The organism is Marinobacter sp. Hex_13 (assembly GCF_001566815.1).
Taxonomy (GTDB): domain Bacteria; phylum Pseudomonadota; class Gammaproteobacteria; order Pseudomonadales; family Oleiphilaceae; genus Marinobacter; species Marinobacter salarius.
On sequence record NZ_LSMM01000002.1, the window covers coordinates 1 to 53,950 of the forward strand.

Sequence of the window (53,950 nt, forward strand, 5' to 3'; positions counted from 1 at the left end):
AGGAATCTGACGACCCAGACACTCAAAAAGCGGTCACTGAAAACTGATGAAAACCGGACAATCTAAACTGATAAAAAGCGGTCAAAACTCACCGTTGTTGACAAAAGCAAAGAAGCGTATCGCAAAGCAGGTCAAGAAGGGCTTTCATGGCTATCCGTTGGTTTCGCTGGAATACTTTGGTAAAGCGCCGGATTCAGCCACCGAGGTCGTTGTTTCATTTACTGAGGAAGAGGGCGCCGATCCCCAGAAGCAAACGTTTGTAAGCGGCGGTGATGCCCGGGAAGATGAAACAATCCAATCCACCCTCGTGAAAATTATTGAGCGGGCGGATGCCAAGACGGTGACCGAGATCGAGGGCATTTCCACTCTATAATTAAAACAGACGTGTTAGCGCCATGATGACTTGTTCATGCAAGCACAGAGCCCCTCAGAGGTAATCTTGGCGAATAAGCATCTTTTGGAAAGAGTTACTTGGAGTTATCAGCCCATTTCGAAAAATATCTATCAAACAAGAGCTATCAAACAGACATGACGAGAAAGACATTAGGCTTAACCCGGAAACCCATTAAAGACGCCAAACCAGTGGCTGAGGAAGCCGAAGCTAAGGTTGAGGTTGAGGCTGATCCACAAAAACGTTTTTTAAACGGTGTGGCTATCAATCCAACGCCGGGGATTCGTTTGGAGTCAGGTTCAGAAAAACTCACGGTGCGTGCGATGGATTTGATCACGCCGATTGGAATGGGGCAGCGAGGTTTGATAGTTGCACCGCCGGGGTCTGGAAAATCGACGATCTTAAAAGATATTTGCCAGGCGGTGGGGAAGGCGTATCCCGAGATTAAACTTTACGCGTTATTGATCGATGAGCGACCCGAAGAGGTCACTGATTTCAGGCGTAGCGTCCCGGCTGAGGTACACGCTTCTTCTTCGGATGAAAGCTATGCTCATCACGTTCGCGTTGCCGATGAGCTTCTTGATATCGCCCGCCAACAAGCTGGTGAGGGTCACAACGTCATGATTGTGATTGATTCTCTCACGAGGCTTTCGCGTGTGCATAATGCGGAGCGAAAGAGCAGCGGCCGTACCATGTCTGGCGGGGTTGATGCGCGAGCGATGGAGATTCCGCGGAGGTTGTTTGGCGCTGCACGAAACATTGAGAATGGCGGGTCGCTGACCATTTTGGCAACCGTTCTGGTTGATACCGGCAGCCGTATGGACCAGGTTATATTTGAGGAATTTAAGGGCACGGGGAACATGGAGCTGGTTTTATCAAGAGACGTTGCGAATCAGCGAATCTTCCCCGCGCTGGACATTTCGAAAAGCAGTACACGCCGTGAAGAGCTGCTGTTAGATCCGAAATATTTAGACAAAATAAGAGCTTTGCGCCGGGCGCTCAGCGGTCTCAAACCGCTAGAGGGCACAAGAAGGCTGGTTGAGCTGCTTGAGAAGTACCCCACAAATGCTGAGCTTCTGAACAGCATCCCCGGAACGCACACCGATTGAATCTGCGATACGAGGTCAGGCCCGCGAGAAAGTCGCAAAAGTGATCTCGCTGGAATCCTCGCATGTCAGGTTGGCCATGATGGCCTTGCAGCTGGCCAGATCTTTTATTTCGGTTATTTGGGTAACCTGGGCCTCTTTTCTGGAGTCATTGAGGGGTTAGGAGGGCGTAAGCATGCAAATCGGAGTGATCGCAGACACCCACAGCAAGATGCGTCCCGAAGCCCTGGAGGTTTTGGAAGGCTCGGATCTGATTCTTCATCGTTCAACGCGCAATCAGGCTGGTTCGCCAGTTTGAGCAAAACCAGCCAGTCTCCACATAAGGCCATCGAGCGCTAAACGGAACACGAATTAATGGCTAATGGACAGTTTCGGCAGCTTCACGTGGAAGAAGGACTTGATTTTGGCTTTGAGTGACACTGCCATCTGCGCGATATATTCGCTTCGTTCCTGCGATGCAAGCTTTGTGTAGTAATCAATGTCGATAGTGCCCTGTTCGTTCAGTTTCGGAGCCTGATAAGTCATGGTGGTGTGTCCTGGTTCGATAAGTGAGTATCTTCTACAGGACTTATGGTAATGAGTACGAGGCTCTTGAAAAAGCGATCCTTTCTCATCAGACTGATGAATTAATCTCATCAGTCGAGCGAAGTTATGCGCCACCTGCCACCCCTGAATGCGCTTCGGGTATTTGAATCAGCGGCCAGACACCGCAGCTTTGTCGCAGCTGGCAAGGAACTTTTCGTGACGTCATCGGCGGTCAGTCATCAGGTGAAGACACTTGAAGAATATTTAGGGCTTTCACTGTTTGATCGAAGCAGGCGAGCGGTGACGTTAACCCCTGAAGGCGAGCAATATCTCTCATCGGTCAGGCATGCGTTCGATGAGATTGAAATGGCCACCCAACGACTGACCGCGAACCAGGAATCCAACGTGGTCAAGATCAGTGTTGCCCCCAACTTCCTAACCCGCTGGCTGATGCCACGCATGGCTCGATTCCAGGCCCTATACCCGGATATTGAGCTGGAAATTAATGCGTCCATGGGGCTGCTGGATTTCGATCGCACCAGTACCGATATGGCGGTTTATTTCGGGAATGGTGAGTGGGACGATATTGAAGTGCATTTCCTGCGCAAAGTTATGCTGGTTCCGGTGTGTAGCCCGCGGCTACTGGACGGTGAGTTGCCGCTGGAGAAGCCTGAAGACTTGGCAAAACACACTCTGATTTATGTCAGCAAACGGAAGTGGGAGTGGGAGAACTGGCTGGAACAATCAGGCGTGGATTTTATATCCGCCCGGGGCAGCTTACAGATGTCCAGCGGGCAACTTGCCACGGCGGCGGCCCAAGAGGGCCTTGGAGTGGCGCTGGCTGATAGCACCCTGACGTCCCGTGAGATTAAATCGGGGAAGTTGGTGGTGCCTTTCGACATCCAATTGGATACGAATCGGGCCTTCTATCTGGTCTACCGCAAGCAACGTCCGCTGACCATCGGAATGAAAGCCTTCAAGGAGTGGCTGATGAGCGAGATATAGGGAGCTCTCGGGCCTGATTCTGGGAGGAAAACCGGGGCAGAAACGGCTTAAACTCGGGGCGGCTCAGATGAACGTCCAGGCCAAGACCCGCGTAATCTTATTTCCCTGCTTCATCTCAATTTCCCTTATATCGACTGCACCAAGCTTACGAATCAACTTCTTTGCGGGCTTAACATTGTCGGCTTTTGAAACCAGGCTGGTAAACCAGCGACATTGAGTTGAATACGCCTGGCTTTCTCTTATCAGCTTTTTCAGAAACAGCTGCTCACCCCCCTTGCACCAAAGCTCTGCTCCCAGACCGCCAAAATTCAGAGTAGGGGATTCGGATTTTGTTTTTTGTTCACCGCGACTGCGAGCAAGGTTATTGAGTTTTAGCCGGCTACCTTTCATCGCGTCATCGAGAGATGCATGGAAAGGCGGGTTGCATACGCTGACGTCAAAGAACTCACCAGCTTGGATGATCCCTTCGAACATGTGGTTTTTATCGTGCTGGGTGCGGAGCGTGAAGCGACCTTGGAGTGCGGGGTTGTTGGTGATGATTGTGGCTACGTTCGTAAGCGACTCCGTATTGATGTCGCTACCGACACACTGCCAGCCGTAAATTTGGCAGGCCAGTAGCGGGTAGATGCCATTGGCTCCCGTCCCTATATCCAGCAGCTTGATGGTGGGCTGATCAAGCCCGGGCAAGTCAGCGATGTAATGGATATAGTCGGCCCTGCCCGGGATTGGAGGGCAAAGTGCCCCGTCCGGAATGTCCCAAGCGACAATGTTGTAGTATCGGTTTAATAACGCGGCGTTGAGAGTTTTTACGGCCAATGGGTCTGCGAAATCGATGGAAAGGTTGCCATGAGGGTTCGTTTTCACATGGGGGGCTAGTGCCGGGTGGGTTTCTACGAGAGCTGGGAGGTCATAGCCCTGATTGTGCAGATTCCTCGGGTGTAGATCTTTGCGAGCAGGCTTTGTGGAAATCGGAACAGGATAATTTTTTTGGTTCATAAGCAGGGGGAAACTGTGACAGACCTATTTTTCGGGGCTTTCGCGTAGGTTCTCTGTGTAGATGAATCGCGAGCAGGCGTATACGAAAGTCATCGGGTGACAAAGTTGCATGCTATCACTCAAACGGTTGTTACACATTTCTGCCAGTGAAACATGCACTCCATAAGAAGAGGTTACGGCAGTTCTGTACCTTGAAAATAGGTCGGATGAGCCTCTGACCGTCAGCGTTCGGTTAATCGGGTAACCTGGTTCGCTTTCCCGGAGTCATTCCCCGCTCCCACTCAGCTTCGTCTCCTGGCGCCGGAAGAAACCGGCCAAACTCGATCATCTGAGTGGCTGGAATGTCCTGCAGGTAGATCCACACGTCCTCAGCAGTTATGCCCGCAATTCGGGCTATCTCTTCAAGCATCTGGCTCATCAGGGCCTGCTTGACCTCGGTATTGCGGCCCTGCCGGATCAGGCCGTGCACATACACCTGGGGCGCGGTGTTCACGCTGCCACCGACAAAGTGATCGCCCTCATTGGTCGAAAAAAACAAAACCTGGGCAAAGAAACGGGGCGCGCCTGTTTGTGTGCTGTGGGCCGTTGTTATGGCCTCCGCGATCTGTGATTTCTGCTGCTGCGACAGAGAAAGATTCGCGACTGTGACGGTATAAGTGGGCATGGGGGAATCCTACCGGGAGTGACATGTATTTACCTGTTCTGGCCGACATTGAGAATCAGGTGGTCTTGTTTCACTATAGCAATGCTTACCTGCATGGCCATACGCACGGGCCGGGTTGGCGTCATTCGGGAATCTGGAGGGCGTAAGCATGCAAATCGGAGTGATCGCAGACACCCACAGCAAGATGCGTCCCGAAGCCCTGGAGGTTTTGGAAGGCTCAGATCTGATTCTTCATGCCGGTGACGTGGGTCGGGACGAGGTTCTGGAAGCGCTGGAGCAGATCGCCCCTTTGGTTGCGATCCGTGGCAATATCGACAAAGTAGGCCGGGCAGCGACCCTTCCGGATGTTCGGGATCTGGAATTCCTCGGCCACGCTTTTTACATGCTCCACGACGTCAAAACCCTCCAAATCGATCCGCAGGGCCGTTACCGCGTGGTCATCGCTGGGCATTCCCACAAACCCCGTAATGAGTGGATTGGCGATGTGCTTTATTTCAATCCGGGTGGCGCCGGGCCCCGGCGTTTTACTCTGCCGATCACGGTGGGGCGGTTGCAGGTGAGTGAGGGTGGTGTGGTTGGTGAGATTGTTGAACTGCCGGTTTGATGAGTTGGAAGAACCCGGCAGATCTGTTGGATCGCGCGGGTTGATTCCTTCCTGATTATTTTGGAAACTCCGCTAGGTATTGCAGCGGTAGGAGCCAGTGAAGGCGATCCTGCGCGAAGATGGACAAATCTCCCTCAAGGACAGAAGGAGCAAAGGAATGAGCAAGAAAGTTGTTTTATTAGGTGACGTGGGTACTGATCACTCCGGGTTCCCACCAACCCCGGTGATCGCGGGCTCCTCCGATGTGTTGATCAATGGCAAACCTGTTGCCCGCGTTGGTGATCCCCTCGCACCACATTCCAAACCCAAGCATCCACCTCATCCACGAGCTATAGCAGCGCGGTGGCTGGTGGCCAGGTTGTGTATGGTGCATCCAACCCATTCTTCGAAGTAGACCCGCGGACGGTCGGGTCTCGCGCTTCTGCCCTTACTTCGGTCTGATCTTGTTGTTTCCACCCGGTCGGACGGCAGGGGTAAAGGCGGATTCCATTTTAAAGCTGATGGCACCGCCGGCAAATTAAGCCCCAGATCACAATCCCGTCGCTTTGATATTTGGCTCTGAAATCGCCGAAACGCCGATGCGCTCGGCCAGGTAATCGCAAAAGTGTTGGGCGACGTCCTGACCGTCAAGGTCTTCGGCGATGGTGATCTTGTTTTGCTGGTTATCAACCGCAATAAGCTTGAAGTGTTCCACTTTGTCCACGCCCTGGCCCGTGCTACCCGTGCGCTTGATTGCCAAATGCCTAACCTGATTCATGGCCAGCTTGCGGCTGCGTACAGGCAGATAGAGCCAGCTTCTTAACGTACGAATTCTGTGGCGGTCGATACGAACGACCAGGCGGTTGAAGGGCAGGTACAAAGCCGCAGCACTTGCGGCGATGGCCACCAACACAAAGGGGATGGTGAACAGGCCCGCTAGCAAGCCAAAGCCCCCGCCCGAGAAAGCGGACATCAGCATCATTGAGCTGGCAAAACCGAAACCGCCGGCAAAAACCCAGGCGAATAAGGTGAGCACTTTATTGCGGAACATGGGGAAGCGCATTTTTATCTGATGGCCATAATCCTGGTAGTGCATGGCCCGGGAAAGGCCAGGCAGATCCAACCGCCCCGACTGTATGGCTTCTTTAGCGGCCCGTGATTTTTCGTCGCGTAAGGCGCGCACTTGCGCACTGATATCATGCCCTGCACTTTGAGAACGGGCATCGCCTTTGAACGCCGGAATGTCGTACTGGCGCTCCAGATCCACGCCCTCGATATCCGCTTTTACGGACAGGCGCCAGAAATGGTATCTGCTGGAACGTTCAGCATCTGCCTCTGGCAAGTCTTTCGGCAAGTCAAAGCTAAACGCAAGGCGTACACCGGGCCCTGCAGCTTCAACTCGCGGCGTTCCGCGCTCGGCCCAGAGGATTCTCTCTACGCGGGAGCGGTTTTTCCCGGAGCCGGAGACGTAGGTATAAATGCACTCCAGCGTCACGGTGACTTCTGCACCGGGAGTTATCAGGTCCTGGGCCCGAAGCCGGGGCACAAGAATTGTGCCACCCATCTGACCACCAATGGCTGCCGGATAGGGGGTCATGACAAGCTCGACTGTGCCGTAGTGACGATATGCTCGGGTCATGGTTACCGCTTTCCACAATAGCCCGAGGCCCACTGCAGGAAAAAGCAATGCCATTAAAACCGTCCAGAGGCTTTGATCCCAGGCTTTGGGTAGGGTCCACAGTAGCGGCGTGCTTATGGTGTTCCACACAAGGGCTACTACCCATATAAGCAACAGGGTGCGTTTACGATCAGATCGGATGTGGGGGCTTTCCCAACCCTTGCGGCTTTGCCAGTTGGAGTTTGTGGGTGCCATTGGTCCTTCTCGTTGCGGACAGAAAACCGGGACAGGTCATTGAGCTTTTTGGTTAGCCAAATGCACTTTCAGAAGATTACATCCTAAATTGGATCCATGTTCACAGGCACGCGTCAATAACTTTAACCCTTTCTTCAGGTTCTTGGTCACTCCTTGACCGGAGGCATGCATAGTTGCCAAAAAAGAACAGCCAAGCATAGAATTATTTGAGCACGACTTTTGAAAGTATTCTAAGGCTCGTTGGTAATCGATAGGTACGCCTCGGCCATGCAGATAAATTGCACCCAGCGCATCGCAGCCTATAGTCAGGTCCCTGTCACAGGCCATCTTATTGTAGTGAAGCATTTTTTGGATATCACGCTCCACGCCTAAACCTTTGTAGTAAAGACCGCCTAGATTGTTACATCCCCAAACTGCCTCATCGTTGCACGACTTCTCGTAGAGAGATTTTGCTTTTCGAATATCTTTTTCAACACCTTTTCCCTCTTGGTAAAAATAGCCTAAATTATTGCAGCCCTGCAGGGCGCCCCTTTCACAGGCCAAATGATATATATCCCTTGCGGCCGAATAACTCTGATCAACTCCCGCGCCGTTCTCGAACATGAAGCCAATGTTGACGCAGGCTTCAAGATCATCTGCTTTACATGCGACATCATAAAACTTTATTGCTCGCACGTAGTCTGAATCAACACCAAATCCAGTCATATAAAGCCAGCCAGCCCATTTGCATCCATCAGGATGCCCGAACTCGCAGGCTTTCTGGTAGAGGTCAGCTGCTTTCTTTCCATCATCGTCTAGGTAATAGTCGCTTGCTGCGATAATGCAATTTTCTAATCCACCTCCATCACAATTCTTTTCTAAGAAGAAAAGTGTTTGTTTCTCATTCGTGGAGAGCCGAGCCAGGTCATCGCAGGTGGCCTTTGGAAAAGTATCACATAGGTATCTGTCGAATAAGCTTGTGTTCGAGAGTTCTGAATCTTTAAAGAAAGGAAAAAGAATAGCGATGATCAGAAATATTGCAATGCCGCCTATTAGTGCGATTTGATGGCCCGGATTATGCTCGATATCTAAGAGTTCGTTGAGTCGTGTTTTTGAAATTAAACGAACACACCATGATGAAAGGCAGTAAAGCCATGCCCAAATGGATGTTAAAAAGGTGGAGTAGAAGAATATGGAAAATATACTGAAAACCGCCACCAATTCCACAAGCGATGGAGCTGGTTTTCCAAGAACAAAAAGATAGGCCTCAATGGCGAACCAGATAATGCCAGCAGTGATAAGTGCATCGAATGCCAGTAAAGCTAGCTGGTTCCATATGCTTGATATGGAGCTAAATTTATTAAGCAACCAACGCGTTTCAAATAATGATAAGTAATCAGAAATTACATTAAGTATAAGGGAATAAATGATAAGGTCCTTGGTGTCAAGATATACCCCAATTCGGCCTTTCTCTTGGAGGATGTCGCCCAGTAAAAAATACAATATAAATACTGTAATAAAAGATGCAACAGATGACCTTAGGAAACAAGCCCAGCTAAGATGTCTTCGGCCAAAAACAGCGTCGAATAATAGACAGAACTGCCTCAGCCAAGTGGATTCATAGCTTCCCCACAGCCAGAGTGACAAATGTTCCTTACTTTCTTTGGATAAATGTTTAGAACTAAACCAACTCACTGTTCCGTAAAAGCTGACAGCGATGCCCAGGGCGTAGGCCCAATAATTCGATATTTCAGAAAAATTAAATGTACTCAGATCAATGCTCATCGGTCGCGTTTGCCTATCTGGTTACATATGATCGGCCTAAGTGCAAGAAATAGCCGCTTAGAGCTATAGCAACCCTCATACATCCAGCTTGAGGACCGGCCATATTTGGACGAGTCCGCGACCGTAGGATTCAGCTTAATTTACCTTATGGAGCTTTGCATAGAAAAAGCCCCGGCTAAACGGAAAACCGGAACAGGCTCCCCCTGCTGAGACGGATTCCTCATATCCATATACCACTCGCGTATAGCCCATAATTGCACCAAATTTCCTGAGGCCTTGTGGCACAAGGCTTATGGGTACTTAACCCTAGGTTCCTAACAAACTTATCCACAGCTTCTGTGAGTAAAGTACGTGGCAATACCGGTTTACCAACGAGCCGGTACTGACCAGAATCCTCGATCCTTACGTTTTTGAATGCCTGCTCACTAACGGGCCAGGGTATAACGGGAGCCTCCATGAAAGCTGTACTTGATGCTTATCTGAATACTTCGCTGGTTCTGCGCATTGGTATTGCGCTTGCTCTTGGTCTGGTTGTAGGACTGGTGGGCGGACCAGCGGTGGCCGAATGGCTGGACCCTCTGGGAGAACTGCTGCTTCGGTTGCTGAAGTTCCTGGTTGTGCCGATTGTCCTGTTAACACTGATGGTGGGAATCAATCAGGCCAATCTTGGCAGTATGGGGCGTGTGGGCCGGAAAATGCTGGGCTTCTATGTGCTGACTTCGGCGTTGGCGATCACGGTGGGGCTGGGTGTAGCGTCTGCTTTCTCGCCTGGCAGCGGCCTGGAATTGACGTCTTCGGAAAGTGTCGAAGTGCCGGAGAATCCGGGCTTTATCCAGGTACTTCTGAATATTGTTCCCACCAACATGGTTGAGGCATTCGCCGAGCCGAACCTGCTGGGGATTATCTTCACCGCGATTGTGTTTGGCATTGCCCTGTTGAAGCTGCGGGAGTCAAAGGCTCACGGCGAAGTCGCAGAGCGGGTGTATGGCGTGGTTTCTGGCCTGAATGAGGTCACCATGAAGGTGATGGCCGGGGTGCTCCAGTATGTTCCGATAGGTGTGTTTGCGATTGTGGCCAGCACCGCAGGTGAGCAGGGCATGAACACGATACTGGCCCTCGGGGATATGGTCATGGTGTTGTACATCGCCCTGGCGGTACAGCTGGTGGTCTACGGGGTTCTTATGCGTCTAAATGGCGTTAACCTTATGGACTTTGTTCGTGAGGCCCGGGCTCCGGTCGCCACGGCCTTTGCCACCCAGAGCAGCTCCGGAACGCTGCCCCTGACCCTGAACGCGGCTCGGCGTTTGGGTGTTCCTCAGAGTATCTATGGCTTCAGCTTGCCGCTGGGCGCCACCATCAATATGGACGGGGCCGGCATCCGCATTGCCATTTCTGCCGCCTTTGCCGCCAATGTGATAGGGGTGCCCCTGGATTTTGTCACCATGCTGGAAATCGTCCTGATCGGCACCCTGGCCTCCATCGGTACGGCCGGTGTGCCGGGCGCGGGTATCGTGATGATTGCTACGGTGTTTGCCCAGGTGGGCCTGCCCATTGAAACCGTAGCGCTGCTGGTGTCCATCGATGCCCTTGTGGGTATGGGGGCCACGGCGATGAATGTCACCGGGGATCTGGTGTGCACTTCAGTGATTGCCCGTTCCGAGGATAAATATGAGGCGGCAGAGGCAGGCTCAAGCCAGGCGGTGCCGCAGGAACAGCTGTCCTAGGGGCAGCGTGTCAGTGGGAGCCGAGCATCGGCTGACTCACGTTCATGCGGCCCCTTTCATGCTGGTCATCTGAGCGACATAGGCGGTGATAAAGGCTGTTTCCTGAAACACCTTCAACCCCGTATCGGCAAACGCAATCGGCAGCGGGTTGGATGCCAGGGTAGATTTGATCATTGCCGGGGGCAGCAAGGTCACGGTTAACTCAGTATCGGTGATCAGTTGAATGGCCGCTTCCAATTTGAAGCTGATGGCACCGCCGGCAAACTTACCTTTCGGCATCCGCTCCTTGATCGCGACACGGGTGACCCCGTACTCGGCCATTAACTCCGCAAAGGCCGCCTGGAACCGCTTCAGGTCTTCACGGCTATGATTTTTCAGCAGTGACAGTTTGCGCACCTTGCACTCCGGCAGGTTGAACTGCCCTCTGTCCATATTCAGCAAACACACCACCGCATCGCTGCCCGTCAGTTCAACTCCGCATACAATCATAGTCACCGTCCTTTGAAGAATAATTTATCTGGCAGACTGAGAACCTGGCGGGGAGAGTGCCTAGGCTATCGCTGGGAGGAGATTTTTAGCACGCTTGTGGGGGCGGTGATATAGGCAGGTATAATTTTCTGAATCGAGAGAGCCGGGACAGATCTATCTTCGTGGTTTGAAGAATAGGCCTGCCCCGGTTTCGAAAGTGGCTCTTGGCGCCTTACTGAACGTCGTAAACCTCAATGATCGTTTTAGCCAGTTCAAGGTCGTTCTCGTTCGCCAGGGCAAGCTGGTTCAGTGCCCGGACGGTGGTGTCTTTCTGCGCGGCGTCGATGCCCAGCAAGTGCATTGTAGAAGTGCTGAATTCCAGGAAAGTTATTGCGCCAGCGAGATGTTGCCGGGCTGGATTTGCAGTTCAGAGAGTTTCTCAACCAGGCCCTGAATGTTGGCTTTTCCGGATCCCTCGTTGGCCAGCCGCAGGCGCTTGATGGCAGCGAAGGCATCGCCAATGGTGGCGGTGTAGGGGGCAATGATCGTTTCATTCAACACGACTGCGCCGTTGTTTTCACGGTCGGTCAGGATGTACTTCACGTGGGTGGTTACCTCGAAGTCCAGCCCGAAGACGGGTTGGTCAACTTCCAGCAGGAGCGCTTCAAGCTGATAGCGGCCAGAACCGGCTAGCAGTCCTTGTTTCTGCAGGGTTTGCTTCAGAGCACCAGCGAATGCGTCGTTGTCGATCTCGGAGGTCCATGCGGGGTTGGTTTCTTCGCCGCCCGACACGTTGGTGACATCCACATTGTTTTGCAGGGCCGCGTCGTAGGGCTTCACTTGCCCGTCGTACACCATGTTGCCCATTTTGGCGCCGGAGGCGCAGCCGGTGAGGTAGAACAGAGCGGCTAGCACCGCCAGAATCCTTGCGTTTCGCACGGTAGGTTCCTTCTTACTTATTTGATTATTTTGGGGTATTGCCTGCCATTGAGCCTGGGCTCGGAGCAGCGGGCCATGGTAGCTGAGCGTTGGTGGGCTTGCTATGTACCGAAGCGGCAACCGGAGTAAAATTTCATAAAATCTCTTGGGCAGGCTGGGCAGGCTGAGTCATTCCCGCCCCTGGGCAAATAACCTAGTTCAGTCGATAGAATGGACGATTATAATCGAGACTGGTTGGCCGTTGGTCTGGCGAACTGGTTGTGCCTTCTCCTGTGTAGAGAATATTGTTGTTGATGTAAACGACATTGTACTCGTCGATCTCGAAGTCGGCGCCATTGAACTGAGTCACATGCGACGTGAGTTCGGTAGCGGTGAGGCCGGAACTCAGTAAAACGTCTTCACCGAGTGTGAAGTTGCCTGATGAGGTAGGATTTGGAGCTTCCGGTAACGGGGTGGTGCAAGCGCTATCGATGTAGTTCTCGATACTTGTGGCAAATGCGCTGCGGGTGAAAGAGATCGTTACGATATCGTAGTGTGCCTCGCCCTCCACGTGCCCGCATGGTTTCTTCCAGGTGCCCTCGAGTACCGTGACTTGATCGGGTGGCGTCACGGGGTCGCTATCGTCGTTCCCGTCAGACGAACCTGAACCGGGAGTGGTATTTTCGTTGGCTTTTTCCAGGTCGCTCCCACTTCCGCCGCCTCCGCAACCGACCATTAATGCCGAAATAAAGGTGCACGCTAAAATCCTTTTCATCGTTCTGTATCCTTACAATGTTATCTAAATGGAATATTGTTATATCATTATTGCATAAGGTGGGTGGCCGCGATAGACCTGGCTCTCTCTGGAGAGGGCGGCATACTCTCCTGTTCACCAGGTTGAGCCGAGGTGTTCCGATCGCCGGCTTCTGGAGTCAGCGCCGCTGCTGGCTATAATGGCCTACCTCCAACCGTTGCAGAAAACGTTATGCCAATCGAAAAGATTAAGTGGTCAGACGCTGTTGTGAATAAGTTTCAGGTGTTGGTGATTCCATTGCTGTCGTTAATCGCCGGTTGTACCAACATGGCCGGCGATGTCGCTAGAACCATTCATCCGGCGCCGTCGACTGCTCTGGATGAAAACACGCTGTTTTCCGTTGCCAGTGAGTTCTTCATCGGGAAGGACTATGAGTGTGATGCCAGGCATGACCTGAGTACGCTTAGGTGTGCCAAAGAACTTCGTGATCTTTATATTCACCAGACCCAAGCGGTGGTGCAGATTTATCCCGGCGACGATGTGGCGTATCCCCATACTTTGGTGACGTCTCGATGGGATGAAGGGCTGATTCCGGGTGAGTTCATTTCCAGTGAGTTCACGAATCCCGATGTGACGGCGTTTTGTGAGTATCTTCAGGCGCAGGCGGTGGGGAGTTGCCGATTGTTGACCGAACACGGCTCTGCCCGGGGGCCGGAATGATCAAGCCGAGTTGCTACAGCTGTCGGAAAAAATTTGACCCATCCGAACTGAGGCTTTCCTACTCAAAAAACTACTGTGAGGGCTGCGGCGTTGGGCTGTTTGGTGACGACTATTTTCGTTTCGCCAGAAAGCCCGCTCCAACGGCCCGGAAGAACCTGGCTGTTCATGTGGCGGTGCTTCTTTCTGTGGTTGCCGGCTTGTCGTTATGGCTTTTGATGGGTAGGGCGTGACGGCTCCAGCCTATTTGTAGATCTCCCGCAAGGACAGCAAGGTAGAATCCGGAACAACGCCAAGTCTGCGAATCAGATCGATAGTTTCCTTTTTTGAAACTTCGTGGTATGGTTTCAAAAAAGGAAACAAGGAACGTTTGTGCACATTATTTCAAGAAAACCGTTTAACGATGCTGGCAAGCAGTTTCCCAATGATCGGGAGGCTCTGGTGAATACCTACACCACGTTGCGAAATGGACGGTTTGAAACGCCTGAGCAGCTGCGCAAGGTGTTTCCGTCCCTGGACAATTTTAAATACCGGGACAAATGGTGGGTTATCGACATCGGCGGTAACAATCTTCGGCTGATTGCCTTCATTGAATTTCGTGATAATCGCATGTACGTAAAACACATTTGCAGCCACGCCGAATACGACCGGCTTACTGACAAATACCGTCGCAATAAGGAGTGAGGCTTATGTTATCGCCTGCTTTTGTTGAGATCAGAGAAGCGCTATCTCAGGTGCCTTTTGTGGCACACATTGAGACTCAGGACGACTATGAGCGAGCGTTGGAGCTGATGGACCAGTTGGTGGACGACTACGACGCCAACAGGCTTCTCATTGAGGTTCTGTCTGTCAGCATTGAGCGCTGGGAAGACCAGGCTACAGAGTTTTCCGACTTTAATGCCGCTGTTGCTGAAACGGACAGGGGGATTGCGGTGCTGAAAACCCTGATGGCTCAACACGGCCTAGGGGTTGCTGATCTACCGGAGTTGGGTTCAAAAGGCAATGTGAGCAAAATTCTCAATGGCGCTGAAGGAAAGAAGTTGACCCGCAAACACATGGAGGCCTTAGGCAAGCGGTTTGGGGTGTCTCCGGTACTGTTTTTCTAGGATGCCTGCGTATTCAGGAGCCCCTTTCAAACTCCGCCCCTACCAACGGGAAGCCGTCGACGCCACGCTGAATCATTTCCGCAGATCCGATGAGTCTGCCGTCATCGTGCTGCCAACCGGCGCCGGCAAAAGCCTGGTCATTGCCGAGCTGGCCCGTCTAGCCAAGCGTAAAATTCTGGTGCTGACCCACGTCAAAGAACTTGTAGAGCAAAATCACGCCAAATACCAGAGTTATGGGTTGGCCGGCGGCATCTTCTCCGCCGGGCTGAAGCGCAAGGAAAGCCACCATCAGGTGACATTTGCCAGTGTGCAGTCGGTATCGGCGAATCTGGATCAGTTCCGGGATGAATACTCGCTGGTCATCATCGATGAGTGTCATCGGGTCAGCGGCGATGAAACCAGTCAGTATCAACGCATCATTGAGTTGCTACGGCAACAGAATGACGCCCTCAAAGTGCTCGGGCTGACCGCTACGCCCTACCGTCTGGCCATGGGCTGGATCTATCGCTATCACTACCGGGGCTTTGTTCGCGGCTCTGTTGACGAGCAGGACAAGCCCTTTCAGCACTGCATTTACGAACTGCCGTTGAGCTATATGATCAATCGGGGGTATCTCACCCGGCCCGAGTTGGTGAATGCGGCAGTGGCGCAATACGATTTCTCCGCGCTGGCTCGGGACCGCTTTGGCGAGTATGCCGAGAAGGACGTCAACCAGCTGCTGAGCAAACACAAGCGTGTGACCCGCGCGATCATTGAGCAGGTGATGGAACTGGCCGCTGAGCGCCAGGGAGTGATGATCTTTGCGGCCACGGTGGAGCATGCGAGGGAGATCACCGGTTATCTTCCTGAATATGAGACCGCTTTGGTAACTGGCGCGACCGATCAGAAAGATCGGGACATGCTGATTCAACGATTCAAACAGCGGCAGTTGAAGTACTTGGTGAACGTATCCGTGCTCACCACGGGCTTTGATGCGCCCCATGTGGACGTTATTGCCATTCTTCGGCCTACCCAGTCGGTCAGCCTGTATCAGCAGATCGTGGGCCGTGGTCTTCGCCTTGACGAGGGCAAGCAGGATTGCCTGGTGATTGATTACGCGGGCAACCACGTGAATCTGCATCATCCGGAGGTGGGCGAACCGAAACCGAACCCGGACAGTGAGCCGGTGCAGGTATTCTGCCCGGGCTGTGGCTTTGCCAATATCTTCTGGGGCAAAACAGACAGTGAAGGCCGTGTGATCGAGCACTACGGGCGCCGTTGCCAGGGGCTGCTGGAGTCTGTGGAGGGGGATGGACCTGCCGTGCAGAACGGGCGCCCTCAACAGTGCGATTACCGGTTCCGGTTCAAGGAGTGCCCCCACTGCGGTGGCGAGAACGATATTGCCGCCCGCAACTGTCACCGATGCCAGAAAGCCATTATCGACCCGGATGATCAGCTGAGAGATGCGCTGAAGCTCAAGGATGCCATGGTGATCCGTTGCGCTGGAATTGCACTCAGTGTTGATGGAAACAAGCTGAGAGTGACCTATCACGGCGAGGACGGGGAGGAACTCAGGGAGTCGTTTGATTTCAGCAAGCCTGGCCAGCGCACCGTTTTCAACAAGCTGTTCGGGCGGCGTTTCGCGAACGGCCGAGCGCCGAAAACATTCAGCAAGGCGGAGGAAGTACTTGAGAGCCAGGCCTTGTTGCCAGCGCCGGATTTTGTTGTTGCCCGCAAGCAGAAGCATTATTGGCAGGTGCAGGAGCGGATTTTTGATTATCAGGGGAGCTATCGAAAGGCGAATGAGGCTTAAGCCCGCTTTTTCTGCCCCGATTTTCGCTCCTGCAGTCAGCGCCGCCGCCAGCTATAATGGCCTACCATTTATCTTTGTAGAGAACCCTATGCCAATCGAAAAGAATCAGGTGGTCCTGTTTCACTATAGTGTCCGTGATGAACAGGGCAACGAAGTTGAGAATTCCCGTGGTGGCAAGCCGAACGCCTACCTGCATGGCCACGGCGGTGTTATCCAGGGTCTGGAAGAAGCCCTGGAAGGTCGTGAGGCTGGCGATACGTTCAGCGTTACCGTCACTCCTGAAAAAGCCTACGGTCCGCGCAAGGCCGATGCCGTGCAGCGCGTGCCGGTCAAGCATCTGATGGGGGCCAAACGCTGGAAGCGGGGCATGATCGCCCAGGTACAAACCGAACAGGGCCCGCGCCATGTGGTCGTCGCCAAGGTCGGCCTCAAATTTGCCGATGTCGACACCAACCACCCGATGGCCGGTAAAACCCTGACCTTCGATATCGAAGTGATCGAAGTACGTGCCGCCGATGCGGAAGAGATAGCGCACGGCCACGCGCATGGGCCGGGTGGGCATCACTGAAGATAAAAGGGGCGTAGATGCAAATTGGTGTGATCGCAGATACCCACAGTAAAATGCGCCCCGAAGCGTTGGAGATTTTGAAAGGCTCTGACGTGATCCTTCACGACGTCAAAATCCTCGACATCGATCCGCAAGGCCGTTACCGCGTTGTGATTGCCGGCCACTCCCATAAACCCCGCAACAAATTGAGACCCGTGCAACGGTTTACATAGCTATATGATTTAGACTGTCGGTACATTAAGTGGACATGTAGTTACGCTAAGGAGTGGGTGTGGTGTTAGATCGTTCTCGGCTGTTGCGCGGGATCATTACGGTTGGGTTTTTCCTCGCGGTTGTGGGGTGCCGAGCTACCAGTTCCTCGGATGATCCAGTGCAGGAAGCAGGATCTACCGACGATTCCCCAGCACCGGTGCTCGGGACTCTGTCTTTGGACAATGCCGAGGGAATCAGCAGACAGGCAACGGAATCTGCGCTGGGCGCTTTGTCGTTACATCAGTTTGTTCTGGCCTATCAGGGGCTCATGCCCTGGAGTGAGATCCTGCACGTCATTTGCGTGGAGGGCGGAGTTGACCTTGCGTACGATGTTAAGTCGCCGGTCACTGACTCTCAGGGTAATGAATTTTTCGGGTTCAATTACGATTTCAATGGGTGCTTGAAACCAGAAGGGCAGCTTTACCAGGGGAAGCTGGGTGTGTATTGGGACTCCGAATCGACTATCTACGTCGTTGAGATGGAGGACTTTTCAATTTCGGAATCCAGCGCTGAAACGCCACCAACTTCCTCTGGCGTGTTTGTACTCTCAGTCGATGAAGATACAGGCTTCAAAAGCGAGTTCGTAACGTCCGTCCGAGAAGACGGTTCGGATGAACCGGCCTTTGAGGTCGATGCCGCTTTTTCTTATCCAAATGTTGGGCTGGAAAGTCTTCAATGGCAGGGGCTTTTCTCATTGGAGGGGCACGGCAGCTTTGAATTGCTGCAGGAAGATGGGGATTCCCCTCGGAGTATCGTTTCTGACGGAGAGAATCTGCTGTATCTCGATTTTGGCTCTATGGACGGCAACATCCTTGAGGCGTCTATTGACCTGGGAGCTGATGGCGCATTGGATGCCATCTGGCCAATCAATCTGAATGACCCGACATCAGACGGCGCCGGGCTCGTTTTGCTGGATGACTTCTCCAAGTATAGGTAAGGCTCTTCAGCTCTGCGGCAGAAGCCGATAATCTTTCAGAACAACTTCTTTCATTTGCAGCGCATACTGTGTGGCAAATCCCGGATACATCGTCGCGTTAAACCCGTCCTCGGTGAGATACCAGCTTTTGCAGCCGGTGTTCCAGTTGGTTCGTGACAACCGTTTCTGTATCGCACGATTGTGACTTTCCTGTGCGCTCTGGCGCACGTCCAATCCTTTCAGGTCAAGGCTGGTGATGGTGCGCACGGCTTTAACAATATAGTTAATCTGCGACTCCATATACACCAGAGCGGAGTTATGCCCGGGGCCGGAGTTCGGGCCGAATGTCAGGAAAAGGTTGGGGTAGCCGGCAACATTAATGCTTTTATAGGCTGATGCGCCCCTTTTCCACTCGTCGTTCAATTGCCGGCCATCCACACCGGTAATCGGAAACGGTGTGCCGGCATTGCTTACGTTGAAACCGGTGGCAAAAATCAAGCAGTCGAACTGGTGCTCGATGCCCTCAACCGTGCACACTCCGTTTTCATCGATCCGGGCAATGGGCCAGGTGATCAACTTGCAATTGGGTTGCTGTAGGGCCGGGTAATAGTCGCTGGATACCAATACCCGTTTGCAGCCCAGGCGGTAGTTCGGGGTTAGCTGGCGGCGAAGCCAGCGATCCTTCACTTGATTGCGGAGGTGCCACTTGCCCAGCCGCTCTGCCAGGCGAGTGAGGGGTGAGTTCCAGATCACCCCAAGAGCCATGGATTCGTGGGCGAGGTAGAGCGCCTTGCGCAATGCGTTCTGGCTCAGGGGCAGTTTTCGAAACGCCAGCTTCTGCCAGTCTGGTGTCTCGAAGTCGGGCCGTGGCATCACCCAGGGTGGTGTCCGCTGGAACACGGTCAGCTTGTCGACCTTGCCCACGATGCTTGGCACGATCTGGATGGCGCTGGCTCCGGTACCGATTACCCCGACACGCTTGCCTTCCAGGTTGTAGTTGTGGTCCCACTGGGCACTGTGGATTTTTTTGCCCTGAAAGTCTTCGATGCCTGCAATATTCGGAAAGCCCGGGTTCGATAACGGTCCCTGGGCCATCACCACGGTTTTTGCGTAGTAGGTTTCTCCGCCCTCGGTGGTGGCCTCCCATACGCCCCTGTCCTGATCCCAGTTCAGGCCGGTGACGTTGGTGCCAAAGCGAATGTATCGGGCCAGGTCAAACTGGTTCACCAGATGGTGGATGTAGCCCAGGATCTCGCGAGCACCGGAGAAGCTTCGGGACCAATCCGGGTTTGGCGCAAACGAATAGGAATACAGGTTTGAGGGGATGTCGCAGGCGGCACCGGGGTATTGGTTATCCCGCCAGGTTCCGCCTACCTGCTCGTCCCGCTCCAGTATGACCATGTCATCGATGCCTTCCTGCTGCAGGCGGATGGCGGAGCCGAGTCCGGCAAAGCCGGCCCCGATGATCAGGGTGGTAACCACAGGCGTCGTCTGTACGTTAGTCATGGTGTCAGGCCGTCGTCTGGTAGGTGATTTCGCGCACCCAGCTGGGTACAGCGGGGAAGGCGCGCCGGGGGATGGCGTCGGTCACTTTGACCAAGGCGTCGATCGGCTTGTGGTAGAACCGGTTACCCCGATCCACCACGAAACGCCCGTGGTATTTGATGATCTGGAACCAGGGGTTGCGCCGGCCGTCTTCTGAACGGCCACCAATCTTTTCGAATTTCTGCATGGCGGCGTACAGTTTCTCTTCCGGCAGGCCCATTTCGATGATGTTGTCGCGCATCTTGTTCAGCAACGGAAAGTAGGAAGCGATACCGAGGATCAGCCGGGGGTCCATCAACTGGGCCACCATACGCGCCAGTTCCCTGTAGGTTTTTCCATGGCCTTGCATTTCCATCACCGTGAAGCCAACGCCAAGGTGCCGGGACTCGTCGTTGTTGATCAGCTCAAAGGCCTGATGGCAGACGGGGTCGTCCACGGTTTCCAGCAGAAACTTGCAGAGGGCACCATCAAGCGCAATCTCCAGCATGGGGACCACGGTGCCCAGCACGTACACGGGCTGGTCGTCGGCAAAGCGGTCCAGCCACTCGATCACCAGGCGCAGGTTGTTGTTGGGCTCGGGCAGCTCGTTTTCTTCCAGCATGCCCCAGCGCTTCATCAGCGCCATTTCGGCGTTGGCGTGGCGCTGTTCTTCGGCGTGGAAATAGGTGTAGATTTCCCGCAGCGTGTCATCCGGTGCTTTCTTGGCCATGGCTGCGAAAGCGCGGGCACCTACATGTTCGATCCACATCAGGTCGGCCATGAAGGTTTTCAGTTTGGGCCACTGTTCGGCGGTTATCAGCTCGGCTCCCGGTGCGTCCCAATCCACGTCGGACAGTGACCACTGGGAGCTCTTGATCTTCTCCAACATCTTGTCCAGGTCGATTTTAGCCATGGAGTCTACCTCTCGTTGTCTCTTCTTCGGTTACGCTCCCGGTCCTACTGACAAAACGGTTCAGCAAGCCTGTGCCGACGGCGTAGCCGCTTGGCAGCAGTCGTTTCAGGCGCCAGATCAGTTTTGCGTCCAGTTGCGGCATCACATACAGCTGGCCCCGGTCCAGGCCATTGAGGGTGATTCTGGCCACCTGTTCGGCTGACATTCCGAAACGGTCCATCAACCGGTTGAACAGGGCACCGGAATCGCCAGTGATCCGGCCATTGGCGGCAATGTTGGTTTTCACCAGGGTGGGGCAGAGCGCGGTGACCTGAACGTTGGTTTCGGAGAGCTCCGCGGCCAATGTTTCCGAAATCGCCAGGGCGGCCGCTTTGGTGGCGTTATAGGGCCCCATCAACGGTGCCGCGGAGAAGGCCGCAGTGGAGGCAACATTGATAATGCCAGCGGCTGGCTGGCCCTTCAAAAGCGGCGTGAACACGTGGCAGCCGTGGATAACGCCCCACAGGTTGATGTTGATGGTCCAGGTCCAATCCGCGATTGGGACGTCGCCGATCTTCTGGCCGCCGATACCGATGCCGGCGTTGTTGATCACCAGGTTCAGGGGTTGCGGCAGTAGCTCCTGAGCTTGCTGGGCCAGTGCCTCAACCTGCGCCAGATCGCTAACGTCGCAGGCGACAGCCCAGGCCTCGCCGCCTTCTGCCCGAACCTCCCGGGCGGTCTGCTCAGCCGCTTGCAGGCTGATGTCCGAACAGACGATGAGCCCCTTGCGACGGGCCAGCTCCAATGCGAGGGCTTTGCCGATGCCGCTTCCAGAGCCTGTGATGACAGCCCGTGACTGATGGGTGAGTCTTTGCTTTTGAAACATTGCCGATTCCGCTTATCAAGTTTCAAACAGGGTCGCACGAGACGGCCGAGCTTTTCGGGCCGTATGTGATTCGAGAGAGGACGATTTACTTGCGGACTGTTACCAGATTGCGAACCTGGCCGGCGTTGGAGAGCGTGGTCCAGAGCCTTGGGAAAGCGTAGGCTGGCGCCTGATGCGGTTCTTGAAAGGTCAGCACATTGCGTTGTCTACCGCCCCGAAGCCCAACTGCCACGGGCCAGGTCCATGGCCCGGTTGACTTCATCGGCAGGGATGTCGCCCGGCTCGCCTTTTTCTATCGGGTCATAGTGGAACACGTACAGTCGGGAGACGAACTCGGCTACCGGTAAGGAGGCTTCGCCGAAGAGTTCACCGTGGCCATGGGTGGAGGTGATGACGCCCTGGCCCCAGTTCTGGCCGCTGTCGTTGTTGGGGTTGAAAAAGTAGACGCGCATGGTCTTGTCGGGGTCCATGGCGAGCCGTTGGATGGTGATGGCGTGCCAGCCGAGAAAGCGCGTGGCGCTGTCGGTCACCGCGATACCGGCCGGCTGTGGATTGATCACGGGAATGTTGCCGTTATAGAACGGGTGATAGGCGGCGTAGAAATCCCGGACAAACCCTTCGAAGTCCTTCAGGCCGCCGGTGAAAACGTCCACGGCGATGCGAAATCCGTGGCCAACGTGGTCGCCGTGAAACTCGGCGTTGACCCATTTATGGGGATCCTCTCCGCGGCCAATACTGCGCCGCCCCATTTCAAAATAGATGCGGTCCAGATGCGGCACGGTCAGCAGGGATACGGCATCGACATCCACGGGCGGTTCGGTTGCCAGTCCGGCGCCAAGCTCCTTTGAAGAAATGCTGTTGCCTTCGAAGCGCATAACGATCTCATCGTCCCGCGCTGCCCAGGCAAGGATGCGCAGCAGTTCTGCCGGCATGTTGTACGCCCACATGGACAGGGCGCGGGTGGACTGGCAGGTCGGGTAGTTTCCCTGGCCCACGCCCAGTGGCCGCCCCAACACGTTGAGTACGTCAGCAAGCAAAAAACATTCGGGGGAACGGCTGCTGCCGAAGACCGTCGCGATCTTCTCGGCTGCGGCGTCACAAAGCGTCATGCGTATCTGGCGCCACAGGGATGGCGCTACCGGTGGCGAGTAAAGAATGCCCCGCTCCAGCATCATGGCCAGGCCGTAAGTGCATTGACTGGTTTCCGGAAACACGGCGTCGTCGATCAGGCGGTGAATCAGTGCAGGGTAGCAGTGGAATGCATCGGCACCGGTGTAGCTCAACCCGAGGGCTGTGGGGATCAGGGCGTTCCAGCGCCCGCGCAGGTAGCGTATGAACACCGGCATGTAGGCCGACACCAGGCCGGTGTTGTGCATGGCCTGGGCAAAGGCGATGGCTTCCTGCATCAGGGCGGCATCGTCCATGTCCGCCAGTCGTTCGGAATAGACTTCAAAACCGGGGTCTTCACGGCAACCTTCAGTGGGGCTGAATACGGCGTTGATCAGTTGCAGGGCGTCGTCGCCGACTTCTCCGCCCAGGGCATCGGGTTTTTCCAGGCAGACAGCAATCTGGGTCACCATGTGTTTGACGCCCTCAACCTGCACCGGGCGCTGCTCCAGAATCCGCCAGACTTCGGCCACCAGGTGCTCCAGCAGGTTATCGTATCCCAGATGCTGGAGCAGGTAGTGATACAGGTTCTGCACGGCATGGCCGAGCTGATCGGGCCGCAGCCGGTCGCTCTCCTGCAGGTCATCACTGACCACCAGGTCCAGGTTCATCGCCATCACCTGGGCGAGGAAATTATGGGCATGTTCCGCCGAGATAGAAGCGTGGACGTAGTCGCCTTTGGTGACCGCCAACAGGCGAACCTGACTCAGGCATTCGACCAGTGTTGCGGTGGGCTCCCCGTGGCGGACCGTACGCGCAGCCAGGGAAGGCACCAGTGTCTGGGGGTAGTCCCAATCGCTGCCACCAAAGAACCCGGCGGATTCAATGGCCGGAACGCGTTCGTAGATTGCGTCCAGCCCTTCGGGGCTGAGCACCAGGGGCCTTGCCGCATCAATTACTTCGAATACGGGCGAAACGCCCTCGATCGCGTTGATTGCAGCAAGGCGGCTAACGGCATCGTCAAATGCATTTACAAGTTCCGTTGGCGCGCGGCTGTTCTGGTTTTCGGTTTCTTTTTTTTGTCTGGCCATACAACCATCCTTGAGCCAACCTCGGACTGTGTCAACCTGGACTGTCGAAAACATCCGTGCCCACCGGTTGGCTGAAGCCAGGAACCTGTTGGTCCACCATTTCGGATAGGATCAATGGCTGATGATTGGTAAACAGGCTGACGTTAACCTACATATCATTATGAGCAAGAGATCCGATAAAGTGACGCCCACCCCCACAACAAAAGAAGAGCAGACACCTGATGGCTGAATCCTTTGGTACCGAGCTGGTTGAACAGCTCCAGCGAAATATTGGCGATGCCTTCCTGGCCGTGTCAGGTGAGGATTTGGACTGGGGCGCGCTTGTCGTACAGATGCTTGGCCAATTGTTGGTCTCTGTAATCTATCTTGGGGTGTTTTTCGGGTTCTATCTGGTGGTGACAGGTGCTATCCGGCTGGTCTTGGGTAAGCAGCGGGCCAAAACACCTCTGTTCCTCCAGGTGCGAAGCACTCTGCGCTATCTGGCCGGGTTAGGGGCGCTGGTCTTCATTCTTGCACAGTTCGGGACGTCTCCTGAGGTTCTCAAGGCGATGGCGAGGGCGGGCTTTATGGCCCTCGGTTTCTATGTGGCCTGGCTGGTTCTGGCACGCCTGATCAAGGACAGCATGGTGCGCTACAAAATGGATCCTTCGATCCGTCAGCTGGTCGAGAACCTGTTTTCGGTGGTCGTCTCAGCGCTGGCTGTGGTGACGGTGCTCGCCCAGTTCGGTTTCGATGTGGTTTCGATTGTGGCGGGGTTGGGGATCGTCGGTATCGCCGTTGGCTTTGCGGCGCAATCAACCCTCTCCAATTTCATTGCCGGTATCACCCTGCTGATTGAGAGGCCGTTCCGCATTGGTGATTGGGTGACCATCAACGGGCAAGACGGCAAAGTGGTCAAGATTGCCTTGCGCACCACCTGGCTGCGCACCCGGGATAATATCTTCGCGATGATTCCAAACGACAGTGTGGCGTCATCCGACATCATCAATTACAGCGCAGAAGGGGTTACCCGCCTGAATATCCCGGTGGGCATTGCTTACAAAGAATCCGCGAAGGCCGCCAGGGATGTGCTGATGCCGGTTCTGCTGACGCACCCTGAAGTTTTACAGGGTGCTGGTATGGAGCCCCGTGTTCTGCTTAAAAGCCTGGGCGATTCTTCAGTGAACCTTGAAGCCAAGGTGTGGATTACTCCCGATAATCTGGATGTGCAGCCCAGAATCATGGCTGATGTTCTGGAACAGATGAAAGAGGCGCTGGATGCCGCCGGCATTGAGATTCCTTTCCCTCATTTGCAACTGTTTATAGATGATGCAAAAGGGCTCAAGCCGGTTCTGGAGCCCTTCTACAGCAAGCGTGGGGCTAACGGATAACCCTTATCCGAAAACCGGGCGAGGCGCCCGTTGGGCGTCTCGCCGGCAGATGATTGTTATATGGTTTTCGAACGGGGGGGATCATTCAAACTGGTTGGCCCGGATATTGTCTCGCGTGCCATCGCTTTCAGCCCATACCGCGATAGCGTTGCTGGCCCCATCAAATGCAATCTGCGGTTCGACTGCAATCCCCGCATTGTCGTTTTCTATCAGGGTCGCCGCGTCCCAGCCGCTGATGGGCGACCAGGTGTTCGCCCAGATGTTGGAGTTCCTCCACACTGCGATGGCGTTGCCCTCGTTATCGAATGCGATCTGCTGATTGCCGGCACTTCCGTTGCTGGGGTCCTCGATGAGCGCCGCCGAACTCCAGCCATCGTTTGGCGAGTAGGTATTGGCCACGGTACTGTACCCTGTGCCAACACTGAGGCGCTGGCGCCATACGGCAATCACATTGCCCATGCTGTCGACCGCAATTTGCGGATCGAACGCGTCTCCTGCGTTGTCGGTTTCGATGAGTTCTTCCGAGCCCCAGCCGGCGGCCTGCGACCAGTTATTGGCCCATATATTGAACCTGGTGCCATCACTGCTGGTCCATACGACGGTCGCGTTGTTGTCGCCGTCAATAACGATCTGCGGGTCAAATGAGTTTCCGTCATCGATGGTTTCAATGTCTTCCGGCATGGCCCAGCCGCTGCCCGGCGCCCAGACGCTTGCCCGGATGTCATACCACGTACTGCCGTTGTACTGCTCCCAGACAGCGATGGCGTTGCCAGCGCTGTCAAAGGCGACTTGTGGATCCTGTGCAGACCCTGCATCGGCTTCGACCAGCTCCGCCGTTCCCGAGCCAACCCCTGGCGTATAGGTGTTGGCCCAGAGGTTGAGTGGATTGGGTGAGGTGGGTGGAGCCTCGTTCTGTACCCACACGATGATGGCGTTACCGGCATTGTTCATGGCGATTTGCGGATCGGATGCGTCTCCGCCATTGAATTCGATCAGACCCTCCGAGCTCCAGCCACTGTCTGGGGAATAACGTCTGATCCAGGCATTGTAGTACGTACTTTGCTGGGTCCAGACGACAATGGCATTGCCGTCGTCGTCAATGGCAATCTGCGGAGCCCGGGCATCTCCGTTCTCGTCTCCGATCACCACAGCAGCGCTCCAGCCGCCACCTGGCGAATAGATGCTCGCCCAGATGTTGTCCTGCGTACCGTCGAATTGAACCCATACGGCGATGGCATTGCCGTCATTGTTGAAGGCGATCTGAGGTGAGGCTGCCTCTCCGGTGCCGGTTTCGATCAACGCTGCTGAGCGCCAGGAACGACACAGCACACTGACGTCATTCACATCGGCACCGACAACCGTGCCGCTCGCATTTTCCATTGAGCAGAGCTGGTGTTCGGGTAGCGTCGCCAGGGTCACGTCATAACTGCTGCCATCGGCCAGTTTCGTGGCAAATTCAAAGTCGACTCCTCCAACCTCCAGGGTGTCACCCCCGTTGTTTTCCAACGCCAGTCCGGAGTTGACAGCCCCGGTTACGGTACCGCCGATGGTGTACGAAGCGCTTCCGTCACTACCACCTCCGCCGCCTCCTCCACCACAGGCAGAGATCGATAAGAGAAATGACAGAACGATGAGCAGTGAGGCAGGGCGTGAATGGCACATTTGGAAATCCTTTTTCCTGGTTGGAGTTCAACTTTGGAAGACCGGAGTAGGGCGGAGCTTGAGGGTATTAAGGATTGATACCCCTGACATCTTTCAAACTAATACAAGATCCCAATTGTTGCCAGTCGAGGCCCTGATCGGCCTGATCCTCGTGATTTCGCTTACCTGAGACCATGTTATGACAATGGTGACACTCTCGTGACCATTCCGTGATGATCTGGTCGGCCCATGCAGCGCACTATTTATTCAGGCGGGAAACACATGCTGAATGGTTACCTGCCGCTCCGAACTCATAGATGAAAAGGAAACAGATATGAACACGATGCTAAACGGTGCCCGCATTGCAGCTCTCGCCGCCGCCTTCGCGACTTCAGGATTGGCCTATGCCGCTGAACCACCTGCCGGCTCCAGCGGTGCGGCGGTCTCCGGCAGCGATAAAGTGCATTGCTACGGGGTGAACTCCTGTAAGGGAACGGCCGACTGCAAAACCACCGAAAATGCCTGTAAAGGACAGAACGCGTGCAAGGCCCAAGGCTTCAAGGGGATGTCAGCAAGCGAATGCCTGTCGGAAGGTGGTGTGATTGGCGATCTGGGCTGAGTAGGCCAGATCAAATGTGTTTGTCCGGAGGCGCGTTCCGGCGCGCCCCGGGTTTTCAACGGGAGATTTAACGGATGATGAATCACTCTGCCAAAGCCAAACCGAATGGGCTGGAGAACAGTCTCCGTGAGCCGTTCCAGGGTTTTGGGCTGGGTTTGCGCCCGCGTCATTACAACAGCTTTCTTGCCCAGCCGCAGGCGGTGGATTGGCTCGAGGTCATCTCCGAAAATTACATGGTCCAGGGCGGAAAGCCGCTTGCGATGCTCGACAGGATTCGCGCCGACTACCCAATCGCGATGCATGGTGTGTCGATGTCAATTGGTTCTGTATCTCCCTTAGACCATGGCTATCTGCAGCGCCTGAAAGCGCTTGCGGACCGTATCCAACCGATGTGGGTTTCTGATCACTTATGTTGGACCGGTGTGCACGGCACGAACCTGCACGATCTTTTTCCCTTACCTTATACCGAAGAAGCCTTGCGACACGTTGCCGCGCGCGTTCGCGAGGTGCAGGAAACGCTTGGGCGCCGTCTGGTGCTGGAAAACGTTTCAAGCTATATCGATTACGCCAGTTCAGAGATGAGCGAATGGGCGTTTCTGACCGCCCTTGCGGAGGAAGCCGACTGCTTGCTGCTACTTGATGTAAACAACATCTACGTAAGCGGTATGAACCACGGCTTCGACCCGCGTGACTTCATCGACGGCGTGCCAGCGCACCGCATCCAGCAGATTCATGTGGCCGGGCACTCAAACCTGGGTGACGTCATCATCGATACCCACGATGCGCCGGTACCCGACGAAGTGTTTGATCTCTACGCCTATGCATGCCGTCGCTTCGGGCCGGTCAGCACGATGATCGAGCGCGACGATTCAATTCCGCCGCTGGAGGACCTGATCGTGGAACTCGACCGGGTGAGGGCCGTGGCAGCTCGTCACACCCCTGTGTGGGATCGAGAGGAGGCATACGCATGACTGATTACGCCCCTCGTTCGTTAGCCGATCTGCAAGCGGGACTGCAAAACTATGTTTTGGGCGATGGTGTTTCGGACGACATTCTTTCCGAGCTGACGGGCGGTGCTTCTGACCAGAGTAAGCGGCGCCTGCATATCTACCATTCTGGCTATCGCTCGCGGATGAACGAGGCGCTCCAGTCTGCTTTTGAGCAGACCTGGGCCTATCTCGGTGACGACGCATTCGACGCAATTTGCACTCGCTACACCGAGACGAATCCATCGCACTCGCCGAATCTGGGCGACCATGGCCGCAACTTCCCACGCTTTTTGCAGCAAGCTTTGTCTTCCGATCCGGAAATCGCCGAGCTGGCAACCATGGACTGGAGGCTCCACAGCGCCTTCGATGCACCGAATGCCGCCATTCTCACCGGTGAGCAATTGGCAAATGTCGGCGAGGCGCAGTGGGCATCGCTGGGATTCGTCTTCCACCCGTCCGTTTCGCTCGCTCAGTTCGAGTGGAACGCACTGGAAATCTGGCATGCGCTGGATCAGAAACAGACGCCGCCCGTCGCCGAAAAGCTGAACGAGCCGGTAGGGCACCTGTTCTGGCGCAGCGACCAGCGAAGCTACTTTCGCACACTTGAGTCGGATGAGTATGCCGCACTTAAGGGCCTGCTTGAGGGGCTTGGTTTTGCACAAGTGTGTGAGCAACTCGCAGAAGGCTATCCGAATACCAGTATTGACGCGTCGATTGGCACCTGGCTGGCGCGTTGGCTGGCGGATGGGCTGTTGTCGGAGGTCAAGCCGGGGCCTGTTTGAGTGACACCGAAACCCTTATCGGCGTGCTTTGGCCGACCGTAAAATTCAGGAGTCTGACATGTCCAAATCCAAAATCTCACAGTCCGAGATCACCGAAACCAACACCACCCGCACCATGACCGCTGCTGCCATGGCACTCGCCCTGGGTTCTGCGATCTCCATCGCTGCCGTTCCGGACGTTGCCCACGCGGAGGGCATGGAAAAGTGCTATGGAGTTTCGCTCGCCGGTAAGAACGACTGCGCCGCCGGGCCGGGCACTACCTGTGCGGGCACGTCCACTATCGATTATCAAGGGAATGCCTGGACGCTGGTTCCGAAAGGCACTTGCGAGGAGACCGCATCCCCGACTTCACCCACAGGCTTCGGACAACTCGAAGCCTTCGAGGAGAAGTAGCAATGCTGCCCTCACGGGCAGGCTTGGGCCTGAAACCAGAGCACTTTCGGAACATTCTGGAATCGGGCCCAGACATTGGTTTCTTTGAGGTTCATGCCGAGAACTACATGGTTCCGGGTGGCCCTATGCACCATTATCTGGGGAAAATTCGTGAGCACTACCCGTTGTCATTGCATGGGGTAGGGCTCTCGATCGGAGCCGACGCTCCCCTGGACAAAACACATCTTGATGCGCTGGCGGTGCTGATTGACCGTTATGCGCCGCAGGTTTTTTCTGAGCACCTGGCCTGGTCGAGTCATGGTGACTTCTTTCTCAATGATCTGTTGCCGCTGCCATACACGGCCACCACCCTGAACCGTGTGTGTGACCACATCGATCAGGTGCAGACGCATCTGGGTTGCCGCATGTTGCTGGAGAACCCGGCGACCTATCTGGAGTTCTCGACCTCGACCCTGTCGGAGACCGACTTCATCAGCGAAGTAATACGTCGCACGGGCTGTGGCCTACTGCTCGACGTCAACAACGCTTATGTTTCGTGCATCAACCATCACCGCGAGCCCGGGGCTTATATCCGTGCATTACCGCTTGACCGGGCGGAGCAGATTCACCTTGGTGGTTTTGCCTCCCAGGCCGATGCCAACGGCGACCCGCTGCTTATAGACAGCCATAGCGCACCCGTTGCGCAAGACGTGTGGGCACTCTATACCGAAGTACTTGAGCAAATGGGGCCGACTGCCACGCTGATCGAACGCGATAACGACATTCCACCATTTGACGTTTTGCTGGCCGAGGTCAATCTCGCCGACTCGTACCTTGTTGAAGCAGGAGGCCAACGTGAGTGAGCAGACAGTATTCGCCAGCGCATTGCTTGATCCGGCGCAACCCTGCCCGGACGGGTTACGGGCGTGGAACGGTTCCGATCCGAACCAGCGCTTTGCGGTGTATCGCAACAACATCGTGGTATCACTGATTGATGCACTCGCTGCCACGTTTCCTGTTTGCCAACAACTGGTTGGCGAAGCCTTCTTCCGCGCCATGGCCAGGGTGTTTGTGGTGGCGCAACCACCGCGTTCGCAAATCCTGACCTTCTACGGGCGCGAATTTCCGGCCTTTATCGACACCTTTAGCCCGGCATCATCAGTACCCTATCTGGCCGACGTGGCCCGGCTCGAAAGACTACGACTCGACGCATTCCATTCTGCCGATGTTGAGTCGCTTGGCACGGAGGACATAACCGGAGTGCTGTCTGCTCCCCATCGGCTACCCGGGCTTCGCATGGATATCCATCCCTCGGTGGCGGTGCTGCAATCACGGTTCGCCGTGCTTTCGCTATGGGCCGCGCACCAGCAGGCAACCCCTGAACTGGCCCGTGTCGAGCCCCTGCAACCAGAATCCGTATTGGTGCTGCGTTCCGGGCTGGAAGTCCAGTGCATCGATATCGCAGAGGCCACCGGCGTTTTTATGGATCGACTGATACAGAAGGAAACGTTGTCGCAGGCTGAACAGGACGCCAAGGCATGCGAGCCCGGTTTTGATCTTGTTGCAGCACTGACCCTTATGCTGCGCTGGCAGATCATTACCACCCTTTACCCCGGAGATGATCATGGAAAACTCGACTGAAACCTCAGCTGGCAAGGGTGTCCTGCCAGGCTTGATCAATCAGGCAACCGCCCTTTTCGGACGCATTCCGGACACGCTGATCGCAATGATCGCCCGCTTTTCGATTGCCGGCGTGTTCTGGAAGTCAGGCCAGACCAAAATTGAAGGGCTGGCCATCGACGTTGTCTCCGGTGAGTTCAGCCTGGGGGTACCACGGTTGTCGGACAGCGCGCTCTTTCTGTTCAAGGAGGAGTACAGTCTGCCGTTGATCGCCCCCGAGCTGGCGGCCTTGATGGCGGCGTTCGCCGAGCATCTGTTTCCGATTCTGCTCTTGTTGGGACTGGCTACGCGTTTCTCGGCGCTGGCTCTGCTGGTGATGACACTGACCATCCAGATATTCGTCTATCCCGGTGCCTGGCCAACGCACGGGGTATGGGCGGCGGTGCTGCTTTATCTGATGGCTTACGGGCCGGGTTGGTGTTCAATGGACCACTTCATCGCGGCACGTTACCGGCGCTGAAGTGCATCCAAACACTTTTTTCCTATTTCATATATCATGGGTGTTTAGTTGTTGGATAAGCCAACAGTTAACGTGGAGAACACCATGAGCAAGAAGCCCGAGAAAGTGACATTAACCTCTGCCACCATTGAAGAGCAGACGGCAGCTTTTTTAAAGGCTGGTGGGGCCGTTGAGTACGTAGGTAAGGGTAAGAGTGGCCAAGAAACCTCAGCGGGCCCGAAGCAGATTAGCGTGAAATAGTCACCGGGGCAGATCTGGTTCTGAAGCGCAGGGATTAAAGCGTTAATGAAAGTCGTAAACCCAGTCCTTGTTTTTCTACTCTCTATGATCTTTGCAGTCTCTGGTCATGCAAAGATTTATAAATGGGTGGATGAAGACGGGAAGATTCATTTCAGCGATCGGGAAGATCATCGCGTTGAGCAGGAAGTTGTCAGCGTGAAGCCTGGCGCGTCGAAGTGGTCGCGTTTTGATATCAAGATTAAAGCCGTCGATGTAGAGCTGAGTGAAGAGGAAAATCAGCAGATTGTTGATGGCGTGAACAACGTCTACGAGTTCTTTGATCGCGTGATGTCCTTTGATATGTACAGGACGGTTCCGGTCAATATATTGATGTTCAAGGACAAGGCTGAATACCGAAACTACCTTGTTCGCCGGAACAGAGGTCTGGCGGTTGCTTCATACGGCCTGTATATACCTTCCGAACACCAGATAGTCGTCTATGTGCAGGAAAACCGAAGCCGCACCTTTGAAACGATCAAGCATGAGGTGAGCCACGCGGTTGTCGATACCATAGTTCCTTATGCGCCGCTCTGGTTGAATGAGGGGCTTGCCGAGCAGATGGAAATGCTGGAACGTGATGAATCGGGCCTGTACTTTGAACGTCATCAGGAAAACAGTTGGGTGGTTGCCCAGGCCCGTGAACAGGGCCGTTTAACGGGCATTTCACAGTTTCTGAAATTATCCAGTTATAAGTGGCGCCATTCAGAGCTGTCGGGGCATGGGAGTTTGAGGGCTCAGTCCGGTCAATTCCTGAGTTTCCTGCTCTCCAAACCGACCCGCCGCAACTTCGTGGTGCGGCTGATGCACAACTTCAACCGGGGTGACCGCACTCTCGCATACTACCTGGTGGATGATAATTACATCGGCGGAGTCAGTATGTTGGATTTGGACTGGCGGCGTTGGCTGCACGAACAGGGTAACGACATCATCCGGTTTTAACCGTCGGTCGTTGCTCTTCATCTTTGAAAACCCGCAATGAGAGGACTCACTATGCCTCACGTTCGTTTTACCCACCTGCTCGGTTTTGCGTTTCTTGTTGCTGTTCTCGCTGCCTCTGCCGCTCATGCTCATCACGGTTGGGCCTGGGCCACGGACGAGGAATTTGAAATCACCGGTACTATCCAGTCGATGCGCCTTGGTAATCCCCATGGCGAGGTCACGATAGACGTTGATGGCGAGGCGTGGGTTGTGGAAGTCGGTCAACCCTGGCGGAACGACCGTGTCGGGCTCAGTAAAGAGATTTTGAGCGTCGGCCGGGAAATGACCGTGCACGGTCACCGTTCCGCCAAAGAGGGCGAACGGTTGGTCAAGGCCGAGCGGATTGTCATCGATGGGACGAACTACGACTTGTATCCCGGTCGTGATTCCTGAGCCTGGGAATGATTGAGCCGGCGCTGGTCTTTGTTGAAAACCTGGCCTTTGTATCGGCGCTGCGCAATTCCACCCTCGCATACCCGCTGATCAACGCCGGGCATATTCTTGGTGTTGCCCTGCTGATTGGTGGAATTGTGCCGCTGGATCTGCGTTTGCTGGGGCTCTGGCGCCGCTACCCTGTGATGGTGTTTGTCGATGTGCTTCGAGTCACCTCCGCGTTTGGTTTGGGGTTAGCGGTGGTCTGTGGTTCGCTTCTATTCGCCACAGCGGCGGTGGACTACGCCGGGTCGATGTTGTTCCGGGTCAAGATGGTGGTTGTCCTGTTGGGAGTGTCAAACGCGTTGCTACTTGCTCGGGTGTTAAAGCGCCGGGATATACGGAGCCTCCCAATGGGTGCTTCCATGCCTTTGCCCTTGAGGGCAGGTGCCTTGATGTCTCTGGTGTTCTGGATGAGTGCGCTGACTCTTGGCAGGCTATTGGGCTACTTCTGAGCAGGCGGGTAGCGACAGGAGTTGCCGCTACCCGGTGCTTCGAAGGCTAGCTGAATGCAGGTTCAAGAGGTTTACTGCCAGCAACCCGTTTCATCCACGCCATGTCCAGTGGAACAAGAATGTTCACTGCGAACAGCACCCAACCCAACGCCTGCAGGCTGTCCGCAAACCACACCATCAAGGCGAGAGACAGCAGGGCCCAGCTAACATCCACAACCATCATCAGGTTGAAGTATTTCTCCAGCCACCGTGCGTTCATGGCCATAGCGGCCATATCCACGCACCAGAGCAGCATCACTATGCCCACCACCAGATAGAAGGTTGCACCTGGCCCTCCCGCTAGCTCGGCGATCGGCTCTGCGGCCAGGATCAGTGCCAATGCCAGTGGCGTAGAGAGGAAAACATCGCTCAGGACGATCTGTTTTACGCTGAATTGACGGACGAAGTTTTTCATAGGATCACCTCAATCGGGTTTCACAATGTGTTGGACTACGCTACAAAGCATCTACCTGGGCGGTGATGGGCACAATTACCTGTGAGGTAATGGTGAAGCACACCCTTGAGGAAGATAATCGCTGAACACTCGAATATTCACAGGAACTACCATGAGCGCCTTCGGTACGCTTTTTAGAGAAATGCGGCAGGGTAAACGGTTGAGCCAGATGGATTTCGCCCTGGAATGCGAAGTATCGGCGAAGCACATCAGCTTTCTGGAAACGGGCCGAAGCCAGCCCAGTAAGGGCATGGTTCTGCATTTGGCGCAGATGCTTCAGACGGATCTGGCGGCGACCAACCGCCTGCTGTCTGCGGCGGGTTACAGCCAGGTTTACAGCGATCAGGATTTGAACGCGCCAGGCATGGCAATGATCAAAGAAGCGCTTGATCACCTCTTGCAGGCGCACCTGCCGTACCCGGCGGTTGTCTTTGATCACGAGTACTATCTGGTGATGGCCAACACAGCCATGCAGGCGATGATGGTAAGAATGATGGAACTGGGCGCTCACTTTCCCGCAAGGCCGAACTTTCTGCTATCGCTGTTGGACAACGAGGGCATGAAACCCTTTGTGGGAGATTGGGAAAACATCGCATGCCACATGCTGCAGCGGGTCTACCATGAGCATCTAGCCGGCCCCTTCCGGGACCAGCCCAACCGATTGCTGGAGCATGCCTTGACTCTGCCCGGCGTTCCGCAGAACTGGAAAAGCCACGTGGTGGAACATCTCGACTACCCGGCGATTCCTTTTACCCTGAACCTAGGAGATCAGCAGCTTAGAATCTTTTCGACCATTGCAACGATAGGCACGCCTTTGGATGTCACCGCACAGAACTTGCGGATCGAGCATTTTTTCCCAATGGATGAGCGTAGCAAGGCTTTCTGGCAAAGCTGAAGCGGGCTGCTGCCGGGGAAAAGACTTCCGGGCCGGCGAGGTAGATGCGTTTGGATCGTGTCATGGGGAATCAACTGGTCATCAAAGGCCGAAAGATAGGTGTTTCCTGTTTTATCCTACCGCACCGTCTTTCCAGTGGCATAATTCAGCCTGTTAATAATAACCACGGAGCGACGGCATGTCTCTGGCTGAAAAAATCTGCCTTTCAGCGGCTTTCCTGTTTTTTATGACAGGCCTGCTTACCGGCATTTGGAAATACCGGCATATGGCGCGGAGTGAGGACGCTACCTCGCCGGTATATGTGGATATCGCTCACCGCAGTTCGCTGCTCTACAGCTTTGCGGCGCTGCTGCTGGCGGCGTTCAGCGCTCATAGTGTGCTGGCTGATTGGGTTAACACGACTGCCGCCGTGGCTGCACTGGTGTTTTTCGCCTTTGCAATTGGTACCTATGTGATTCACGGCCTGCTTCAGGATACAGACAACCAATTGCGCCGGCCCCACCGCCTGGGTAAGCGGCAGTTGCCGTCCTGGGTGACCGGGTTCTTCATGCTGTTGCTGATCGTCGGGGAAGTCGGCGGGGCGCTCGTTCTGGGTGCAGGCGCAATGCTGGGAATCTGGAAGGGGTAAGTAGGAGAAATTCACTGCACCGCATTTCTTCAAACGGTTTTTCGGGGCTAAGTCAGGACTCGTGGAGACGCGAATGTTCGGACTCGTTAAGCTCCAACACACTCGATGATTTCAAGCGACGCAGGCAGGCCTATCTGTTTTCCGGCACTAATGAAGTCGGTGTAGAAGCGATCCACATACTTGAATGAGGCGACTTTACAATGAGAGCTTTGGGTCCATTTGCTATGGTTGGCCACCAGCAAGCGTGACCGGGTGTTGGAAATGATGGCCCGGCTGACTTCGGCCTCGCGGATATCAAAATCCATCAGGCCATGCTGTGGGTCCATGCTACCGGTGCTGATGATGCCAAAGTCGGTGATGAAGGAGCTGAAAAATCCGGTCACTTCCGGCCCGACCACATCATGGTGGTTGTGCCGGTATTGCCCACCGGAAACGATGACTTCGATGCCGGAATTGCCGGAAAGCGCAGAGGCCACACTGAGATTGTTGGTCAGGATGCGCAGTGACTGATGATGAATCAGCGCTTTCGCCACCAGTTCGATGGTGCTGCCGACTCCCAGGCTGACGGTGGCGCCTTCAGGAATATCCATTGCAACCCGCTGAGCCATCTGCTGCTTGGTGGCATGATGATGGATCCGCGCGTTTTCAACGGGAGAAACCGTGGCACTGGCCGGTAGGCTGACGCCGCCATAACGGCGACGTAGCACACCCTGTTCGCACAGTTTGTTGATGTCTCGGCGAATGGTTTGGGTGGTGACTCCAAAGCGTTGGGCAATGTCTTCAACCTCGACATGCTTCTGCTCGTTCACCCAATCCAGAATGCTTTTTTGCCGATCTTTGGCGCCCATCAGATTAGATACTCGGTCCATTACCCCTGGCTTGATCACACAGGATGTGTTTCGGCCTGCGGCAGGTCGGATTCGGTCCGTTGCCTCAGCCAGTTTTCGGCCATTTCCGCGAAGCCCAGCCCGGAACGCTGGCTGACAACGGCGGCCGGCCGATGGGCCATCCCGGGCAGATGCTTGCGAATGTTTGCCACACCAACACTTAGTGGAAAACATCGAAACATGCTTTCGTCATTGGGTGCGTCACCAATGAAAACTGCGCGCTGTTGCAACGCCTGCAGATCCAGTCCCAGCACTTCCTGCCCTACACGCACGGCCATCGTGGACTTGTCAAAATCGCCGAGCCAGACGTTGAGGTGGATCGAGCTTTGCCGAACGTTGAAGCCCCGGCCAACCAGAGCATTATGAAGAACCGCTACTTGCTCTGAGCTTAAAGACTGCTGCTGGTTGTAGTCGACCGCTACATCGACATAGCGGAAGGCCTGGTCGCTGGCGAGTTGTGGCTCGAAGTCCAGATCCAGTGCGGCGACTGCAGTTAGTATGGTCTCTTGGTCGCGCTTATGGCTGGCTGCGTCGTTCCAGTAGTGCCAGCGGACCGTCTGGGGGGCGGTCCGCTCGGCGTAGAAGGCGCCGCCTTCACCAATTACGGCAGTGACCGGCCACGTTCTGATGATCTGGTCGCACCAGCCGGCGCAACCCCCGGTCACCGGAATCACGCGAATACCAGCCGCTGCCAGCCGACAAAGGGCCAGATAGGTTTCTGGCAGCAATTGACCATCGGTGGTCAGGGTATCGTCCACGTCGGTGAACAATACGTCCGCTTGGCCAAAGTTAAAGCTGTTTGTCATGGACTGGGTTTTCCGCGTCAGATAACTTTCTTGCGCAAGGCGCTGGTTAGTGCTTCGCCCAGAATCACCAACACCACAATAGCGAGCAGAATCGTGGCCACCGTCTGCCAGGCAAACAGGTCGATAGATCCTTGCAGCAGCACTCCGATGCCACCGGCGCCCACCAAACCAAGCACGGTGGATTCACGGATGTTGATATCCCAGCGCAGGATGATGATGGCAAAAAAGGCTGGCATTACCTGCGGCACGATCGCGTACAGCACTACTTTCATTTTGCTGGCGCCGGTTGCCTGCATAGCTTCGACGGGGCGGCGATCGATCTCCTCGATAGCCTCGCCCATCAGTTTACCAATGAAACCGATTGACCGGAACATAACCGCCAGAATGCCCGCAAGTACCCCAGGGCCGAAAATGGCGACGAACAGCAGGGCCCAGATGATGGTGTTTACTGAGCGGCTGGACACAAGAATAAACCGACCGAGCCACAGGGTGGCCTTGTTCGGTGTGGTGTTCTGCGCCGCGATATAGGACACCGGCAGGGCAATGAATATCGTGAGCATGGTAGACAGGGTGGCAATGTGTACGGTTTCCAGCATGGCCGCGAAGATGGCATTCCAGGTGCTGAACTCCGGTGGCCACATGCGTGCACCCAGGTTCTGGATCTGGTTGGGGGCGTCCCACACCCAGGGCCAGAAAATGTCGATGTCACGCACCGCCCAGACAATCGCAATCAGGGTTACCAGGTAGATCCCATAGCGGGTCCACTGTTCTTTCCGGTCGTAGCGGGACCAAACACGGTCAGTCAGTTTCGCAGCGTGATCTACCATACTTTTTTCCTCACCCATCCGCTTATGCCTTCGCTGACCAGAATGATGCCAATAATCATCAGCAGAATGGCAAAGGCGAAGTCGTAATCGTAACGTCCGAACGCATTCATCAGTGTGCCGCCAATACCGCCTGCTCCGACAATGCCAACCACCGCAGAAGCGCGCAGGTTGCTGTCGAGCTGGTACATGGATAGCCCAATCTGGCGTGGCATGATCTGCGGAAACACGCCGTAGATCAGCATCTTCAGATATCCTGCGCCGACGGAGCGCATGGCTTCCACCTGGCCCCAGTCGATTTCTTCGATTTCTTCGGCCAACAGTTTGGCCACGAACCCGATGGAATAGAGTGTCAGGGTCAGAATGCCTGCCATGGGGCCAAACCCGACGGCCGCCACAAACAGGATGGCCACGATGACCGGGTGGAAGCTGCGGGAGATAATGATGATAGCGCGCCCCACCAGATAGACTGGCTTCGGAGCCACGTTTTTGGCAGCCATCACCGCAATAGGTATCGACAGAAACACCCCAAGCAGGGTTGCCAGGAATGCAATCTGGAAGCTTTCCTTGAAGCCGGTCCACAAGAGTCCGGCACGCTCAAAGCTGGGAGGAAAGGCTCCACCGAATATTTTGGCGGCTCGGGGCAGGCCCTCGGAAATTCGCGCCCAATCGAAGGGCAGCGTGGAGAAAGCCCAGTAGAGATAAGTCAGGGTAACGGCGATCAAGCCATAGCGGAGCCAGGGGTTGGCTATGAACGGGGGCTTCTTCCAGACCCTGCCCGACGTCATGTCGGTTGCAGTTCTGCTGGTGGTCATACGGTCGCCTCCTGGGTTTGGGCGCCGGCCTCAGCCGCATCCTCGTCCGGGGACTCAATGCCGCCGTAAATGGCATCCAGCGCATCCTGGTTGAAGTCCTTGGGCGAACCGTCAAAAATCATCTGACCGTGCCGCATACCCACAATGCGATCCGTGTACATCCGCGCCTGAGTGACGTTGTGGATGTTGATCAGCACCGGCAGCGACATTTCGCTGGCCAGGGTTTGGAGCAGGCTCATGATCTGCTGAGAGGTTTTGGGGTCCAGCGACGCGGTTGGCTCATCCGCCAGCAGAATCTCCGGCTCCTGCATCAGTGCCCGCACTACGGCTACCCGTTGCCGTTCACCCCCGGACAACTGGTCGGCTCGATTATTGGCGTAGTGGGCGATACCCACGCGCTCCATCAGGTGGAAGGCGCGATCGATATCCGACTGAGGGAAGCGGCGGGTCAGGGCCTGGAACAGTGACACATAGCCCAGACGCCCGGACAGTACGTTCTCCATGACCGTCAAGCGATCAATCAGGTTAAACCCCTGAAAAACCATGCCGATACGCCGGCGGGAATGTCGTAATTCGCTGCCGCGAAGATTGACCAGTTGGTGGCCATTCAACTTGATCGAACCCGATGTGGGTTCAACCAGCCGGTTGATGCAGCGCAGTAGCGTGCTTTTCCCCGCGCCCGAAGCGCCGACGATGGAAACGACGCTGCTGCCGTCAACCTCAAGATCCAGGCCTTTTAGCACCGGCTCATTGTGCCCGTATCGCTTTACCAGGTTGGTAATTTCTAACATGAATTCACTCCGGCCAGAGCTTCCGGCCATTGGCCGGAAGCGCCTGTTGCTCTTATTTCAGATTGTCGGGCGTGTACTGAACGCCGTTGGACGCCTGGATGGTGCGAATTACGCGCCAGTTGTCCTTGTAGTTGATGGGGATGAAGGTTTCGACGCCCTCAAACTCTTCGCCCAGCTCGGTGCCGGAAAACTTGAAGCTGTAAAAGGCTTCACGAATTTTCTCGACCAGCTCGGGATGCAGGTTGTGGGCGTGGTTATAGGAGGTTGTCGGGAACCGGTCGGACTCCCACACCAGGCGCACATCTTCCTCGTCGTAAAGCCCACGCGCGGCCATACGCTCAACCACTTCGGAGGCCACAGGGGCCGCGTCGTAATCCTTGGCCACCACGCCGAGCATGGACTGGTCATGGCTGCCGGAGAAGGTGATTTCATAGTCGTCACCTGGTACCACGCCCATTTCCGGGAACAGGGCACGGGGGGCCTGGTTACCGGAGTTCGAGGTAGGGGAGGTGTGTGCGACGCGCTTACCTTTCAGGTCGGTTATTTCATGGATGTCGGAATCGACGTGGGTGTAGACCTGAAGCGAGTAGCCGAACTGCCCGGAGTCTGAGCCCATCAAGGCGAAGGGCACCGCACCGGCGAGATTAACCGCGAAAGGCGTTGGGCCGGTAGAAAAGCCCGCCACATGCAAACGGCCGCTGCGCATGGCTTCCACTTGCGCGGCGTTGGATTGCACGGCGAAGAAGCGAACATCCTTGCCTGTCACTTCAGACAGATGATCGATGAAGGGCTGCCAGATGTCGGAATAGATGGCGGGGTCTTCAACCGGCGTGTAGGCAAAGATCAGAGTGTCGGGATTCACCCACTCTGATTTGTCCGCTGGCAGGTCAGCAACCATATCGCCGTTTTCGTCGCAGTACTTGGCGTCTAGCGAGCCTCGTTCGCAATCCGCAAATGCCTGACCGCTGAAGCCGACCAGCAAGGCGGATGCCGCCAGAGTCACCGACGGGAGAATACCGGGAAACACTTTCTTAGACAGGTTCATTCTTTTTTCTCCATGTGGAGCGGTCCATGCCTGAGGTTTCTCTGCCTCGCATTGAACATCCGGGAAGGACCAGCTCACTCAGCTTGTTATTATCAGATGTTCAATTGAACATTCAGCATAACAGTAAATGAGCATTAGACAAGGTGAGAGGCATCGGAACACTTGGATTGACACCGTAATTAGTGTTCAATTGAACATCATCCATATCGAGGACGATCTTCTCTATGCCCGACACTTTTAGCCTGGTAACTCCGACCGACATTGTCTTCGGGAGAGGACAGATAGCCCAACTGAGCGACCGGGTGACAAGGTTGGGTAAGCGAGTACTGATCGTTCATGGTCGCCATCCTGATCGACTTGCCAGGGTATTCGAGTCACTGAATGCCGTTGATATTGTCCAAACGATGTCTGTGCATAAGGAACCAGATTTACAGACACTGAATGCTGCCATTCGGCAAGGCAAAGCATTGGGTGTCGATCTGGTCATCGGCATTGGTGGTGGTTCTGTCATGGATTCAGCGAAGGTACTGGCTGCGATGCTGTCCAGCCAGACTGAGTTGATGAGCCACCTGGAGGTGGTCGGAGAGGGGCTGCCGTTATCCACCCAACGCCTGCCCTTGATCCTGATTCCAACCACCTCGGGAACGGGGGCAGAGGCGACCCGAAACGCGGTCATCGATATTCCGGAAGCTCAGCGCAAGGTGAGTCTGCGGGATAACCAGTTGCTCCCTGACCTTGCCCTGATAGATCCTGCGCTGACCGACCATTGTCCCCGGGGTGTTACCTTGCACTCAGGGCTGGATGCCATTACCCAGGTCATCGAGCCGTATCTCTCGTCACGCTCCAATCTGTTCACCGACATGTTGTGCAAAGAGGCGATCCCCAAAGGCCTGGCCGCGTTAAAACAACTGATGGATGGTGAGTCTGAAGAGGCGCGTGACGCCATGGCTCAAGTGAGTCTGTTTGGTGGGCTTGCACTTGCAAACTCGGGACTGGGTGTCGTTCATGGCATTGCCGGTCCGTTGGGAGGATTATCTGGTGCGCCCCATGGTGCCCTCTGTGGTGCCTTGTTGCCGGCAGGTATAGCTGCCAACCGCGATAGCGTGGTTGAGGCGGAGCATAAGGCTCGTATTGATCGGGTAGTTGGCTGGATTGCAGACATATTTGAGGCGTCCGCGGATCAGGCGCTACCACGTTTTCGTGAATGGATCTGTCAAAGTGGCTTGCCCGGGCTGGCATCCATTGGAGTGACGGAAGAGCACATTATTGCCGCCTCACAGTCGGCTGCCAGCTCTTCTTCCATGAAGGCCAACCCCGTTGTGTTGCCAAGGCCAACCATTGAAAACATCATGCGCGAGTCGTTTTGAAAAGTGAGTTGCTATCTAAACGCTCAACACTTCGGCTAACATCCGTTATCAAGCGTTAAGATAACAACAAGAAGGTAAAAACAGTGATGTTGCTAACCGGCTTCGGGCTTGGCTGCCTGTTGCCCCTGTTTGTGATTACGTTGCGAGACTTCCGGCATTTGCTGGTTGGCCAGTTGTTCCTGCTGGTGATTGTTGGGTCTGTGGCGTTCCTGGTTGATCCTTTGATTCCAGCCGAATGGCGCTGGATCACTTCCGACCTGCAAACCGCGTTGCCGGCCTTGTTCTGGCTGCTGTGTCAGCTGATTTTTGCGCCGCGCCCGCGTTTGAAGTCAGTGTGGGGCGCGATGGCGCTATACAGCTTTCTGGCGCCAGCGTTGGCGCGGCCCTTCGTAGAGCCCGGTGACGCGTGGACTCCGGCGGTGTTCTTCGGATGGCGGCTGGGCCAGTTCTTCGAGTACGTGGTGCTGCTGCATGGCCTCAGTTTTGTGATTCGGTACTGGCGAAACGATCTGGTGGAAGCCCGCAGGAAGGCCCGTCTGGCCTTTTTGTTGATTGTCGGCAGCGCCGTAGGCGTGGCGACGGTCAGCCTGAACTTCGGGCTTTACCATGAGTACATCCGCGGGATCATCACGGGGCTGGCGGCTTTCGCAACCCTGATCTGCCTGGTTACGGCGCGGGAGGGAATCATGGATCTGGTGGGCAGCGATCGGCCTGCCGGCTCGCCACAGCCACAGCCCAGACCAACTCCAGAGACAGAGCCCCAGGAGGCTAACGAGGCACACTTTGCACAACAGGAGCAGGACGCCTCAGTGCTTTGCCGAACCATGGATGCCGGCTTCTATCGAACAGAGAAGCTGACTCTCAAAAAGCTGTCGGAAGCCACTGAGATTCCTGAATACCGTTTGCGCAAGGTGATTAACCAGGCTTTGGGTTATCGAAACTTCAATGACTACATCAACCAGCTCCGGGTAGCCGACGCCGCTGAACGTTTGCGGAACGAACCGGGCACACCCGTGCTGAACATCTCTCTGGACGTTGGCTACCGTACCCTGAGCTCGTTCAACCGGGCGTTTCGGGATATCCAGAACGCCACCCCAACAGAGTACCGTCAGCAGTGCCTCGGGGCTGACATCAGCTGATCAAAACCTGCAATTTCCGGAATTGCAGGATTTGCACAGTGCCCTTCTTTTCTCCTCTCAAACCCCTGGTGCACGGGCCGTTGCAGAATTTGCACAGGGCGTGAGGCTTTCTGCACATCGGTTGTTCTCGCCAACGTGTCGCATCCTGCTTAGTGTCGTTCGGGACACCGCGTTCTTTTTGGGAACGCCTGAATAACAACAACACGATCAAGCAGAGGTTACGATGCGCCAGGCCAGAACGTTCAAGAAACTATTGTTGGTGACTGCCATTTCAAGTGGGTTCCTACTCGCCGGTTGTGATGGGGACGATGGAGAAGACGGCAAGGCCGGAGCCGATGGGCAGTCCGCCGATGTCGTTGCCCAACTTGCAATGACCACGTCTGGTTTTTCCATTCCTGAAGACGCCATTCTTGTAGCGCCGGATGCCGCAGACGGTGACGACATTACCGAGGCGCTGTCCGTGGCGTTGTTCGATTTGCCGGAAGATGCCCTGGTGGTTTTGCCAAAAGGGCGGTTTGTGGTGACCGAGAGCATTGTCATCAACAGTGCCAGTGGGCTGACCCTCACCGGCTACGGCATCAACGAAACTGCGCTGGATTTCAGCACGTCCAATGGCGACGACGCGTTCCGCTTCCAGGGCGGGAACGGTATTACGGTGCGGGACTTCGGTGTGTACGAGGCGCCGAAGAACGGCATCAAGGCCACCAACGTCAACGGCATCCATATGACTTATACCGCCACGGTCTGGGAAGGCGAGCTGGAGTCGGCCAACGGCGCCTACGGGTTGTACCCGCTGAAAAGCCAGAACGTGCTGCTGGAGAACAACTACGCCTTCGGGTCGGCGGATGCGGGCATCTACGTGGGGCAGTCCGAAAACATTGTGGTTCGGAACAATACCGCCAAACAGAACGTGGCCGGCATTGAGATTGAAAACTCCACCATGGCGGATGTGTACAACAACATCGCGCTCGCAAACTCTGGCGGCATCCTGGTGTTCGACTTGCCAGGGCTGGATAAGGCCTACGGCGGCAATGTTCGTGTTTTTAACAACCAGGCCTACAACAACAACGCCGATAACGTAGGCGCTGGCGTGGTTGGCACGGTGCCACCGGGAACCGGCGTCCTGGTGCTGGCCACCAGTGACGTGGAAATGTACAACAACCAGATAACGGACAATGACACCACGGCGGTCGCGATCACCAGCTATCTGCTGGTTGATGATGACCTTGCCAGTTACCCGGCCAACTACGGCGCCACCATGGGCAATGGTTGGAGCCCGACACTGAAGAACGTCTACCTGCATAACAACACCATTGCCCGGAACGGCGATAACCCGCGAGGTGCGCTACTTCAGCCGGTTATTGATGGTTACTCCTCGAACATGAACAGCAAGGGGGCGCCGCAAACCTTTCCTGCGATTCTGTATGACGGAATCGGTGAACTGCTGTCGAATGCCGGAGAGTTGGCTGGCTTCAATGCCCTGGTCGGCGCCGAGGCGCAGGCCGATGGGGTGAACTACGACCCTTACGGCGCAGGCGACCAGATTTGTGCCAACAGCAACATCAATGGCAACCCGGCGCCAGACTATGACGAAGTGAATACCGGACTGGTCTATCCGGATGATCCTGCCGACGTAACCATGGTTGATGGCGATGGCAATCCTCTGCCCCACCTGTTAATCGATCAAATGGTCAACAACACCTACTTGAACTGCGTCCAGCCGCGACTGGCGCCAGCGGTGGTGAACTTCCGCAACAACATCTACGGCTGCACCGGGGATGATCTGGCCGAAGCGGCCTGCGCGCTGTAAGGGAGAGTCTCCAATGAAACACAGTAATAAAACGATTGCGGCGGGTGTGGTGACGTCTTTTCTTCTGGCTGCGTGTGGCGGCGGAGGAGGTGGTGATTCGTCGGACGATAGTGGCTCCAACCCGACTGGCAGCGCACTGAATGCCGGTGCTGGTGCGCCAACAGGAGCAGAGGGCAATTGCAGTGCAACCACGAATGGGGTGAACTGGGACGCCTTGATGACGGAGGTGTGCCCGAAGCTCTCCGACTACAATCTGTTTACCGATGCCAGTGATCCAACGGCCGGGCCGACCCGGGGCGGGGTGCCTTATGATCTCTCCACGGCGTTGTTCTCCGATTACACCAGTAAGTACCGTTTTGTGTTTGTGCCGGAAGGCAAGACCGTGGGTTACAACCCATCAGAGGCGCTGGATTTTCCGGTTGGGACGGTCATTACCAAGACTTTCGCCCTACCGGAAAATACCGCCATGCCTGACGGTGCGGAGCTGGTGATCGAAACCCGCCTGTTGATCCACCGGGTCGATGGCTGGATGGCATTGCCGTATTACTGGTCGTCAGAGTCCGAGGCGACACTCGCCATTGCGGGGAAACGCCTGACCGACCTGACCACCATCAACAACCAGGGACAGACGCTCACCTTTGATTATGCGGTGCCCAAAGCTGCGGACTGCAACTCCTGCCACTCCATTGTGCCGGACCTGGCGGGGCCGGATGACCAGCGTGAGCAGATTTTTCTGCCCATTGGCCCCAAGGCCCGTTATCTGAACAAGGATTTCAGCTACCCGGACGGCACGGTCTACAACCAGCTTCAATACTGGTCGGAAGGCGAACTGCTCACTGGGTTACCGGCGGATTTCAACAGTGTGGAACAGGCACCGGTGTTCAATGACGAAACCCACATCCCGTCACTGAGCGACGCAGAACTGAACGACAAGGCCAGGGCCTACCTGGACATCAACTGCGCCCATTGCCACCGGGCAGACCTCACCCTGCCGGCCGACTATGCCGGCCCCGCAGGCAGTAGCGGCGTGCAGTTGGAGTACAACCGCGTCTACGCTGACTCGCCGGGCAAATTCGGAGTCTGCAAGGACCCGGTGGCCGGCGGCAAAGAGGGCTATCCGTACGACGTGATTCCAGGCAACGCGGATGAGTCTTACCTGTTGTTCCGTATCGAGACGACAGACAGCCGACACAAGATGCCGGAGCTGGGCCGTAGCACAACGCATCAGGAAGGTGCTCAACTGATTCGCAGTTGGATTGACCAATTGCCCAGTGCCAGTTGCTCGCCGATGCCGTAATAGCGTCCCACCCTGGCGGGTTTAGCCGGGAATCCGGTCAAGAGAGTTGGTTTTGTGTCGGGTGAGGCTTATGCTCGTCACACATTTCTCATCCGGGAGTCGCTTTATGGGTCTGGCTATCGCATTACATGTTCTCTCTGCCGTGATTTGGGTTGGCGGTATGTTTTTCGCCTATATGGCCATGCGGCCAGCAGTGGTGGAGGTCATTGATGCATCGCAGCGCGGTGCTCTTTGGTGTCATACGCTGTCCCGGTTTTTCCGCTGGGTATGGGTGGCGATCATACTGTTGCTGGTGACCGGTTACTGGATGGTCTTCAGTGTGTTCGGCGGCATGGCGGGTGCCGGCTGGCACGTTCATGTGATGCAGGGGCTGGGGATTGTGATGATGCTGCTCTATTGTCACGTCTATTTTGCCCCCTTCCGGCGGTTAAAGCAGGCCGTTGCCAATCAGGACCCACAGGAAGGTGGGCGCCAGGTGGGACAGATCCGCAAGCTGGTGGGCACCAACCTGATTCTCGGGCTGATTGTCGTGGTGATTGGTGCTGCTGGGCGGTATCTGTAGACCTATCTGGTAGCGGATAGCGGCTTGTGCTTGCACCCTGTCGTCTTTTTTCTTTGCGGACCGCACGGGGATTTGCAAGAACTCATGGCTTTCCGGGATGATTTGTTGATACACAATAAATCATCCCGGAGAGTGTGATGAACGAAGCCTGGCTGAAAGCCCTACCCAAAGCGGAGTTACACCTACACCTGGAAGGGGCGCTTGAGCCTGAACTGATGTTTGCACTGGCTCGGCGCAACGGCATTGAATTGCCGTGGAGCGACGTCGACGTGCTTCGGCAGGCCTATTCCTTCAATAACCTGCAGGAATTCCTGGATCTTTATTACCAGGGTGCCAATGTGCTGCGCACGGAGCAGGATTTCTACGATCTCACCTGGGCGTATCTGCAGAAGTGTCAGGCGCAGGGCGTTGTCCACGTTGAACCTTTCTACGATCCGCAAACCCATACCGAGCGCGGCATTCCCTTTGAAGCGGCCATCAACGGTATCAGCGGTGCCATGCGCGATGGGCGCGAGCAGTTGGGCATTACCGGTGGGCTGATTCTCAGTTTCCTGCGGCACCTGTCTGAAGATGACGCCTTCCGGACACTTGAACAGGCGATGCCATTTCGTGATCAGTTTTTTGCAGTGGGGCTGGACAGTGCTGAACAGGGCCATCCACCCAGCAAGTTTGAGCGGGTGTTCGCCAAAGCGAGGGCTGAGGGCTTCCTGGCGGTTGCCCATGCCGGTGAAGAGGGGCCACCTGAGTACATCTGGCAGGCCCTGGATCTGCTCAAGGTAAACCGTATTGACCATGGGGTCCGTGCCGCGGAAGACCCGAAGTTGTTGGACCGACTGGCGGATGAGCAGATCCCGTTAACGGTTTGCCCGTTGTCGAACATCAAGCTGCGTGTGTTTCAGGACATGACCCACCACAACATTCTGGACCTGTTGGAGCAGGGTTTGCAGGTTACCGTGAACTCGGACGACCCGTCCTATTTCGACGGTTATGTGCTGGAAAACTTCGTGGCTCTGCGTGATGGCCTGGGGATGACAGAAGAGCAGGCCCGCCGGCTGGCGCAGAACAGTATGGACGCTCGGCTAGCTCCGTAGATGCAGCTTGTACAAGGCAGTATCGATATTCGGCAAGATGCGAGAATCTGTCCTACCATTGAACAGTCAATCCCGCGTTCAAGGAATGAGTCATGAGCATGATCAGCAGCACACAACGTTTATTGCTTGGTTCGGTTCTTGCCTTCTCAATGGTTGCCGGGGTCCATGGAGCGACACCCGCCCCTGAAGGCGCGTCGGTGTATTTTATTACGCCAACTGATGGGCAGACCGTGAGTTCTCCAGTCACCGTGAGATTCGGTCTGGATGGGCTGGGTGTGGCGCCAGCGGGCGTGGAACGTAAGGGCACTGGCCACCATCACCTGCTTGTGGACGTAGACGATATGCCGGCGATGGACCAACCGGTTCCGTCCGATGATCGTCATATTCATTTTGGTGGCGGACAAACCCAGACGTCCCTGGAGCTGTCACCGGGCGAACACACCTTGCAGTTACTGGTGGGGGACCACCTGCACGTACCTCATCAGCCGCCTGTGATGTCCGAGAAGATCACCATTACGGTGGAGTAGTAGCCATAAATGGCTCAGAGGCAGGCCAGAACGCTGTCGCCAATTGCCACCTCGCCCCCTTCAATCACTCGCGTCGTTATACCGCCATGCCCACGCATGGCGTTATAACCGCCCGGCCCAAGGGCGGTCTCCATCTTGCTGCAGGGGTGACACAGGCCGGTGTATTCCAGCACCACACCCCCGATTCGGAACGTTTTGCCTTTCAGGGCCAGGAGGTTCAGGCCAGAGACCACAATGTTGCGCCGGAAAATATCTGGGTCAAGAGCATCCCGCCCGAGGCAGGAGGCAATGGCATGCAGGTGCTCTTTCTGGATCAGGGTGACCTGCCGTTTGCTGGTCTCGCGGCCCTCGAATCGATCGCCTTCCAGGCCTTTGCCCGGCGTGATCATCACGTTATCGAGTATTGTCATAGGCTCACCACGGGCAGGGCGGATGCCAATCCATTCAACCCGGCCGCTCTGAGGAAGGGTGTCGAATAAAGTTTGAAGCGGGGTTGGTTGCGCCATGGGTGCCTCATGTGAGTTCTGGTCAGTTTAGCCCTGCAGGTACTGATTGTAGTTCAGGAACAGTCAGTCCTCCCTGCCCGGGAGGCTCTTGCCTAAATTAACCCGGCTCGGATCATGTCGAACGTGTCCAGAATGCGGGCCACATACTGGTCTTTTGGCCGAAAGCTGCTTTGGGTGCTGAGCGATACGTCCCGCTCCAGGTGATCCAGCAGCTTATGCAGGCGACGACGATGAAGGCCGAGTGCCGCCTGCACGGGGTCGGAAATAACGCCAGACAGCGCTGCGAACGCTGCCAGGGCGGCCATGACCGCGAGCATGACGCCGGCGGTCGTTGCCAGCGACGGCTCCGGTGGAAAGACGCTGTAGTACCACGTGCCAATGGTTTCGCCGAGGATAAAGTCCCGTGCGGCCAGGGTCTTTGCAAGCATGGACGCCAGCACCACTCCGAGCCCTATGCCCCCAGGCGTAAACTTCTGGAACGCGAACGCGCCCAGCACGGTGCATGAAATGCTGTTGGTGATATCGGCAGAGGCCGTCCGCGTTACGCGGTACTGACGCAGAGCGTCGGCAATCACAGGCTCTACCAGTTTGATAAAGTGCTGGTGGTCGACTGGCTCAGAGCTGTGGCGCTCGTAAACCTCCTCCAGCGCTTCCACCAGATAGTCCTCCAGCAAGTGGCCCGTTGGCTGGCCATTGTTCAGCAGGTCGGCCTGAATAAGGCTCGAGATGTGCTGTTGTACGCGGGTGGTAAAACCAGCAGGCACACGATCAGCCATTCCGTGCAGCCATCTCAGACCGGCTCGTTTGCGCGTTGGAATTTTTACCAGGCAGGCAAGGGCGTAAACCGGCGCCCAAAGCAGATTGATCGGCGCCCGCAACATGTCCCAGCCCAGTGCCATCCGGTTGGTTGCCACAGCGCCGGGATAGTGGAAATGTCGGTCGATAAACGCCGGCACCCGCGACCGGCAGTCGGCGAAATACCGTTCAATGCCCGAGCCTATGGCCAGCTCTATCTCTGCTTCGGAGATGGTCTGCTCGGGTGGTATGGCAATGGGCATAAGTGACAGGTGCAGTTACCGGTAAGTGGGACGGAGTCGTTTACAGGCGCTCACTTTATCAGGAATCGTTACGGTTTCCTGTTAACGCCCTGATCATCCGGTAGAGAAACTTCAGAACTTCCCTAAATCAGAGAAACTTAGTACCTTGCGGACATTCCGAACAAAAACACCAACAGGATCATCGTTATGAAAATCCGTGCCGCTGTATTGGAAACGATAGGTGCGCCACAGCCTTTCGACGAAAACCGACCGCTGACGATTGAAGAGCTGGAACTGGATCCACCGGGCGATCATGAGGTGTTGGTTCAGATACGGGCAGCGGGTTTGTGCCATTCAGACCTGTCCGTGATTGACGGCAACCGGCCAAGGCCCGTACCTATGGCCCTGGGCCATGAGGCGGCAGGCGTGGTCAAAGCCGTTGGGGCAGGGGTGACAGATCTCAGCCCGGGTGATCACGTGGTCACTGTCTTTGTTCCCAGCTGCGGGCACTGCAGCCCCTGTGCCGAAGGTCGCCCCGCCCTGTGCGAACCGGCGGCCGTCGCGAACAATGCCGGTACGCTTGTTGGTGGCGAACACCGGCTGCATCGGGCGGATGGTACGCCGGTGAATCACCACCTGGGCGTCTCTGCGTTCGCCGATCACGCAGTGGTGTCCCGACATTCACTGGTACGGATTGATCCAGACCTGCCGTTTCATCATGCCGCCCTCTTTGGCTGTGCCGTGCTGACGGGCGTGGGCGCCGCCATCAACTCGGCCGATATCAAAGCCGGCCAGACGGTCGCCGTTATCGGGCTTGGCGGCGTGGGCCTGAACAGTGTGTTGGGTGCGCTGGTGGCCGGGGCAGGACAGGTCATTGCCATTGATCTGGATGAAGACAAGCTTGCGATGGCCAAGAGCCTGGGCGCCAGCGCTGGCATCAACGCGGCGGACGAAGATTGCGTGAGCCAGGTGAAAGCCTTGACCAACGGAGGCGTTGATTGTGCGATCGAAATGGCGGGTTCTGAAAAGGCGCTGGAGTTGGCTTATCAACTGACTCGTCGTGGCGGTACAACCGTAACAGGTGGGTTGGCACACCCTGACAGGAAGGTGTCGATTCAACAGGTGAGCCTGGTGGCAGAGGAGCGAACCCTCAAGGGTAGCTATGTGGGAAGCTGTGTGCCGGTGCGGGATGTGGCCCGCTACGTCAGCCTGTTTCGCCAGGGACGGTTGCCGGTCGACAAGCTACTGAGCGACACCCTGACCCTTGATGAGATCAACGAAGGCTTTGAGCGATTGGCAAACGGCAAGGCCATTCGCCAGGTCATTCTTTTTGACGACCACTGACGCCAGGCTGCCTCCATGGAACGATCTGACTTCCCCGTGTTTTACTCCATCATCACCCGATGGATGGATAACGACATCTACGGTCACGTCAACAACGTGACCTACTATTCCTACTTCGATTCGGTCATCAACCGCTATCTCATTGAAGAAGGCGGTCTTGATATACACAACGCACCGGTAGTGGGTTTTATGGTGAGTTCCAGCTGCCAGTTCAAGAAGCCGGTTGCCTACCCTGATGCCCTTGAAGCCGGCGTTCGGGTTGCCAGAATTGGCACCCGTTCTGTGACCTACGAGGTGGGGATTTTCATGGAGAACGACACCCAGGCAGCCGCACATGGCGAGCTTGTCCATGTGTTCGTGGATCGTGCCACCCAGTCCTCGACACCGATTCCTCCAGGGATTCGGGAGGCCCTGGAGCGAATTACGGTGTAGAGGCCGTCCTTGAGAGGGGCGACCGCTTCAGGCGTCTGGCGTCCAGAGACCCTGCAGTTGCCCCAGCAACGAAGAGCCAATCCCCTGATTTTCCAGGAAGCTCATGATAACCGGGACAAACTGCTGGATCATGCCGCTGTCCATACCCAGGGCTGTAAAGGCCGATTGCACGCCGTCCATTGACGAGATGCCGGAAAGCAGGCTTCCGCTCAGGCTGCTACCACCGCCCAACAGGCTGGACAGGCCCGAGGCTTTGCTGGTGAGGGTGCTCATGGAGTCGTTGCCCAGCTGGTTTTTTGCAAGCTGTAACAGGGCACCGGTGCCACCTGTTGCCTGGGCCTGCGTGACGCCGAGCTGGCTTTGGAGTTGGCCGACCAGTTCCTGGGCTTCACCGCTGACCTCTGATGCCGAGGTCATTGCTTCGGTGCCGCTGGAAAGCGCGTCGTTAAGGTCGAAGGCGTTAACGGTTGGGGCGAGTAGGTAGATGCTTGAAACCAGGAGGAATTGCTTGATGGTCGCGTTCATGGAGTGATCCTGAGGGATGTGTGGTCGAAGTCTGTCTCCTTTAGATGGTGGCGAACGGTGTTTAATAAAAGTGTGGGAAACCGAGACATATCTGCATGTCGGTTTGGTGTTGCCTTCTCGCTTCTAAAAAAGGGAGGGCAGTGAGCCCTCCTCCGTGCGTTCAGGCAAAGTCGTATTCACCGCCCTTCTCGAGTGCCTTTTGGTAAGCCGGCCTGGCGTGAGCTCTCTTAACCCACGCATTGATATGGGGCCGGTCTTTGCCAACGATACCCCGTGCTACCGAGGCTTCCAGTGGAAAGCTCATTTGGATGTCCGCCGCGCTGAGGTTGTCCCCCAGAAACCAGGTGTTTTTCGCCAGGTGAGCTTCAACAAAATCCAGGTGTGTTTTGATCATCGGGCCGATGAAGGTAGCAGTGGTTTTATCGGCGATACCTTTGGCCACCGGCTTGATAAAAAACGGCATCGGGCTGTTTTTTACCTTCTGGAACACCAGGCGCATTACCAACGGTGGCATCAGGGAGCCTTCGGCGTAATGCAGCCAGTAGGTATAATCCAGCCACGCCTGGCCGCCGGTTTCCGGCAACATGGTGTCTTTGCCGTAGGTGTGGGCCAGATACTCGATAATAGCGCCTGACTCCGCTACCACCAGATCGCCATCGGTAATCACCGGTGATTTACCCAGCGGGTGCACTTTTTTTAGGCTGGCCGGTGCCAGCATGGTTTTAGGGTCACGCTCGTAACGCTGGATTTCGTAGGGCACTCCCAATTCTTCCAGCATCCAGAGAACGCGTTGTGAACGGGAATTGTTGAGGTGGTGAACGGTAATCATGCAGTGACTCCACTGGTGTCAAAAGAATGAGCAGGTTAGCAGTGTAGTCTGCAAATAGCTTTTTGGTTCACTCCCATCGTGCTATGAATCACTATTTGGGAAAGTTGATTTAACTCATCTGAAGGAGGCCGGCAATGGCAGAAGCAACACTGAAGGAACAACTCAACACCGCGGTGAAAGACGCGATGCGGAACAAGGATAAGACCCGGCTTGTCACCCTGCGTATGGCGCAGGCGGCAGTCAAACAGATTGAGATTGATGAGCGCCGTGATTTGAGCGATGAGGATGTCCTCAAGGTGTTGGACAAGATGCTCAAACAGCGCCGCGACGCCGCCAGTCAGTACGATGAGGCGGGGCGCGAGGAGTTGGGTGACAAGGAAAGAGCGGAAATGGTAATCATTGAGGAATTCATGCCTGCGGCCCTGAATGAGGATGATCTGGACGGCCTGATTCGAATGACCATCAGCGCTGCCGATGCACAGGGAATGCAGGATATGGGCAAAGTGATGAACGAGCTAAAGCCCCAGGTACTTGGCCGGGTTGATATGGGCCACCTGAGCAAGAAGGTGCGGGCAGCACTGGCGGGCTGATGGTAACCCAGGTGCGTGCGCACTGGTAAA

General features: G+C 55.6%; 63 protein-coding genes. 38 read left to right on the forward strand and 25 right to left on the reverse strand.

The window, feature by feature from the left end:
- The first annotated feature begins 46 nt into the window (after positions 1 to 46).
- The 3 genes from AXW11_RS01255 to AXW11_RS01265 all read left to right on the forward strand — a co-directional run bounded on the left by AXW11_RS01255 (position 47) and on the right by AXW11_RS01265 (position 1,795).
- A complete protein-coding gene (locus AXW11_RS01255) occupies positions 47 to 373 on the forward strand; it encodes a hypothetical protein (RefSeq protein WP_091640752.1) in 327 nt (108 codons plus the stop codon).
- Positions 374 to 471: 98 nt separating this feature from the next.
- On the forward strand, positions 472 to 1,500 hold the full coding sequence (rho, locus tag AXW11_RS01260) for a transcription termination factor Rho (protein ID WP_228301507.1): 1,029 nt from the start codon (positions 472 to 474) through the stop codon (positions 1,498 to 1,500).
- A gap of 172 nt (positions 1,501 to 1,672) precedes the next feature.
- Positions 1,673 to 1,795, forward strand: coding sequence for a metallophosphatase family protein (locus tag AXW11_RS01265; RefSeq protein WP_228301506.1), 123 nt, complete (start codon positions 1,673 to 1,675; stop codon positions 1,793 to 1,795).
- Positions 1,796 to 1,848: 53 nt separating this feature from the next.
- Here the strand turns inward: AXW11_RS01265 and AXW11_RS01270 are convergent, their stop codons facing one another.
- A complete protein-coding gene (locus AXW11_RS01270; RefSeq protein ID WP_156105514.1) occupies positions 1,849 to 2,022 on the reverse strand; it encodes an RSP_7527 family protein in 174 nt (57 codons plus the stop codon).
- 126 nt (positions 2,023 to 2,148) lie between these two features.
- On the opposite strand from AXW11_RS01270, the gene gcvA reads away from it, so the two are divergent.
- A complete protein-coding gene (gene gcvA, locus AXW11_RS01275) occupies positions 2,149 to 3,027 on the forward strand; it encodes a transcriptional regulator GcvA (protein WP_041334084.1) in 879 nt (292 codons plus the stop codon).
- Between the two features lie 63 nt (positions 3,028 to 3,090).
- Here the strand turns inward: gcvA and rlmF are convergent, their stop codons facing one another.
- Complete coding sequence (gene rlmF / locus AXW11_RS01280) at positions 3,091 to 4,023, reverse strand: 23S rRNA (adenine(1618)-N(6))-methyltransferase RlmF (RefSeq protein ID WP_041334087.1); 933 nt, start codon at positions 4,021 to 4,023, stop codon at positions 3,091 to 3,093.
- Positions 4,024 to 4,255: 232 nt separating this feature from the next.
- The gene (locus tag AXW11_RS01285) at positions 4,256 to 4,687 is read right to left on the reverse strand and encodes a tautomerase family protein (RefSeq protein WP_041334090.1); all 432 of its coding nucleotides are present in this window, start codon (positions 4,685 to 4,687) and stop codon (positions 4,256 to 4,258) included.
- A 148-nt stretch (positions 4,688 to 4,835) separates the two neighbouring features.
- Here AXW11_RS01285 and AXW11_RS01290 point away from each other — a divergent pair, with 148 nt between their 5' ends.
- Both AXW11_RS01290 and AXW11_RS01295 read left to right on the forward strand, forming a co-directional pair.
- Positions 4,836 to 5,291, forward strand: coding sequence for a metallophosphoesterase family protein (locus AXW11_RS01290; RefSeq protein ID WP_041334093.1), 456 nt, complete (start codon positions 4,836 to 4,838; stop codon positions 5,289 to 5,291).
- A 157-nt stretch (positions 5,292 to 5,448) separates the two neighbouring features.
- Positions 5,449 to 5,685 (forward strand): PAAR domain-containing protein, encoded by a 237-nt coding sequence (locus AXW11_RS01295; protein WP_082040545.1) that lies wholly within the window; start codon positions 5,449 to 5,451, stop codon positions 5,683 to 5,685.
- A gap of 135 nt (positions 5,686 to 5,820) precedes the next feature.
- On the opposite strand, the gene AXW11_RS01300 is transcribed toward AXW11_RS01295, so the two are convergent.
- Together AXW11_RS01300 and AXW11_RS01305 are read right to left on the reverse strand one after the other, a co-directional pair.
- Positions 5,821 to 6,909, reverse strand: a complete 1,089-nt coding sequence (locus AXW11_RS01300; protein WP_143071117.1) for a hypothetical protein — start codon at positions 6,907 to 6,909, stop codon at positions 5,821 to 5,823.
- A gap of 270 nt (positions 6,910 to 7,179) precedes the next feature.
- Entirely contained in the window at positions 7,180 to 8,907 is a 1,728-nt protein-coding gene (locus AXW11_RS01305) for a tetratricopeptide repeat protein (protein WP_082040546.1), read from the reverse strand.
- Between the two features lie 455 nt (positions 8,908 to 9,362).
- Between AXW11_RS01305 and AXW11_RS01310 the strand changes: the two genes are divergently transcribed.
- Positions 9,363 to 10,631 (forward strand): dicarboxylate/amino acid:cation symporter, encoded by a 1,269-nt coding sequence (locus AXW11_RS01310; protein WP_091640755.1) that lies wholly within the window; start codon positions 9,363 to 9,365, stop codon positions 10,629 to 10,631.
- A gap of 42 nt (positions 10,632 to 10,673) precedes the next feature.
- Here AXW11_RS01310 and AXW11_RS01315 read toward each other — a convergent pair whose 3' ends face one another.
- From AXW11_RS01315 to AXW11_RS01330, 4 genes are all read right to left on the reverse strand, one after another.
- Complete coding sequence (locus AXW11_RS01315) at positions 10,674 to 11,120, reverse strand: DUF3010 family protein (protein WP_041334097.1); 447 nt, start codon at positions 11,118 to 11,120, stop codon at positions 10,674 to 10,676.
- Positions 11,121 to 11,331: 211 nt separating this feature from the next.
- Complete coding sequence (locus AXW11_RS01320) at positions 11,332 to 11,460, reverse strand: hypothetical protein (RefSeq protein ID WP_258955177.1); 129 nt, start codon at positions 11,458 to 11,460, stop codon at positions 11,332 to 11,334.
- 26 nt (positions 11,461 to 11,486) lie between these two features.
- Positions 11,487 to 12,038, reverse strand: a complete 552-nt coding sequence (locus AXW11_RS01325) for a hypothetical protein (RefSeq protein WP_258955178.1) — start codon at positions 12,036 to 12,038, stop codon at positions 11,487 to 11,489.
- 193 nt (positions 12,039 to 12,231) lie between these two features.
- Positions 12,232 to 12,792, reverse strand: coding sequence for a hypothetical protein (locus AXW11_RS01330; RefSeq protein WP_143071118.1), 561 nt, complete (start codon positions 12,790 to 12,792; stop codon positions 12,232 to 12,234).
- A gap of 246 nt (positions 12,793 to 13,038) precedes the next feature.
- On the opposite strand from AXW11_RS01330, the gene AXW11_RS01335 reads away from it, so the two are divergent.
- The 7 genes from AXW11_RS01335 (at position 13,039) to AXW11_RS01365 (ending at position 18,143) form a co-directional block, all read left to right on the forward strand.
- Positions 13,039 to 13,491: a hypothetical protein gene (locus AXW11_RS01335; RefSeq protein WP_258955179.1), complete on the forward strand. Its 453-nt coding sequence runs from the start codon at positions 13,039 to 13,041 to the stop codon at positions 13,489 to 13,491.
- 369 nt (positions 13,492 to 13,860) lie between these two features.
- The gene (locus AXW11_RS01340; RefSeq protein ID WP_007152747.1) at positions 13,861 to 14,172 is read left to right on the forward strand and encodes a type II toxin-antitoxin system HigB family toxin; all 312 of its coding nucleotides are present in this window, start codon (positions 13,861 to 13,863) and stop codon (positions 14,170 to 14,172) included.
- 5 nt (positions 14,173 to 14,177) lie between these two features.
- Positions 14,178 to 14,594: a helix-turn-helix domain-containing protein gene (locus AXW11_RS01345; protein WP_041334104.1), complete on the forward strand. Its 417-nt coding sequence runs from the start codon at positions 14,178 to 14,180 to the stop codon at positions 14,592 to 14,594.
- Position 14,595: 1 nt separating this feature from the next.
- Complete coding sequence (gene radD, locus AXW11_RS01350; RefSeq protein ID WP_091640758.1) at positions 14,596 to 16,386, forward strand: DNA repair helicase RadD; 1,791 nt, start codon at positions 14,596 to 14,598, stop codon at positions 16,384 to 16,386.
- Positions 16,387 to 16,474: 88 nt separating this feature from the next.
- Positions 16,475 to 16,954, forward strand: a complete 480-nt coding sequence (locus tag AXW11_RS01355) for an FKBP-type peptidyl-prolyl cis-trans isomerase (protein ID WP_007152743.1) — start codon at positions 16,475 to 16,477, stop codon at positions 16,952 to 16,954.
- Positions 16,955 to 16,971: 17 nt separating this feature from the next.
- The gene (locus tag AXW11_RS01360) at positions 16,972 to 17,166 is read left to right on the forward strand and encodes a hypothetical protein (protein ID WP_052479475.1); all 195 of its coding nucleotides are present in this window, start codon (positions 16,972 to 16,974) and stop codon (positions 17,164 to 17,166) included.
- A 158-nt stretch (positions 17,167 to 17,324) separates the two neighbouring features.
- A complete protein-coding gene (locus tag AXW11_RS01365) occupies positions 17,325 to 18,143 on the forward strand; it encodes a hypothetical protein (RefSeq protein ID WP_143071119.1) in 819 nt (272 codons plus the stop codon).
- Positions 18,144 to 18,149: 6 nt separating this feature from the next.
- On the opposite strand, the gene AXW11_RS01370 is transcribed toward AXW11_RS01365, so the two are convergent.
- The 4 genes from AXW11_RS01370 to AXW11_RS01385 form a co-directional block, all read right to left on the reverse strand.
- Entirely contained in the window at positions 18,150 to 19,628 is a 1,479-nt protein-coding gene (locus tag AXW11_RS01370) for a flavin-containing monooxygenase (RefSeq protein ID WP_041334108.1), read from the reverse strand.
- A 4-nt stretch (positions 19,629 to 19,632) separates the two neighbouring features.
- The gene (locus AXW11_RS01375; protein WP_091640765.1) at positions 19,633 to 20,559 is read right to left on the reverse strand and encodes a reductase; all 927 of its coding nucleotides are present in this window, start codon (positions 20,557 to 20,559) and stop codon (positions 19,633 to 19,635) included.
- Entirely contained in the window at positions 20,552 to 21,424 is an 873-nt protein-coding gene (locus tag AXW11_RS01380; RefSeq protein ID WP_091640768.1) for an SDR family NAD(P)-dependent oxidoreductase, read from the reverse strand. Before AXW11_RS01380 ends, AXW11_RS01375 begins: the two co-directional genes overlap by 8 nt.
- A gap of 206 nt (positions 21,425 to 21,630) precedes the next feature.
- Positions 21,631 to 23,622: a hypothetical protein gene (locus tag AXW11_RS01385; protein WP_041334110.1), complete on the reverse strand. Its 1,992-nt coding sequence runs from the start codon at positions 23,620 to 23,622 to the stop codon at positions 21,631 to 21,633.
- A gap of 221 nt (positions 23,623 to 23,843) precedes the next feature.
- On the opposite strand from AXW11_RS01385, the gene AXW11_RS01390 reads away from it, so the two are divergent.
- On the forward strand, positions 23,844 to 24,992 hold the full coding sequence (locus AXW11_RS01390; RefSeq protein ID WP_091640771.1) for a mechanosensitive ion channel family protein: 1,149 nt from the start codon (positions 23,844 to 23,846) through the stop codon (positions 24,990 to 24,992).
- An 81-nt stretch (positions 24,993 to 25,073) separates the two neighbouring features.
- Here AXW11_RS01390 and AXW11_RS01395 read toward each other — a convergent pair whose 3' ends face one another.
- Positions 25,074 to 26,654 (reverse strand): hypothetical protein, encoded by a 1,581-nt coding sequence (locus AXW11_RS01395; protein ID WP_091640774.1) that lies wholly within the window; start codon positions 26,652 to 26,654, stop codon positions 25,074 to 25,076.
- Between the two features lie 313 nt (positions 26,655 to 26,967).
- On the opposite strand from AXW11_RS01395, the gene bufA2 reads away from it, so the two are divergent.
- From bufA2 to AXW11_RS01450, 11 genes are all read left to right on the forward strand, one after another.
- Positions 26,968 to 27,252 carry a BufA2 family periplasmic bufferin-type metallophore gene (gene bufA2 / locus AXW11_RS01400; RefSeq protein ID WP_040474347.1) on the forward strand — a complete coding sequence of 95 codons (285 nt, stop codon included), beginning with the start codon at positions 26,968 to 26,970 and terminating at the stop codon, positions 27,250 to 27,252.
- A gap of 74 nt (positions 27,253 to 27,326) precedes the next feature.
- The gene (bufB, locus tag AXW11_RS01405) at positions 27,327 to 28,223 is read left to right on the forward strand and encodes an MNIO family bufferin maturase (RefSeq protein ID WP_220387363.1); all 897 of its coding nucleotides are present in this window, start codon (positions 27,327 to 27,329) and stop codon (positions 28,221 to 28,223) included.
- Positions 28,220 to 29,023, forward strand: coding sequence for an HvfC/BufC N-terminal domain-containing protein (locus AXW11_RS01410; RefSeq protein ID WP_041334115.1), 804 nt, complete (start codon positions 28,220 to 28,222; stop codon positions 29,021 to 29,023). The genes bufB (AXW11_RS01405) and AXW11_RS01410 overlap by 4 nt, the downstream gene beginning before the upstream one ends.
- A 58-nt stretch (positions 29,024 to 29,081) precedes the next feature.
- The gene (locus AXW11_RS01415; RefSeq protein WP_051947014.1) at positions 29,082 to 29,417 is read left to right on the forward strand and encodes a BufA1 family periplasmic bufferin-type metallophore; all 336 of its coding nucleotides are present in this window, start codon (positions 29,082 to 29,084) and stop codon (positions 29,415 to 29,417) included.
- A 2-nt stretch (positions 29,418 to 29,419) separates the two neighbouring features.
- On the forward strand, positions 29,420 to 30,259 hold the full coding sequence (gene bufB, locus AXW11_RS01420) for an MNIO family bufferin maturase (protein WP_007152732.1): 840 nt from the start codon (positions 29,420 to 29,422) through the stop codon (positions 30,257 to 30,259).
- Positions 30,252 to 31,037 (forward strand): HvfC/BufC N-terminal domain-containing protein, encoded by a 786-nt coding sequence (locus AXW11_RS01425; RefSeq protein WP_075196957.1) that lies wholly within the window; start codon positions 30,252 to 30,254, stop codon positions 31,035 to 31,037. Before bufB (AXW11_RS01420) ends, AXW11_RS01425 begins: the two co-directional genes overlap by 8 nt.
- Positions 31,021 to 31,536 (forward strand): DoxX family protein, encoded by a 516-nt coding sequence (locus AXW11_RS01430; RefSeq protein WP_052479476.1) that lies wholly within the window; start codon positions 31,021 to 31,023, stop codon positions 31,534 to 31,536. Before AXW11_RS01425 ends, AXW11_RS01430 begins: the two co-directional genes overlap by 17 nt.
- A gap of 84 nt (positions 31,537 to 31,620) precedes the next feature.
- The gene (locus AXW11_RS01435) at positions 31,621 to 31,776 is read left to right on the forward strand and encodes a PFL_1563 family small protein (protein WP_007152729.1); all 156 of its coding nucleotides are present in this window, start codon (positions 31,621 to 31,623) and stop codon (positions 31,774 to 31,776) included.
- A 45-nt stretch (positions 31,777 to 31,821) separates the two neighbouring features.
- The gene (locus tag AXW11_RS01440; RefSeq protein ID WP_041334116.1) at positions 31,822 to 32,754 is read left to right on the forward strand and encodes a DUF4124 domain-containing protein; all 933 of its coding nucleotides are present in this window, start codon (positions 31,822 to 31,824) and stop codon (positions 32,752 to 32,754) included.
- Between the two features lie 51 nt (positions 32,755 to 32,805).
- Positions 32,806 to 33,186 carry a DUF6152 family protein gene (locus tag AXW11_RS01445; RefSeq protein ID WP_007152727.1) on the forward strand — a complete coding sequence of 127 codons (381 nt, stop codon included), beginning with the start codon at positions 32,806 to 32,808 and terminating at the stop codon, positions 33,184 to 33,186.
- A gap of 8 nt (positions 33,187 to 33,194) precedes the next feature.
- Complete coding sequence (locus AXW11_RS01450; protein WP_036209231.1) at positions 33,195 to 33,680, forward strand: hypothetical protein; 486 nt, start codon at positions 33,195 to 33,197, stop codon at positions 33,678 to 33,680.
- Positions 33,681 to 33,726: 46 nt separating this feature from the next.
- Here AXW11_RS01450 and AXW11_RS01455 read toward each other — a convergent pair whose 3' ends face one another.
- Positions 33,727 to 34,134: a hypothetical protein gene (locus tag AXW11_RS01455; RefSeq protein WP_041334118.1), complete on the reverse strand. Its 408-nt coding sequence runs from the start codon at positions 34,132 to 34,134 to the stop codon at positions 33,727 to 33,729.
- Between the two features lie 151 nt (positions 34,135 to 34,285).
- Here AXW11_RS01455 and AXW11_RS01460 point away from each other — a divergent pair, with 151 nt between their 5' ends.
- Both AXW11_RS01460 and AXW11_RS01465 read left to right on the forward strand, forming a co-directional pair.
- A complete protein-coding gene (locus tag AXW11_RS01460) occupies positions 34,286 to 35,068 on the forward strand; it encodes a helix-turn-helix domain-containing protein (protein WP_075196961.1) in 783 nt (260 codons plus the stop codon).
- Positions 35,069 to 35,246: 178 nt separating this feature from the next.
- Positions 35,247 to 35,696 (forward strand): hypothetical protein, encoded by a 450-nt coding sequence (locus AXW11_RS01465; RefSeq protein ID WP_041334120.1) that lies wholly within the window; start codon positions 35,247 to 35,249, stop codon positions 35,694 to 35,696.
- 86 nt (positions 35,697 to 35,782) lie between these two features.
- On the opposite strand, the gene AXW11_RS01470 is transcribed toward AXW11_RS01465, so the two are convergent.
- The 6 genes from AXW11_RS01470 to phnD are packed head-to-tail and all read right to left on the reverse strand — an operon-like array spanning position 35,783 to position 40,864.
- Positions 35,783 to 36,565: a DeoR/GlpR family DNA-binding transcription regulator gene (locus tag AXW11_RS01470; protein ID WP_226909945.1), complete on the reverse strand. Its 783-nt coding sequence runs from the start codon at positions 36,563 to 36,565 to the stop codon at positions 35,783 to 35,785.
- 14 nt (positions 36,566 to 36,579) lie between these two features.
- Complete coding sequence (locus AXW11_RS01475; RefSeq protein WP_091640780.1) at positions 36,580 to 37,389, reverse strand: HAD-IIB family hydrolase; 810 nt, start codon at positions 37,387 to 37,389, stop codon at positions 36,580 to 36,582.
- 17 nt (positions 37,390 to 37,406) lie between these two features.
- Positions 37,407 to 38,216, reverse strand: a complete 810-nt coding sequence (phnE, locus tag AXW11_RS01480; RefSeq protein ID WP_007152720.1) for a phosphonate ABC transporter, permease protein PhnE — start codon at positions 38,214 to 38,216, stop codon at positions 37,407 to 37,409.
- The gene (phnE, locus tag AXW11_RS01485) at positions 38,210 to 39,028 is read right to left on the reverse strand and encodes a phosphonate ABC transporter, permease protein PhnE (RefSeq protein WP_051947015.1); all 819 of its coding nucleotides are present in this window, start codon (positions 39,026 to 39,028) and stop codon (positions 38,210 to 38,212) included. Before phnE (AXW11_RS01485) ends, phnE (AXW11_RS01480) begins: the two co-directional genes overlap by 7 nt.
- Positions 39,025 to 39,819, reverse strand: coding sequence for a phosphonate ABC transporter ATP-binding protein (gene phnC, locus AXW11_RS01490; RefSeq protein WP_040474321.1), 795 nt, complete (start codon positions 39,817 to 39,819; stop codon positions 39,025 to 39,027). The genes phnE (AXW11_RS01485) and phnC overlap by 4 nt, the downstream gene beginning before the upstream one ends.
- 52 nt (positions 39,820 to 39,871) lie before the next feature.
- Positions 39,872 to 40,864 (reverse strand): phosphate/phosphite/phosphonate ABC transporter substrate-binding protein, encoded by a 993-nt coding sequence (gene phnD / locus AXW11_RS01495; protein ID WP_007152717.1) that lies wholly within the window; start codon positions 40,862 to 40,864, stop codon positions 39,872 to 39,874.
- 224 nt (positions 40,865 to 41,088) lie between these two features.
- On the opposite strand from phnD, the gene AXW11_RS01500 reads away from it, so the two are divergent.
- The 7 genes from AXW11_RS01500 to AXW11_RS01530 all read left to right on the forward strand — a co-directional run bounded on the left by AXW11_RS01500 (position 41,089) and on the right by AXW11_RS01530 (position 48,657).
- Positions 41,089 to 42,231 carry an iron-containing alcohol dehydrogenase gene (locus AXW11_RS01500; protein WP_040474320.1) on the forward strand — a complete coding sequence of 381 codons (1,143 nt, stop codon included), beginning with the start codon at positions 41,089 to 41,091 and terminating at the stop codon, positions 42,229 to 42,231.
- A gap of 86 nt (positions 42,232 to 42,317) precedes the next feature.
- The gene (locus tag AXW11_RS01505; RefSeq protein WP_041334125.1) at positions 42,318 to 43,370 is read left to right on the forward strand and encodes a helix-turn-helix domain-containing protein; all 1,053 of its coding nucleotides are present in this window, start codon (positions 42,318 to 42,320) and stop codon (positions 43,368 to 43,370) included.
- Between the two features lie 223 nt (positions 43,371 to 43,593).
- Positions 43,594 to 45,180, forward strand: a complete 1,587-nt coding sequence (locus tag AXW11_RS01510) for a parallel beta-helix domain-containing protein (RefSeq protein ID WP_007152714.1) — start codon at positions 43,594 to 43,596, stop codon at positions 45,178 to 45,180.
- A gap of 13 nt (positions 45,181 to 45,193) precedes the next feature.
- Positions 45,194 to 46,477, forward strand: coding sequence for an SO2930 family diheme c-type cytochrome (locus AXW11_RS01515; protein WP_091640782.1), 1,284 nt, complete (start codon positions 45,194 to 45,196; stop codon positions 46,475 to 46,477).
- Positions 46,478 to 46,583: 106 nt separating this feature from the next.
- Positions 46,584 to 47,039, forward strand: a complete 456-nt coding sequence (locus AXW11_RS01520; RefSeq protein ID WP_091640785.1) for a CopD family protein — start codon at positions 46,584 to 46,586, stop codon at positions 47,037 to 47,039.
- 137 nt (positions 47,040 to 47,176) lie between these two features.
- Positions 47,177 to 48,130: an adenosine deaminase gene (locus AXW11_RS01525; protein ID WP_091640788.1), complete on the forward strand. Its 954-nt coding sequence runs from the start codon at positions 47,177 to 47,179 to the stop codon at positions 48,128 to 48,130.
- Positions 48,131 to 48,222: 92 nt separating this feature from the next.
- Complete coding sequence (locus AXW11_RS01530) at positions 48,223 to 48,657, forward strand: DUF4399 domain-containing protein (protein ID WP_007152710.1); 435 nt, start codon at positions 48,223 to 48,225, stop codon at positions 48,655 to 48,657.
- A gap of 14 nt (positions 48,658 to 48,671) precedes the next feature.
- Here the strand turns inward: AXW11_RS01530 and AXW11_RS01535 are convergent, their stop codons facing one another.
- Entirely contained in the window at positions 48,672 to 49,067 is a 396-nt protein-coding gene (locus AXW11_RS01535; protein ID WP_258955180.1) for an MOSC domain-containing protein, read from the reverse strand.
- Positions 49,068 to 49,255: 188 nt separating this feature from the next.
- Positions 49,256 to 50,221 carry a DUF6635 family protein gene (locus AXW11_RS01540; protein WP_091640791.1) on the reverse strand — a complete coding sequence of 322 codons (966 nt, stop codon included), beginning with the start codon at positions 50,219 to 50,221 and terminating at the stop codon, positions 49,256 to 49,258.
- Between the two features lie 186 nt (positions 50,222 to 50,407).
- Between AXW11_RS01540 and AXW11_RS01545 the strand changes: the two genes are divergently transcribed.
- Positions 50,408 to 51,544 (forward strand): zinc-dependent alcohol dehydrogenase family protein, encoded by a 1,137-nt coding sequence (locus tag AXW11_RS01545; RefSeq protein WP_007152707.1) that lies wholly within the window; start codon positions 50,408 to 50,410, stop codon positions 51,542 to 51,544.
- A 15-nt stretch (positions 51,545 to 51,559) separates the two neighbouring features.
- Positions 51,560 to 51,976, forward strand: a complete 417-nt coding sequence (locus AXW11_RS01550) for an acyl-CoA thioesterase (RefSeq protein ID WP_041334131.1) — start codon at positions 51,560 to 51,562, stop codon at positions 51,974 to 51,976.
- Positions 51,977 to 52,003: 27 nt separating this feature from the next.
- Here AXW11_RS01550 and AXW11_RS01555 read toward each other — a convergent pair whose 3' ends face one another.
- Both AXW11_RS01555 and AXW11_RS01560 read right to left on the reverse strand, forming a co-directional pair.
- Positions 52,004 to 52,501, reverse strand: coding sequence for a DUF2780 domain-containing protein (locus AXW11_RS01555; protein WP_041334134.1), 498 nt, complete (start codon positions 52,499 to 52,501; stop codon positions 52,004 to 52,006).
- 160 nt (positions 52,502 to 52,661) lie between these two features.
- The gene (locus AXW11_RS01560; RefSeq protein ID WP_091640794.1) at positions 52,662 to 53,330 is read right to left on the reverse strand and encodes a glutathione S-transferase family protein; all 669 of its coding nucleotides are present in this window, start codon (positions 53,328 to 53,330) and stop codon (positions 52,662 to 52,664) included.
- Positions 53,331 to 53,464: 134 nt separating this feature from the next.
- Between AXW11_RS01560 and AXW11_RS01565 the strand changes: the two genes are divergently transcribed.
- Positions 53,465 to 53,920: a GatB/YqeY domain-containing protein gene (locus AXW11_RS01565; protein ID WP_007152703.1), complete on the forward strand. Its 456-nt coding sequence runs from the start codon at positions 53,465 to 53,467 to the stop codon at positions 53,918 to 53,920.
- The last annotated feature ends 30 nt before the right edge of the window (positions 53,921 to 53,950 follow it).

Excerpts from the sequence above, each read along its gene's own strand:
- AXW11_RS01385 (WP_041334110.1), bottom strand. The coding sequence starts at position 23,622 with ATGGCCAGACAAAAAAAAGAAACCGAAAACCAGAACAGCCGCGCGCCA.
- radD (WP_091640758.1), top strand. The coding sequence starts at position 14,596 with ATGCCTGCGTATTCAGGAGCCCCTTTCAAACTCCGCCCCTACCAACGG.
- AXW11_RS01475 (WP_091640780.1), bottom strand. The coding sequence starts at position 37,389 with ATGACAAACAGCTTTAACTTTGGCCAAGCGGACGTATTGTTCACCGAC.
- AXW11_RS01430 (WP_052479476.1), top strand. The coding sequence starts at position 31,021 with ATGGAAAACTCGACTGAAACCTCAGCTGGCAAGGGTGTCCTGCCAGGC.
- AXW11_RS01505 (WP_041334125.1), top strand. The coding sequence starts at position 42,318 with ATGTTGCTAACCGGCTTCGGGCTTGGCTGCCTGTTGCCCCTGTTTGTG.
- AXW11_RS01500 (WP_040474320.1), top strand. The coding sequence starts at position 41,089 with ATGCCCGACACTTTTAGCCTGGTAACTCCGACCGACATTGTCTTCGGG.
- AXW11_RS01510 (WP_007152714.1), top strand. The coding sequence starts at position 43,594 with ATGCGCCAGGCCAGAACGTTCAAGAAACTATTGTTGGTGACTGCCATT.
- AXW11_RS01455 (WP_041334118.1), bottom strand. The coding sequence starts at position 34,134 with ATGAAAAACTTCGTCCGTCAATTCAGCGTAAAACAGATCGTCCTGAGC.
- AXW11_RS01520 (WP_091640785.1), top strand. The coding sequence starts at position 46,584 with ATGGGTCTGGCTATCGCATTACATGTTCTCTCTGCCGTGATTTGGGTT.
- phnD (WP_007152717.1), bottom strand. The coding sequence starts at position 40,864 with ATGAACCTGTCTAAGAAAGTGTTTCCCGGTATTCTCCCGTCGGTGACT.
- AXW11_RS01560 (WP_091640794.1), bottom strand. The coding sequence starts at position 53,330 with ATGATTACCGTTCACCACCTCAACAATTCCCGTTCACAACGCGTTCTC.
- AXW11_RS01390 (WP_091640771.1), top strand. The coding sequence starts at position 23,844 with ATGGCTGAATCCTTTGGTACCGAGCTGGTTGAACAGCTCCAGCGAAAT.
- AXW11_RS01445 (WP_007152727.1), top strand. The coding sequence starts at position 32,806 with ATGCCTCACGTTCGTTTTACCCACCTGCTCGGTTTTGCGTTTCTTGTT.
- gcvA (WP_041334084.1), top strand. The coding sequence starts at position 2,149 with ATGCGCCACCTGCCACCCCTGAATGCGCTTCGGGTATTTGAATCAGCG.
- AXW11_RS01285 (WP_041334090.1), bottom strand. The coding sequence starts at position 4,687 with ATGCCCACTTATACCGTCACAGTCGCGAATCTTTCTCTGTCGCAGCAG.
- AXW11_RS01270 (WP_156105514.1), bottom strand. The coding sequence starts at position 2,022 with ATGACTTATCAGGCTCCGAAACTGAACGAACAGGGCACTATCGACATT.
- AXW11_RS01305 (WP_082040546.1), bottom strand. The coding sequence starts at position 8,907 with ATGAGCATTGATCTGAGTACATTTAATTTTTCTGAAATATCGAATTAT.
- AXW11_RS01410 (WP_041334115.1), top strand. The coding sequence starts at position 28,220 with ATGACTGATTACGCCCCTCGTTCGTTAGCCGATCTGCAAGCGGGACTG.
- AXW11_RS01370 (WP_041334108.1), bottom strand. The coding sequence starts at position 19,628 with ATGACTAACGTACAGACGACGCCTGTGGTTACCACCCTGATCATCGGG.
- bufB (WP_007152732.1), top strand. The coding sequence starts at position 29,420 with ATGCTGCCCTCACGGGCAGGCTTGGGCCTGAAACCAGAGCACTTTCGG.
- AXW11_RS01415 (WP_051947014.1), top strand. The coding sequence starts at position 29,082 with ATGTCCAAATCCAAAATCTCACAGTCCGAGATCACCGAAACCAACACC.
- rlmF (WP_041334087.1), bottom strand. The coding sequence starts at position 4,023 with ATGAACCAAAAAAATTATCCTGTTCCGATTTCCACAAAGCCTGCTCGC.
- AXW11_RS01375 (WP_091640765.1), bottom strand. The coding sequence starts at position 20,559 with ATGGCTAAAATCGACCTGGACAAGATGTTGGAGAAGATCAAGAGCTCC.
- AXW11_RS01295 (WP_082040545.1), top strand. The coding sequence starts at position 5,449 with ATGAGCAAGAAAGTTGTTTTATTAGGTGACGTGGGTACTGATCACTCC.
- AXW11_RS01380 (WP_091640768.1), bottom strand. The coding sequence starts at position 21,424 with ATGTTTCAAAAGCAAAGACTCACCCATCAGTCACGGGCTGTCATCACA.
- AXW11_RS01360 (WP_052479475.1), top strand. The coding sequence starts at position 16,972 with ATGCAAATTGGTGTGATCGCAGATACCCACAGTAAAATGCGCCCCGAA.
- AXW11_RS01330 (WP_143071118.1), bottom strand. The coding sequence starts at position 12,792 with ATGAAAAGGATTTTAGCGTGCACCTTTATTTCGGCATTAATGGTCGGT.
- AXW11_RS01535 (WP_258955180.1), bottom strand. The coding sequence starts at position 49,067 with ATGACAATACTCGATAACGTGATGATCACGCCGGGCAAAGGCCTGGAA.
- AXW11_RS01515 (WP_091640782.1), top strand. The coding sequence starts at position 45,194 with ATGAAACACAGTAATAAAACGATTGCGGCGGGTGTGGTGACGTCTTTT.
- AXW11_RS01545 (WP_007152707.1), top strand. The coding sequence starts at position 50,408 with ATGAAAATCCGTGCCGCTGTATTGGAAACGATAGGTGCGCCACAGCCT.
- AXW11_RS01310 (WP_091640755.1), top strand. The coding sequence starts at position 9,363 with ATGAAAGCTGTACTTGATGCTTATCTGAATACTTCGCTGGTTCTGCGC.
- AXW11_RS01345 (WP_041334104.1), top strand. The coding sequence starts at position 14,178 with ATGTTATCGCCTGCTTTTGTTGAGATCAGAGAAGCGCTATCTCAGGTG.
- AXW11_RS01530 (WP_007152710.1), top strand. The coding sequence starts at position 48,223 with ATGAGCATGATCAGCAGCACACAACGTTTATTGCTTGGTTCGGTTCTT.
- AXW11_RS01355 (WP_007152743.1), top strand. The coding sequence starts at position 16,475 with ATGCCAATCGAAAAGAATCAGGTGGTCCTGTTTCACTATAGTGTCCGT.
- phnE (WP_007152720.1), bottom strand. The coding sequence starts at position 38,216 with ATGGTAGATCACGCTGCGAAACTGACTGACCGTGTTTGGTCCCGCTAC.
- AXW11_RS01550 (WP_041334131.1), top strand. The coding sequence starts at position 51,560 with ATGGAACGATCTGACTTCCCCGTGTTTTACTCCATCATCACCCGATGG.
- AXW11_RS01440 (WP_041334116.1), top strand. The coding sequence starts at position 31,822 with ATGAAAGTCGTAAACCCAGTCCTTGTTTTTCTACTCTCTATGATCTTT.
- phnC (WP_040474321.1), bottom strand. The coding sequence starts at position 39,819 with ATGTTAGAAATTACCAACCTGGTAAAGCGATACGGGCACAATGAGCCG.
- AXW11_RS01265 (WP_228301506.1), top strand. The coding sequence starts at position 1,673 with ATGCAAATCGGAGTGATCGCAGACACCCACAGCAAGATGCGTCCCGAA.
- AXW11_RS01460 (WP_075196961.1), top strand. The coding sequence starts at position 34,286 with ATGAGCGCCTTCGGTACGCTTTTTAGAGAAATGCGGCAGGGTAAACGG.
- phnE (WP_051947015.1), bottom strand. The coding sequence starts at position 39,028 with ATGACCACCAGCAGAACTGCAACCGACATGACGTCGGGCAGGGTCTGG.
- AXW11_RS01320 (WP_258955177.1), bottom strand. The coding sequence starts at position 11,460 with ATGCACTTGCTGGGCATCGACGCCGCGCAGAAAGACACCACCGTCCGG.
- AXW11_RS01465 (WP_041334120.1), top strand. The coding sequence starts at position 35,247 with ATGTCTCTGGCTGAAAAAATCTGCCTTTCAGCGGCTTTCCTGTTTTTT.
- AXW11_RS01255 (WP_091640752.1), top strand. The coding sequence starts at position 47 with ATGAAAACCGGACAATCTAAACTGATAAAAAGCGGTCAAAACTCACCG.
- bufA2 (WP_040474347.1), top strand. The coding sequence starts at position 26,968 with ATGAACACGATGCTAAACGGTGCCCGCATTGCAGCTCTCGCCGCCGCC.
- AXW11_RS01315 (WP_041334097.1), bottom strand. The coding sequence starts at position 11,120 with ATGATTGTATGCGGAGTTGAACTGACGGGCAGCGATGCGGTGGTGTGT.
- AXW11_RS01470 (WP_226909945.1), bottom strand. The coding sequence starts at position 36,565 with ATGGACCGAGTATCTAATCTGATGGGCGCCAAAGATCGGCAAAAAAGC.
- AXW11_RS01290 (WP_041334093.1), top strand. The coding sequence starts at position 4,836 with ATGCAAATCGGAGTGATCGCAGACACCCACAGCAAGATGCGTCCCGAA.
- AXW11_RS01300 (WP_143071117.1), bottom strand. The coding sequence starts at position 6,909 with ATGACCCGAGCATATCGTCACTACGGCACAGTCGAGCTTGTCATGACC.
- bufB (WP_220387363.1), top strand. The coding sequence starts at position 27,327 with ATGATGAATCACTCTGCCAAAGCCAAACCGAATGGGCTGGAGAACAGT.
- AXW11_RS01525 (WP_091640788.1), top strand. The coding sequence starts at position 47,177 with ATGAACGAAGCCTGGCTGAAAGCCCTACCCAAAGCGGAGTTACACCTA.
- AXW11_RS01540 (WP_091640791.1), bottom strand. The coding sequence starts at position 50,221 with ATGCCCATTGCCATACCACCCGAGCAGACCATCTCCGAAGCAGAGATA.
- AXW11_RS01555 (WP_041334134.1), bottom strand. The coding sequence starts at position 52,501 with ATGAACGCGACCATCAAGCAATTCCTCCTGGTTTCAAGCATCTACCTA.
- AXW11_RS01435 (WP_007152729.1), top strand. The coding sequence starts at position 31,621 with ATGAGCAAGAAGCCCGAGAAAGTGACATTAACCTCTGCCACCATTGAA.
- AXW11_RS01395 (WP_091640774.1), bottom strand. The coding sequence starts at position 26,654 with ATGTGCCATTCACGCCCTGCCTCACTGCTCATCGTTCTGTCATTTCTC.
- AXW11_RS01565 (WP_007152703.1), top strand. The coding sequence starts at position 53,465 with ATGGCAGAAGCAACACTGAAGGAACAACTCAACACCGCGGTGAAAGAC.
- AXW11_RS01450 (WP_036209231.1), top strand. The coding sequence starts at position 33,195 with ATGATTGAGCCGGCGCTGGTCTTTGTTGAAAACCTGGCCTTTGTATCG.